We start from the raw sequence: 43,456 nt of genomic DNA on the forward strand, positions 1-43,456 counted from the left end.
GGCGCGGAACTGGCCGCCGTACAGGCTCAGGCCGTTGATCTCGGTGGAGGTGACCTGACCGCCGCGGAAAGTCTGCGGCAGGGACCGGCCATCGTCAGAGCGCAGGATCGGCAGCACCGGCATCCATTCGCCCACTTTCAGCTCAGTTTTCGACACCTTGGCCTTGAGTGCGACACCCAGGCGACCAAAGTCATCGGCCGGGCGGCCATCGTCATGCACCGGTAACAAGGCGGTATTGGCAGTGCCGCGACCACCGTCGAGCTTGAGCGAGTACATGCCCAGCACGTCTACACCGAAACCGACTGTGCCCTGGGTGAAGCCGGACTTGGCGTCGAGAATGAAACTCTGGGTCCATTCCTCGGCTTTGCCTTGGGCGTTAGCCGGGTTGGTGAAGTTGCGGTTGATGTAGAAGTTGCGCAGGTTGAGATTGACCTTGGCGTCATCGACGAAGCCTTCGGCGCTGGCGGTCATTGGCAGGAACGCGGCAAGGCTGCTGCAACCGAGAAGGACCAGGGCGGGGCTGGCGTTGAGAAAGGTACGGCGGTTTTGACGGGGGTTGGGCGAAAAACGGACACGTGTGCTCACTATGACGCTCCCTACTTTTTTGTTGTTTTTATTTGTCATACGTCGTCGTACAACATGAGGTGGATTATTTGGAAGCTGCTCCTCGTTGTCAACTGGCCATTATCGGAATTGTCCAACTCGGGTGCGCTCAAAATGAGACGTTTCAATGGCTGGCGCTGGCCGAGCTCAAGATTGCAGGCCGTGGCGCCGTGTCGAAGCGTGGTTTGAGAGTAGCGGGGAGGGTGCTTGGTTGTGCGATGACTGGTCTAAGACATTAGTCGAATGCTGGCGATTGGAAGTCTTAAGGGAGCTCTTGCTCCCTCGCCACAGAAGCTTTCCCACAAGCAGCGCCGGTGTTTTTGATCGTTCCCACCCTCGGCGTGGGAATGCATCCAGTGACGCTCTGCGTCACCTTCCAGAAGCGGAACGCGGAGCGTCCCTGGCGACATTCCCACGCAGGAGCGTGGGAACGATCAAACAAGAAGGCTCTTGTGGCGAGGGTGTGTTGTTTAACCCTATGCCGGGTCCAAACGGGTTTGTGTTTATCCAGATGTAGGATCGTTCGGGGTCGGGCTACGTTGTCTTGCGCCGTTGCCTACAACTGCGCCAGAATCCGCCGGCTTGTGCGCCTGGGGGCCGGGCTCTATCGTTTTCGGGTCACTGATTGAATCAGTGATCGGGTTTGGTAGCCCGGCTTTTGACTTGACGCATAGCCCCTGTCATACAGTCCGTTTTGGTATCTGTTTTATGGCGGTCATGCGCAGGGCGTTTTCGGACGCGCCGGTTCTCCAAGTCACCGGTCTACCAACCCGCGTATGGCCGCCACCCTTCGTTTGGTAGCGAGAGTGATGGCTCCATTTTTCGATTTGGAGATTCACCTATGTTCAAAGTAACCCCCAACCCGCCCGGTACAGATCCATCCAATTCCAAGGCGTTCGACAAAGCCGCCGACCGCATCCTCGACCACTACCTCAAGCCCAAACCCAGAAAATCCGAGGCCGATCCCGGCCAACTGTTCACCGTCGCCAATGGCGTCGACACCGAAACCCTGCTCGCCAACCTCAGCGAAAACCTGGCCTCGGCCAATGCCATGGTCAGTGACTTGGCCTTCGACCTGGAAGGGTCCAGGCGCCACATCGCCCTGGGCATCCAGCAATTGATCGAACTGAGCGGATTGCTGGCGAACCGTGTGCTGGATAACGTCGAAGCGCACTAGCTGACTCACCCCTTGATCGTTCCCTCGCTCTGCGTGGGAATGCATCCCGTGACGCTCTGCGTCACTGCCAGAAGCGGAACGCGGAGCGTCCCTGGCGGCATTCCCACGCAGGAGCGTGGGAACGATCATCGGGAGACATGGTTAACACCTGTGTTTTCGACAGTGGGTGAATGCTAGTCTTGACCAACGCTGTCGTCAGGGAGCCCTCATGGGCAATCACAAGATCGAGATTCGTCGCAGTAACGTCGAGAAAATCCTGCTGGCCGCCGAAAAGGTCTTTGCCGAAAAGGGCTTCGGCGGCACCGCCATGGCCGACATCGCTGCCGAGGTGCAACTGCCCCGATCCAACCTGCATTATTACTTCAGCACCAAGAGCGAGCTGTACAGCGCCGTGCTGTTCGATCTGTTGGAGGTCTGGAAGCAGGATGCCTTGTGCTTCGAGATGTTCGATGACCCGCGGGTGGTGCTCAGCAGTTACATCCGCGCCAAGATGAACCACTCCCGTAGCCGGCCCTACGGCTCGAAGGTCTGGGCCAACGAAATCATCCACGGCGCCCCGACCCTGGGCCAGGCGCTGGATGCCAGCCTCTATGACTGGGCCAAGATGAAAGAGGCAAAAATCCGCCAGTGGGTGGAGGACAAACGCATCCTCCCCGTAGAGCCTTCAAGCCTGCTCTACATGATCTGGGCCTCGACCCAGCACTACGCCGACTTCGACCACCAGATCAACATCCTCAATGATCACCAGCCACTGTCCGACATGCAGTTCGAACGGGCGGTGCAGACGGTGACCAGTGTGATTTTGCGGGGGATTGGGTTGGAGCCTTGAGATCTGTGTTGAGGCTGATGGCCCTATCGCGAGCAGGCTCGCTCCCACAGTGGATTTCTGGCGTACACAAAATCTGTGAACGACACGACCCAGTGTGGGAGCGAGCCTGCTCGCGATGGCGTCAGTCCAGACGCCACAGCTTCTTCAGACCGCTACATGATAGGGATTACGCGGATCATGGTTCCAATCCAGGAACGGCTTGCCCGTTTCCACCGTCACCATCTCGATGCAGTCCTGCACCGGGCAGGTGATCTGGCAGAGGTTGCAGCCTACGCACTCTTCATCGATCACTTCATATTTGTGCGTCCCGTCCGCTTGCTTGAGGCTGGCGATGGCCTGGTGGGACGTGTCTTCACAGGCGATGTGGCAGCGACCGCAACCGATGCAGGCCGCTTGGTCGATCTTCGCGATGACTTGATAGTTGATGTCCAGGTACTTCCAGTCGGTGGTGTTGCCCACCGCGCGACCGGAAAATGCCTGCAGGTTGGCGTGGCCGTGATCGTCCATCCAGCGTGACAGACCGTCCTTCATCTCTTCGACAATACGAAAACCGTGGAGCATCGCCGCCGTGCACACTTGCACGGCGCCACTGCCCAGGGCGATGAATTCCGCCGCGTCGCGCCAACTGCCGATGCCACCGATGCCGCAGATCGGCAAGCCTTGGGTCTGCGGGTCGCGGGCGATTTCCGCGACCATGTTCAGCGCGATCGGCTTGACCGCCGAGCCGCAGTAGCCGCCGTGGGTGCTCTGACTGCCGACGATGGGCAGGGCGACCATGCGGTCCAGGTCGACGCTGGTGATGGAGTTGATGGTGTTGATCAACGACACTGCATCGGCGCCGCCCCGATGGGCCGCCCGGGCAGCGACGCGGATGTCGGTGATGTTCGGCGTCAGCTTGACGATCACTGGCAGCGAGCAATAGGTCTTGCACCAGCGCGTGACTTGCTCGACGTACTCCGGCACCTGGCCGACGGCCGCGCCCATGCCCCGCTCGGGCATGCCGTGGGGGCAGCCGAAGTTCAGCTCGATACCGTCGGCACCCGTGGCTTCAACCAGGGGCAGGATGCGTTTCCAGGATTCTTCCACGCACGGCACCATCAACGACACGATCAGCGCCCGGTCCGGCCAGTCCTTTTTCACCTGGGTGATTTCCCGCAGGTTGATCTCCAGCGAACGGTCGGTGATCAGCTCAATATTATTGATGCCCAGCACCTCGCGATTGGCGCCGAAGTGGGCCGAGTAACGCGACGATACGTTCACGGCCGCCGGGTCCTCTCCAAGGGTTTTCCAGACCACGCCACCCCAACCGGCCTCGAAGGCACGTACCACGTTGTAGGCCTTGTCGGTCGGCGGCGCGGAGGCCAGCCAGAACGGATTGGGGGCTTTGATGCCGGCGAAGACAATCGACAGATCGGCCATTTACGCAGCCTCCACGTTGAGCATGAGTTGAGCGTTGATCGCCTCGGCGGCAAGCTTGCCGTGCTGCACGGCCTGCACCGTCAGGTCCTGGTCCAGGCTGGTGCAGTCACCGCCGGCATACACGCCGGCGATGCTGGTGCGCAAATGCTCGTCTACCAGGATTCGTCCATCCTGGCGTTTGAGTTCACGGGCCAGCGGGTCCGCCAGCGCGTGGTCATCGAAGGCCTGGCCAATGGCTTTGAAAATCCCGTCAGCGGGCAGGTCGAAGGTGTCGGCGCCGGTGACCAACCGACCGTTCTCCAGGTGGGTGCGGGAGAAACGCATGCCCCGCACATTCCCGGCCTCGTCCAGCAGCACTTGTTGCGGTTGGGCCCAGGTCAGCAGACGCACCTGATTGGCCTTGGCGATGTCTTGCTCATGGCCGGTGGCGCCCATGTCCTCAAGGCCGCGCCGGTACACCAGGCTGACGTCCCGGGCACCGAGACGGGCCATCTGCACGGCCATGTCGATGGCGGTGTTGCCGGCACCGAGGACGATGCAGCGGTCGGCCAGCGGCAACTGGCTAAGGTCGTCAGCCTGGCGCAGTTCGCGGATGTACTCGGTGGCGGCCAGCAGCCCCGGCGCCTGTTCATCGCTCAGGCCCAGTTGTTTGCTGGCGGCCAGGCCGAGGCCGAGGAACACAGCATCGAATTGCTGATGCAAGTCGCTCAAGCTGAGGTTTTCGCCCAGCTTTTGCCCATGGCGGATCTCGATGCCGCCGATGCCCAGCAGAAAGTCCAGTTCGCGCTGGGCATAATCGTCCACCAGCTTGTATTTGGCGATTCCGTATTCGTTGAGGCCGCCGGCCTTTTCCCGGGCCTCGAACACCACCACGTCATGGCCGTGCATCGCACTGCGGTGAGCGCAGGACAACCCCGCAGGACCCGCGCCGACCACGGCAATGCGCTTGCCGGTGGTGGCGGCGCGTTTGAACGGGTGCTCGCTGAAGTGGGCGTTGTCCACCGCGTAGCGTTGCAACAGGCCGATCAGTACCGGCGCGCACTCTTGAGCGTTGTTGCGCACGCAGGCTTGCTGGCAAAGGATCTCTGTGGGGCAGACCCGGGCACAACTGCCACCGAGGATATTGGCCGAGAGAATCTTCTGCGCCGCGCCCTGGACGTTGTCCTGATGGATGTTGCGGATGAACGAAGGGATGTCGATCTCGCTCGGACAGGCGTTCACGCACGGCGCGTCGTAGCAGTACAGGCAACGGGATGCTTCCAGGTGCGCCTGTCGTGGGTTGAGCGGCGGCGCCAGGTCGCTGAAACGCGCGGCCAGGGTGGTCGGGTCTTCCTGGGAATGGGGGAGGTGACTCAAGGGCTGGATCATGGAATTGGCCTCACGGTGTTTGAGGTGCTGCCTCTGGTGGGCAGTGTTTTTTGTGTCCGGACTGGCCTCATCGCGAGCAGGCTCGCTCCCACAGGGATCTGCGGTGCACACAGATTTTGTATCCATTCAAAATCCAGTGTGGGAGCGAGCCTGCTCGCGATAGGCCGTAGGCCGCTATCAGCGTTTCACTGCAACCGGCCGGTGCAACTCCGCCCGCTTGCTCAACAAATCGAACACCGCCGGGTAAGCCGGTCGTTCGATGTAGCGTCCGGCGCCGCGTTCGGCCCGCAGGTCGCCATCGACCCAGACCAGCCGGCCCTGGCTGATGGTGTGGCTCGGCACGCCGCGCACGGTTTTGCCTTCGAAGATGTTGAAGTCCACCTGTTGATGGTGGGTCTTGGCCGAAATCGTGCGGCTGCCTTGCGGGTCCCAGAGCACCAGGTCGGCATCGGCACCGACGCGAATGGCACCTTTGCGCGGGTAAAGGTTGAAGATCTTCGCCGTATTGGTGGAGGTGAGGGCGACGAAATCATGCATCGACAATTTGCCGCTGTTGACCCCTTCATCCCACAGCACCGCCATACGGTCTTCGATACCGGCGGTGCCGTTGGGAATCTTGCTGAAGTCTTCCCGGCCGGCGGCTTTCTGTTCGGCGCAGAAACAGCAATGGTCGGTGGCGGTGGTGTGCAGGTTGCCTGATTGCAAGCCATGCCAGAGCGCTTCCTGATGCCCGCGAGGGCGGAAGGGCGGGCTCATCACGTAACCGGCGGCGGTCTGCCAGTCGGGGTGGCGATAAACGCTATCGTCGAGCAGCAGATGCCCGGCCAGTACTTCACCGTAGACCGGCTGACCCTGGCTGCGGGCATAGGTGATTTCATCCAGGGCTTCCTTGGTCGACACATGCACCAGGTACAGCGGCGTGCCCAGGGTCTGGGCAATACGGATGGCCCGGCTCGCGGCTTCACCTTCCACTTGCGAGGGCCGCGACAGCGGATGGGCTTCGGGGCCGGTAATGCCCTGGGCCAGCAACTTGCGCTGCAGGTGATCAACCAGCTCGCCGTTCTCGGCATGCACCGTGGGCACGGCGCCCAGTTCCAGACAGCGCTCGAAGCTTGCCACCAAGGTGTCGTCGGCCGCCATGATCGCGTTCTTGTAGGCCATGAAGTGCTTGAAGCTGTTCACCCCGTGATGGCTGACGAGCTCGGCCATCTCTTCACGAACCTGTTCACTCCACCAGGTGATCGCCACGTGAAAACCGTAATCACTGGCGCTTTTTTCCGCCCAGCCGCGCCACTGGTGGAAGGCTTCCATCAGCGATTGCTGGGGATTGGGAATGACAAAGTCGATGATCGAGGTCGTGCCTCCCGCCAGGCCTGCTGCCGTGCCACTGAAAAAATCTTCGCTGGCGACGGTGCCCATGAACGGCAACTGCATATGGGTATGCGGGTCGATGCCGCCCGGCATCAGGTATTGGCCGCTGCCATCGAGTACTTCGACATCGGCGGGCACATCCAGGTTTTCACCAATGGCCTTGATCACACCCTCGGCACACAACACATCGGCGCGATAACGTTCATCATGGGTTATTACGGTGGCGCCACGGATCAACAAAGACATTCCGAGTTCCTCGCAGGCATGACCGACTGATGCCGGTTCTTTATGTTGTATAGATCATGATGGGGAAGTGATGAAGTCGTGCAGAGTTCTAATCCTGTCACGGCTGTCAGGATTAGAAGCTAGCTGGAGTTTTACGAATCGGCAAGATTATTTTTAATGGGTTTTTTGAATATATAACTCATTGAAAAATATCAATTTAATCTATAAATCACCAAAATGGTGAGCCGCCTCACCATTTTGACGCACTTGACAGGATCATTATTTGAGCGAGATTTATCATGCTAAATCAGCAGCTTGAAAGGCGTTAAAGTGCGGTTTAGACGCTTCGCAATATTGTGGGGTGCACCACTTTGAATCTCGGGCTCGACAGAACGTGCAGGTCATCTAGCCTCAAGGGCACTGGCGCGCAGTGCGAGCGGACAATGAAATTAAATTAAAGCGTTAAATATCATAAAGTTGTCAGTGTTATATCGCTCAACCGGTCAACCCGGCGAGGCAATCGGCACAGTTATTGAGTGCTGTCGCTGCCAGGCAGGGCCGCCGGTAGAACGCGCGCTTTACATGCAAGTACTCCGGCCATCGCCAGTCGATGAGCAAAAATAATGAAAACAGTGGAGCGGACATGACCAGATCAACAGTGACCGAGCGCGACGGGTTATTCGAGCTTGAAGCCGGCAGCGATGTTCTCGACAGCCCCCGTTACAACCATGACATCGCGCCAACCCAGGTGCATGAGCGAACCTGGAATAAATGGCACATCACCGCGTTATGGGTCGGCATGTCGATCTGTGTACCGACCTACACCCTGGGCGGCGTGCTCACGGCTTATTTCGGGTTGTCGGTGGGTGAAGCGTTGCTGGCCATCCTGTTCGCCAACATCATCGTGCTGATTCCCCTGACCCTGAACGCCTTTGCCGGGACCAAATACGGCATTCCGTTCCCGGTGCTGTTGCGTTCGTCCTTCGGCGTCATCGGCTCCAACGTGCCCTGCCTGATCCGCGCACTGGTGGCGTGTGGCTGGTTCGGAATCCAGACGATGTTCGGCGGGTTGGCGATTCACCTGTTTCTCGGCTCGGTGTTCGAGGGCTGGAAGAGCCTGGGTGGCACCGGCGAAGTGATTGGTTTCATGGTGTTCTGGGTCCTGAACCTGTGGGTGGTGCTGCGCGGTGCCGAGTCGATCAAATGGCTGGAAACCCTGTCCGCGCCGCTGCTGGTGCTGGTGGGGGTCGGCCTGCTGATGTGGGCGTTGCCCAACGTCTCCCTGACCGAACTGATGGCGCAGCCGGCCAAACGGCCCGAAGGTGCCGGCGTGACCAGTTATTTCCTGGCAGGGCTCACAGCGATGGTGGGTTTCTGGGCCACGCTGTCGTTGAACATTCCTGACTTCAGTCGTTATGCCAAGAGCCAGAAAGACCAGATCGTGGGGCAGATCATCGGCCTGCCGCTGACCATGTTCCTGTTCGCCGCCCTCGGCGTGGTGATGACGGCGGCCTCGGCGAAACTGGTGGGCGTGACCGTCTCTGACCCAGTGACCCTGATCGGACACATTCAGAGCCCGTTGTGGGTGGCGCTGGCCATGGTGCTGATCATCATCGCCACGCTCTCGACCAACACCGCCGCCAACATCGTCTCACCCACCAACGACTTCCAGAACCTGGCGCCAAAACTGATCGGCCGTACCAAGGCGGTGATGCTGACCGGGCTGGTAGGGCTGGCGCTGATGGCCCACGAACTGCTGAAGAAACTCGGTCTGATCGTTTCCGAGGTCAGCCTTGAGTCGGTCTATTCCAACTGGCTGCTGGGCTATTCGAGCCTGCTGGGGCCGATTGCCGGGATCATGGTGGTGGACTATTTCCTGATCAAGAAACAACAACTGGACCTGGCCGGGCTGTACCGCGACGACGTCTACCCGGCCTGGAACTGGAACGGCTTCATCGCCTTTGGCGTGCCTGTGGTGCTGACGCTGCTGTCGTTGGGCAGCGATGCATTCAGCTGGTTCTACAGCTACGGCTGGTTCACCGGCTCGGCACTGGGCGGGGTGATTTATTACGGGTTGTGCAGTATGCGGGCGAGCCCGTCCATCGCTAAAACTGCGGTGTAAAGGAGGGCCTCATCGCGAGCAGGCTCGCTCCCACACTGGATTGGGGTGAACGCAAGCCTGTGTGCACAGCAGATCCCCTGTGGGGGCGAGCCTGCTCGCGATAGCGGCCTCAAGTACAACGAGAAAATGCCTGAAAAAACTGGAGATCCCCCATGAACGCAGCCGTCGACGTTCTACAGTCCACCCAACAGCACATCAATCGCGACCGCTTGTGGCAGTCGCTCATGGACCTGGCGCAGCTCGGTGCCACGGTCAAGGGTGGGGTGTGCAGGCTGGCCCTGACCGATCTGGACCGCCAGGCCCGGGACTTGTTCGTGCAATGGACCGAGGCAGCCGGCTGCACCGTCAGCATTGACGCGGTGGGCAATATTTTCGCCCGTCGGCCGGGGCGCAATCCGAACCTGCCACCGGTGATGACCGGCAGCCACATCGACACCCAGCCTACCGGTGGCAAGTTCGACGGATGCTTCGGTGTGCTGTCCGGCCTGGAAGTGCTGCGCACCCTCAATGACTTGAAAATAGAAACCGAAGCACCGTTGGAGGTGGTGGTCTGGACCAACGAAGAAGGTTCGCGCTTCGCCCCGTGCATGATGGGCTCCGGCGTATTCGCCGAGAAGTTCACCCTCGAAGAAACCCTGGCCAAGACCGACGCCGAGGGCATTACCGTCGGCCAGGCACTCAATGCTATCGGCTACGCCGGGCCACGCCCGGTCAGCGGGCATCCGGTGGGGGCGTATTTCGAGGCGCACATCGAGCAGGGGCCGATCCTGGAGGACGAACGCAAGACCATCGGTGTGGTGATGGGGGCACTGGGGCAGAAGTGGTTCGATCTGACCTTGCGGGGCGTCGAAGCCCACGCCGGCCCGACCCCGATGCACCTGCGCAAGGACGCTTTGGTCGGTGCTTCGATCATCGTCGGCGCCGTCAACCGCGCGGCCCTCGGCCATCAACCCCATGCCTGCGGCACGGTTGGCTGCCTGCAAGCCTATCCCGGTTCGCGCAATGTCATCCCCGGCGAAGTGCGCATGACCCTGGATTTTCGTCACCTGGAGCCGGCACGCCTGGATTCGATGATCGCCGAGGTCAGGCAAGTCATTGATGACACCTGTCAGCAACACGGCCTGACGTATGAACTGACCCCTACGGCTGACTTTCCGCCACTGTACTTCGACAAGGGTTGTGTCGAAGCTGTGCGCGGTGCTGCCCAAGGGCTGGGCCTGTCCCACATGGACATCGTCAGCGGCGCAGGCCACGACGCGATCTTCCTCGCCGAACTGGGGCCAGCCGGGATGATCTTCGTGCCGTGCGAAGGCGGCATCAGCCACAACGAAATCGAAAACGCCGCCCCGGATGATCTGGCTGCCGGGTGTGCGGTGCTGCTGCGAGCGATGCTCGCCGCCTCACAGGCGATTGCCGAGGGACGCATGGCGGCTTGAAGCAGCTTGAGGATTAAAAGATCGCAGCCTCGTTGCACTCGACAGTTCCTATAGGGGAACGTGTCATCGCCGCGGATGGTCGTAATCTCCATGCTCCTCTGACCACATGGAGACCCGATGAGCCAGGATGTCCCGACTACCGATACCAATCGTCGTCAACTGCTGCAAATCATCGCCGGGCTGTCTGACGGGGTGATGTTGATCGAAGTCGATCAGACCATCGCCTGGGCCAACGAAGCGGCGTTGACCATGCACGGGGTCACTGACCTCAAGGAGCTGGGGGCCAACGCCGAGGAATACGCCCAGCGGTTCAATTTGCGTTATCGCAACAACCACCCGCTGACCGCGGACAACTACCCCATTGCTCGGGTCGCCCGTGGCGATGAGTTCAGCGATGTATTGGTGGAGGTCACGCCCGAGGCTGATCCGGACCGCACCTGGGTTCATCGGATTCGCAGCATGGTGCTGACCGACCGTAGCGGCCAGGCGGAATTGCTGGTGCTGATTCTCAGCGATGCCACCGAGTGGGCCAGCGCCGAGCAGCGTTTTGAAAGAACCTTCGGTGCCAACCCGGCGCCGGCGGTGATCTGCCGCCTCAGTGACTTGCGCTATATCAAGGTCAACCAAGGCTTTCTGGAAATGACCGGCTACAGCCGCGAGCAGGTGATCGGGCGTTCGGTGTATGAGCTGGATGTGCTCGAGGCCGCCGAGAAACGTGACTTGGCCATCGAGCGCCTGGGGCAGGGCGCGACCATTCCGCAAATGCAGGCTGAGTTGAAATTGCCAGGGGGCGGCAGCAAGCAAGTGATTGTCGCGGGCCAGCCGCTGGATGACCTGCATGACGAAGACTGCATGCTGTTTTCCTTCATGGACATGGAGCCGCGCCGCAAGGCCGAAACGGCGTTGCGCCAGAGCGAGGAGCGCTTTGCTAAATCGTTCCGTCTCACGCCCGTGCCAACCCTGGTGTGCAGCGCCGAACAGCAACTGCTCGAGATCAACGAAGCCTTTCTTCAGACCACCGGTTATGCCAGTGAAGAACTGCTGGGCAAAACCGTGGAGGAAATCGGCTTTCTCGACGCGGATGCCTGCGCCGCACTGTTTGCCACGCTGGAAAAAACCGCAACCGTGTCCAGCGTCGACGTCAAGGTTCACAAAAAGGGTGGGGAACAGATCGACTGCGAGATGGCGGCCGATACTGTCGTCATTCAGGACAAACCGTGTTATTTGCTGGTCTTGATGAACATCACCGAACGCAAACGCTCGGAGCTGGAACTGGTGGCGGCTATCGAAGAGGTGATGAAAGATGCCTCCTGGTTCAGTCGGACCCTGATCGAAAAACTGGCCAATGTGAAGAGCATCAACGCCCAGTTGCCCAGCACTTCATTTACCGAGCTCACAGCCCGGGAGCGTGATGTGCTGGGGCTGATCTGTCAGGGCCTGGCCGACAAGGAAATCGCCGCGCGCTTGAAGCTGGCCCCCAATACCGTGCGCAATCACGTGGCGACGCTGTACTCCAAACTCGATGTTCACAGCCGCAGCGAGGCAATCGTCTGGGCGCGCGAACGCGGCCTGTTCGCCAACGAGTGGCGAATGAAGGCACCATGATGGCCAGTGCAAATGCACCGGGCGTGCTGGTGCAAATTCGGGTTTTGCCCGCGCCGTTGGCTCCTTAGGCTGTGAGGGTGCGGCATTCTCTGCGCAATGCCGCGTCCCCCACGAAACAGTCAAGGAACACGCCACAATGAGCAGTGAACGAATCAATCGTGCAATCGCAAGGACGCTTGCCGGGCCTATGAGCCCGCAGCTGCCCGCCGGTCGCTCGCGGCTACAGCGCTGAGGAGCAACGGATGACCCTACTGGCCCCCCTGCGCGCCCGACTCGAAGAAAGCTTCAAGCCACTGGCCTGCGAATGCAGCCTCAACGGCGACGGAACCCTTACCGTACGTCTGTATCACCGCGAAAGCGGGGAGGTGGATCTGGTGGTGAGCGGCATGAGCGTCGACAGCGTCCGCTCGGAAGAAAGCCTGGCAAAGCTGATCGATGAGTTGCGGTATGAGCTTGAAAACACCCCGCTGTATCGAAGTGACCCCGCCTGAATGATCCGCTGAACTTTTCCGCTGAACTTGGTAGCCGCCACCTACAGCAGCGTCGCCCGGCAATCGAGTGCCAGCCGAGCGCCGCCTTGCTCGCTGCTGCCCACTTCCAGCGTGAACCCGTGCAAGTTGACAATCGCCGCGACGATCGACAGCCCCAGGCCAAAGCCGCTCTGCTGGCTGCTGCCCTCGGCGCGGTAGAAGCGGCGAAACACAGCCTTGCGCTCCGCCTCGGGGATTCCGGGCCCGGAGTCGAGCACTTCGATGCGGCTGCTGTCGCCCTGATCAACGCCACGCAGGATCACCTCACCGCCCGGCGGGGTGAATTTGATCGAGTTGCTCAGCAGGTTGGACACCGCCTCGAACAGCAATGCCCGGTCGCCGTTGAGCAAGGGCAGGGCAGCGGGTACTTGGAGGGTGAAGGTCAGTTCCCGCTCCTCGGCCAGCGGCAGATAAAAATCGTGCAGTTCCTGCAACAACTGCAACGGATCGAGGCGCACGAACCCTGAGCGTCGTTGCTGGTCTTCCAGCTCGGAAATCCGCAACAAGCCCCGAAACCTCGCCATCAGGGTGTCAGTCTCGGCAATCACCTGATCCATCTGCAACGCCTCGGGCGAGCCGTCCGGGGCTTGCTGCTGGATGCGATAAAGCTGGGCGCGCAGGCGAGTCAGCGGGGTGCGCAGGTCATGGGCGATGTTGTCGCACACGCCCTTGACCTCGTTCATCAGGCGTTCGATACGATCGAGCATGGCGTTGACGATTGCCGCCAGCATGTCCAGCTCATCGCGACGGCTCGACAGCGGCAGGCGATGGGTCAGGTCACCGGCCACGATGGCCTCGGCACTGGCCTGCAGTTTGCGGATGCGTTGCAAGGGTCGCCGACGCAACAGATGCCAGCCGGCAATGCCCGGCAAAATGGTCAGGGACACGCCCCAGAACAACGCGTGCAGAATGATGCGCGTGACAGCGAACAGCGAGCCGTTGTCCCGCGCCAGGACCAACCAGCGGCCGTCCTGGGTCCTGGTCGCCACCGCGTCGCAACTGTCGGAAGGAATACCTGGATCCCTGGAATCGACGCAGCCGCCGAGCATATGAATATTGCCGTCCAGGGGCAGATCGGGGGGGACGTGCCGGATCGGTCCGCTCAAGTGGCGCAATTGCGGATCGAACAGGCCGTAGGCGTCGACGCCGCGTTCATCCAGGGTCAGGCTGGCCATGAGAGCATCTTCCAACTGATCGCCATGAATACGTGCGAACAGGTGCTGACGCTGCATCAGGGAGTGCTTGGCAAGGCTGTCGAGGTAACCGAACACTTCGTAATACATCACCCCCATCAGGACCGCGCTCCAGAGCACGAACAGCGAACTGTACAGCGCCAGCAGGCGACTGCTGGAGGAGCGCCAGCCCTTAGCGGGGTTCAGCAATGACATAGCCGGAACCTCGTACCGTGCGAATCAGCGGTTCCAGGCCCGGCGGGTCGATTTTCTTGCGCAGGCGGCCGATATGGACGTCGATCAGGTTGGTGCCGGGATCGAAGTGATAGCCCCAGACCTCTTCGAAAATCATCATGCGCGAGAGGATCTGGCCGCTGTTGCGCATCAGGAACTCCAGCAGCTTGTATTCGGTGGGCAGCAGGCTGAGCAGTTGCCCGTTGCGGCTGGCTTCGCGGCTGATCAGGTTGAGTTCCAGGTCGGCCACCCGCAGTGCGGTTTCCGGCTCGCGGGCACCGTTGTTGCGTCGTAGCAGGACTTCGACCCGGGCGGCCATCTCGTCGGTGGCGAACGGCTTGGTCAGATAATCGTCGCCACCGGCCCGCAGGCCGCGCACCCGCTCGTCCACATCGGAGAGGGCGCTGATCATCAGGATCGGCGTGGCCACGCCCATGGTGCGCAACGTCGTCACGATCACCAGCCCGTCGAGTTCGGGCAGCATGCGGTCCAGGGTGATCAGGTCGTAATCGCCGCTCACCGCCCGTTCCAGGCCCTCGCGGCCGTTGTCGACCCAGTCGACATCCAGGCCATTGCGGGTCAGTTCGGCGACGATTTCACGGGCGGTCACGGCGTCGTCTTCGATGGTCAAAATGCGGTTCATGGGCGGTACCGGGTGAGAAATTGAAGCCATTGCGCAGCATTCTGCCAAAAAATACCTGTCGGCTTTCTGAAAAAATGTTCATGGACGCCGACAGCGGTATTCACTGGCCTGGATCAACACTTGGTCACAAATAATCCCTAACATAAATTTAGTGCGCACCATCATGCTGCGTCCGTTGCCCTGCTTTGGCGCGCTGTCGCTGATGGGCACTGACACGAACCGGTGATGGTGTGCCGCAAGGAGCCGAGACCTCACTGAACCTTCAAGGAAGAGCAACATGATGCAACCTCAAGACCTTCTACGCCGAAAATTTGATATCCAGCCGCTGCAGCAGGCCGACATGACGGTGCACCTGGACGGGCAGTCCGTCAGCGCGGCCCAAGGTGAAACCGTCCTCAGCGTCATTCAGGCCCTGGGCCAGCGCCAGGTAGCACGCAACGATCACGACCAACTCAGTGGCGCATACTGTGGCATGGGCGTGTGCCAATGTTGCCTGGTCAAGATCGACGGCCGCCACAAGCGCCGCGCCTGCCAGACCCAAGTGCGTCCCGGCATGCAAATCGAAACCCGGGCCAATCGCATCGCCGAAAGGGAGGCACCATGAACCTCCATCCGGTGATTGTCGGCGGCGGGCCGGCGGGTATGGCCGCGGCCATCGAGCTGGCCACCCACGGGGTGCGTTGCACCCTGCTCGAAGAAGCGCCGCGCCTGGGTGGCGTGGTCTACCGCGGGCCGCTGCGCGACGGGGTGAGCCTGGATTACCTCGGGCCGCGCTACAGCGAAGCCCTGAACAAACTCCACGGTGAGTTCCAGCGCTACGCCGGGCTGATCGATGTGCAACTCAACCACCGCGTCATCGGCGCCGAAGGGTTCAAGGCGCTGATGCTGCTGAACGCCGATGAACAACTGCGCGAGGTCAGCTATTCCCACCTGGTGCTGGCGGCCGGTTGTCACGAGCGCAGCGTGCCGTTCCCTGGCTGGACACTGCCGGGGGTGATGCTGCTCGGTGGTCTGCAATTGCAGATCAAGAGCGGAGCGGTCAAGCCGCCGGGGCCGGTGGTGATCGCCGGTACAGGCCCGTTGCTGCCGCTGGTGGCCTGTCAACTTCACGCTTCGGGCGTGGCCGTGGCGGGCGTCTATGAGGCTTGTGCCTTCGGCAAGATCGCCAGGGAAAGCCTGGCATTGCTGAACAAACCACAATTGTTCCTCGACGGCCTGAGCATGCTGGCTTATCTCAAACTGCATCGCATCCCCGTGCGTTATGGCTGGGGAGTGGTACAGGCCAACGGCGAGGGCGAGCTGGACATCGTCACCGTTGCACCGTATTCCAGTACCTGGGAGCCCGACCTCGAACGAGCCGAACAGGTCCCGGCCCAGACGCTGGCAGTCGGCTATGGTTTCATCCCGCGCACCCAATTGAGCCAGCAGATGGGCCTGGAGCATGGCTTCATCGATGACGGTTATTTGCGGGCAGTGTCCGATGCCTGGCAACAAAGCAGCGAGGCGCACATTCACCTGGCCGGCGACGTGGGCGGGATTCGCGGTGGCGAAGCCGCCATGTTGAGCGGGCGCATCGCCGCACTGTCGATCCTGATGCAGGCCGACCTGCTGGATTCGTCCACTGCCCTGGAGTACCGCGACCGGTATAGGGCGCAACTGGAGCGGATCATTCGCTTTCGCGCCGCCGTGGACCGCTACACGCAACGCGGCGCCGGACAAACCGCGTTGCCGACCGCCGACACGGTCATTTGTCGCTGCGAACACGCGACCCGCGCCGACATCGACCGCGCCCTGGAGCAGGGCGTGCAAGACATGGCCAGCCTGAAAATGCGCACCCGCGTGAGCATGGGTGACTGTCAGGGGCGGATGTGCGTGGGCTATTGCAGTGATCGCCTGCGCCAGGCCACCGGGCGTGCCGACGTTGGCTGGCTGCGGCCGCGTTTCCCCATCGACCCGATTCCCTTTTCAGCCTTTCAGAACGTCGGCACGGAGGCCCTCCGGCATGACTGAGCATTCAGACCTCAAGCACTATGATGTCGTTATCGTCGGCGGGGGCGTGATCGGTGCGTCCTGTGCCTATCAACTGTCCAAACGCAAGCATTTGAAGATCGCCTTGATCGACGCCAAGCGCCCCGGCAACGCCACCCGCGCTTCGGCCGGCGGCCTGTGGGCCATCGGTGAATCCGTGGGCCTGGGCTGCGGGGTGATTTTCTTTCGGATGATGTCGGCCAACCGCAAGCGCCAGGCCCAGGGCGCCGCCGTGGCGGTGGACGCCAGCACGCCGCACATCCTGCCCCAGTCGTTCTTCGATTTCGCCTTGCAGTCCAACGCGATGTATCCCCGACTGCACCGCGAGCTGATGGACAACCACGGCATGGACTTCAAGTTCGAGGAGACCGGGCTCAAGTTCGTGATCTACGACGATGAAGACCGTTTGTATGCCGAGCACATCGTCGCCTGCATTCCCCACCTGGCCGATCAGGTACGCTGGCTCGACCAGGCCGCCCTGCGCGAGGCCGAGCCGAATGTCAGCCATGAGGCCCGGGGCGCGCTGGAGTTTCTGTGCGACCATCAGGTCAGCCCGTTCCGGCTGGCCGATGCCTACACCGAGGGCGCCCGGCAGAACGGCGTCGATATGTTCTTCAACACCAACGTGGCGCAGGTGCTTCGAGACGGGGCGCGGGTGACAGGGGTGAGAACCGCCGAAGCCGGGACGTTCATGTGTCGGACGTTGATCAATGCCGCCGGTGCCTGGGCGGCGGACCTGAGCGAGCAAGCCACCGGTGTGCGGATCCCGGTCAAGCCGGTCAAGGGGCAAATCCTGCTGACCGAACGCATGCCGAAGATCCTCAACGGGTGCCTGACCACCAGCGACTGCTATGTCGCGCAAAAGGACAACGGCGAGATCCTCATCGGCAGTACCACCGAGGACAGGGGTTTCGACGTGACCACCACCTACCCGGAAATCGAGGGGCTGGTGCAGGGCGCGATGCGCTGCATACCGCAGTTGGCCGACATCAACCTGAAACGCACCTGGGCCGGTTTGCGCCCCGGCTCACCTGATGAGTTGCCCATCCTGGGCCCGATGCGCGGCGTGGAGGGGTACCTAAATGCCTGTGGGCACTTTCGCACCGGCATCCTGACCTCGGCCATCACTGGTGTGCTGCTGGACAAACTGCTGAACAACGAGCCCCTGCCGCTGGACATCACGCCGTTCCTGGCGGATCGCTTCGAGGTTGTGCCGGTGGTAAAGCCAAAGGAAATGGAGCTGACTTGAAGCAATTCTTTGTGCCGAACACAAATTTTGCAGTCCCCCGGCCCCAAACTGTGGGAGCGAGCCGCGCTCGTCCGCTATACCATCGGCGTGCTGACAAACGCCTCCAACCCTTCGGCATAGGCGGTAAACGCGCTGATTGATGGAAATGACTTACCCTGCACCTGATCCGGCACCACCAGGTTGGTGAAGCTCCAGGCCACTGCCACGGTGATGCCCGCCTGATCGAGGGTGCCATCGGTGGCCAGGGGCTGTTTCACCAGTTCCTGTTCGAGCATGTCATAGGCCGCCGCCAGTTGGCCTTCCACGCGTTCGACCCAGGGGGCGTGTTGGATTTCTGTCGGCCGAAGGTTGCGTTCGTAGTAGATCTGCACCGACTTCTCGCACGCCGCCAGGGCCAGGCCAATCACGCGCAATGCGCGCAGCCGTTGCCCACTGTCGACCGGCATCAGGCTTTTGCCCGGCGCGGCCAAGGCTTCGAGGTAGTCGATGATCAATGTGGAATCCATCAGCACGTTGCCATCGTTGAGCACCAGGGTCGGTGCCTTGACCACCGGGTTGATGCGCTGGAACTGTTCGAAATGCCTGAACACCGAAACGGACTCGTGTTCCAGGGCAACCCCCAGGCACTTGGCGGAAATGGCGACGCGTCGCACGTAGGGCGAGTCCAGCATGCCGATCAGTTTCATGACGTCTCCTTCAGAAGAATCTTGCGGGGTTAATCCTCGAACCCGACCTGTTCATGGATTTCATCGACCTTGAGTTCCAGTCGGTAAGCCACGGCGATGAACAACGCCTGGCACAGGCACAACGTGGCACTCAACGAGCGGAAGGCGAAAGAGCTGCCTTCGTTCACCAACAGTACCGCATTGGCCCGTTTGGCCAGGGGCGACAGGTTGCTGTCGGTGATGATCAGCGTCTTGGCCTGATGATGCTGGGCAATGCGCAGGCAGTGCTGGGTTTCCTTGCCGTAGGGCGTAAAGCTGATGGCGATCACCAGGTCGTTGGCCCGCACGCTGCGCATTTGCTCGCGATAACTGCCCCCCAGGCCGGACACCAGATGGATGCGCTTGTTGGTGTGTTGCAGGTTATAGACCAGGTAATCGGCCACCGCGAACGAGCGTCGCACGCCGACCACATAGATGTTGTCGGCGTTGACCACCAGGTCTACGGCTTTGTCGAAGGCTTGATCGTCCAGCTCCAGGCCCAGACGCTCGATGCCCGAGAGGGTGGCGTTGACGCATTCGCGCGCCAGGTCGCCGCCGCTGGCTTTCTGCGACTTGTTGGCGATCATGCTGCGGATGCGTTGCTGGTAGTTCTGCACCGGCGTGGTCTTGTGGGTATAGGCCTCGCGAAACAAGGCCTGCATTTCGCTGAACCCGCTGAAGCCGAAACGCTGGGAAAACCGCACGATGGCCGACGGATGCACTTCGCATTCGCGCGCAATGTCGCTGATGCGATCGACCATGATCCGGTCGCTTTGCTGGCTCATGTAGCTGGCGATGCGTTTGAGCTGTCGCGGCAGGCTTTCATACTCGTCGGTAATCAGTTGCAGCAGGCGCTCGGCATTGATCGGTGGGCTTGAAAGGGCGGGTTCGGACGCGCTCTCGGACGGCGCCGGCAGATCGGGGCGGGTCATAGAAAATCCTTCTGGCTTGTTCTTATAGGCGGCCCGGGAAAAGGGCCGGCCCTCGACAATAGGTTGGCTGATCGCAGTCTACAGCGTAGGCGCGGGGAAAATCATGAGCAGACAACGTTGCGACACCTGCTGAAACGATGCACCGCGTCTGGCGCGCTTCAGTGACAGCGTATTGGAAAAAATATTCCACGTAAAAAATTTATAGAATAATTATTGATTATTGGCCGCTGCTCGTTTTAGTCTGCATCCACCAAGAGCGTTGGCGCCGGTTTCGGTGGCAAGCGCGGGCTGATAAAAATAACAGGAGCCAGCATGGGCCAGACTCGTTTTGCCAGTGGGCGTCAATTGGATGTGATCTGCCTGGGACGCCTGGGCGTCGACCTCTACGCGCAGCAAGTCGGAGCGCGCCTGGAAGATGTCGCAAGCTTCGCCAAATACCTGGGTGGCTCGTCGGCCAACATCGCCTTCGGCACCGCGCGGTTAGGGCTCAGGTCGGCGATGCTGAGCCGGGTAGGGGACGATCATATGGGCCGTTTCCTGGTGGAGTCCCTGGCCCGCGAAGGCTGCGACGTCAGCGGCATCAAGGTCGACCCTGAACGCCTGACGGCCATGGTCCTGCTGGGTATCAAGGACCGGGAAACCTTTCCCCTGGTGTTCTACCGGGAAAATTGCGCCGACATGGCGCTGCGCGCCGAAGACATCAATGAAACGTTCATTGCCTCCAGCAAGGCGCTGCTGATCACCGGCACGCATTTCTCTACCGAAAGTGTCTACAAGGCCAGCACCCAGGCGTTGGATTACGCCGAGAAACACAACGTCAAACGCGTGTTGGACATCGACTATCGCCCGGTGCTCTGGGGCCTGGCGGGCAAGGCCGATGGGGAAACCCGTTTCGTCGCCGACCAGAAAGTCAGCCAGCACGTGCAAAGCATCCTGCCGCGTTTCGACCTGATCGTCGGCACCGAAGAAGAATTCCTGATCGCCGGCGGCAGCGAAGATCTGCTGAGCGCGTTGCGTACCGTGCGCTCGCTGACGGCGGCGACCTTGGTGGTCAAGCTCGGCCCGCAAGGTTGCACGGTGATTCATGGCGCCATCCCGGCCCGGCTTGAAGACGGCGCGATTTATCCTGGTGTACGGGTCGAGGTCCTGAATGTATTGGGCGCAGGTGATGCGTTCATGTCGGGCTTTCTCGCCGGTTGGCTGGAGGACGCCAGCGATGAACGCTGCTGCCAGTTGGCCAATGCCTGCGGTGGCCTGGTGGTGTCGCGCCATGCCTGTGCCCCAGCGATGCCGACCCGGGCTGAACTCGACTACCTGTTCAATAGCCCGGTGCCGATTACCCGGCCGGATCGAGACGCGGCATTGCAACGTCTGCATCAGGTCAGCGTGCCGCGCAAACAGTGGAAGCAATTGTTCATCTTTGCCTTCGATCATCGCTGGCAACTGGTAGAACTGGCCCATAAAGGCGGGCGTGAGCTGGGCGCTATCAGCGCACTCAAGCAACTGTTCATCCAGGCCGTGGAACGGGTCGAAGCCGACCTGAAACGTCAGGGCATCGAGGCCGATGTCGGTCTGCTGGCCGACCAACGTTTCGGCCAGGACTCGCTGAACGCCGCCACTGGACGTGACTGGTGGGTTGCCCGACCAGTGGAGGTGCAGGGTTCACGGCCGCTGGCGTTCGAACATGGGCGCTCTATCGGCAGCAACCTGATCGCCTGGCCACAGGAACAGATCATCAAGTGCCTGGTGCAATTTCACCCCGACGACGAACCGCTGCTGCGCCTGGAACAGGAGGCGCAACTCATGGCGCTGTATCAGGCGTCCCAGGTCAGCGGCCATGAACTGCTGCTGGAAGTCATTCCACCCAAGGATCATCCGTCGCCGCACCCGGACGTGCTGTATCGCGCCCTCAAACGCCTCTACAACCTGGGCATCTTTCCGGCCTGGTGGAAAATCGAAGCCCAGACGGCAGACGAATGGAAGCAACTTGATGAGCTGATTCAACAGCGTGATCCCTATTGCCGAGGTGTGGTACTGCTGGGCCTCAACGCCCCGGCCGCCGTGCTAGCCGAGGGTTTCCGCCAGGCCAGCCAGAGCACAACCTGCCGTGGATTTGCCGTGGGACGGACAATCTTCCAGGAACCGAGCCGTGCCTGGCTGGCCGGGGAAGTCGACGATGAAACGTTGATCCGGCAGGTGCAGGGTAGGTTTGTGGAGTTGATCGAGGCGTGGCGTGCTGCGCGAAGTTAAAAGCTGTGAACACTGATCCTGTGGGAGCGAGCCTGCTCGCGATAGCCGACTGATAGTCAACATTAAGTCGCCTGACACACCGCTATCGCGAGCAGGCTCGCTCCCACAGGGTTCATCGCCGCCTTCAATGGTTAGGTAAAAACAATAAAAGGTGCAGCCATGCCCGCAATTCGAATTGGCATCAACCCGATTTCCTGGAGCAACGACGATCTGCCATCGTTGGGTGGCGAGACGCCGTTGAGTACGGCGCTGAGCGAAGGCAAGGAAATCGGTTACGAAGGTTTCGAGCTCAACGGCAAATTTCCCAAGGATGCCAAGGGCGTTGGCGATGTGCTGCGGCCCTATGACCTGGCGCTGGTCTCCGGCTGGTATTCCAGTCGTCTGGCCCGGCGCTCGGCGGCCGAAGAGATCGATGCCATCGCCAGCCATGTCGAGTTGCTGGCGCAAAACGGTGCGACGGTGCTGGTGTACGGCGAGGTGGCCGATTCCATTCAAGGCCAGCGCATCCCACTGATCGAGCGACCGCGTTTTCACACGGACGAAGCCTGGCAAGACTATGCCGAAAAACTCACCGAACTGGCGCGCTTCACCCTGTCCCGGGGTGTGCGCCTGGCGTATCACCATCATATGGGCGCCTATGTCGAATCGCCTTCGGACATCGACAAACTGATGGCCCTGACCGGCAGTGAGGTTGGCCTGCTGTTTGACTCGGGCCACTGTTACATGGGCGGCGGCGAACCCTTGCAGGTGTTGCGCAAGCACATCGAGCGCATTTGCCATGTGCATTTCAAGGACGTGCGCAAGCCTGTGGTGCAACTGGCGCGCAACAACCTCTGGAGTTTCCCCGACTGCATCGTCAACGGCACCTTCACCGTACCGGGTGATGGTGACATCGACTTTGCCGCGTTGCTGGACGTGCTGCTTGCCGCCGACTATCACGGCTGGCTGGTGGTCGAAGCCGAACAGGATCCGGCCGTGGCACCGAGTTATGCCTACGCCAAGAAAGGCTACGACACCCTGCGCGCCTTGCTGCAAGAGAGGACTGCGTCATGAGCCTGTTGATCAAAAGCCAGCCAAGCGGCCAGACCATAGTCCAGCTACCCGCCGACGAACTGGAGTATGTCGGGTTTGCCGCCTACCGCTTGAGCCTTGGTGAAAAGCTCCCGGTGGCTGCCGCCGACAAGGAACTGTGCCTGGTCTTGCTCAGCGGGCGCATCAGTCTCAAGGGTGAAGCACCGGGGCAGGGTGCCTTCGATTGGGACAACCTCGGTGATCGCCAGTCGGTGTTCGAGGATAAATCGCCCTACGCCGCGTATCTGCCGCCCGGCAGCCAGGCCCAGGTCACCGCCCTGAGCGATGTACAGATTGCCGTGTGTGCTGCGCCGGGTTCTGCGCAAAACAGTTACGGTCCACGGCTGATCCGCCCGGACAGCATGAAGCGCAGCGTGCGCGGCAAGGGCGCCAACACCCGCTATGTCTGCGACATCCTGCCCGACAGTGAGCCGGCCCACTCGCTGCTGGTGGTGGAAGTGCGCACGCCGTCGGGGCATTCGTCGAGCTACCCACCCCACAAGCACGACACCGACGACCTGCCGCACCAGAGCTTCCTGGAAGAAACCTATTACCACCAGGTCAACCCGTCCCAGGGCTTCGTGTTCCAGCGGGTCTATACCGACGACCGCAGCATCGACCAGGCCATGGCCGTGGAAAACAGCGACCTGGTGGTGGTGCCCAAAGGTTACCACCCGGTCAGCGTGCCCTACGGGTACGAGTCGTATTACCTGAACGTCATGGCCGGCCCGAAGCGGGTCTGGCAGTTCCATAACGATCCGCAGCACAGTTGGCTGCTTGATCTCTGATTTCCACCCTTTGCACGGAGAACAAGAACAATGAGCGATGCCCCGGTAGTAGGCCATTACATCAACGGTCGAGTGCAGGACAGCGACACGGTGCGGTTCAGCAACGTCTTCAACCCGGCCACCGGCGCGATACAGGCCCGGGTGGCGCTGGCCGAACCGGGCACCGTCGAGGCCGCGGTGGCCTCGGCGCTGGCGGCATTCCCGGGCTGGTCCGAGCAATCGTCATTGCGCCGTTCGCGGGTGATGTTCAAGTTCAAGGAATTGCTCGACCGCCATCACGACGAACTGGCGCAGATCATCAGTCGCGAGCACGGCAAGGTGCTGTCCGACGCCCACGGTGAAGTCACCCGCGGCATCGAGATCGTCGAGTACGCCTGCGGCGCGCCGAGCCTGCTCAAGACCGATTTCAGTGACAACATCGGCGGCGGCATCGACAACTGGAACCTGCGCCAGCCCTTGGGTGTGTGTGCCGGAGTCACGCCGTTCAATTTTCCGGTGATGGTGCCGCTGTGGATGATTCCCCTGGCACTGGTCGCCGGTAACTGTTTCATCCTCAAGCCTTCGGAGCGTGACCCGTCCGCCAGTTTGCTGATGGCTCGGCTGTTGACGGAGGCCGGGTTGCCGGACGGTGTGTTCAACGTGGTCCAGGGCGACAAAGTGGCGGTAGATGCGCTGTTGCAGCACCCGCATATCGAGGCGATTTCTTTCGTCGGCTCCACGCCGATTGCCGAGTACATCCACCAGCAGGGCACGGCGAACGGCAAGCGCGTGCAGGCGCTTGGCGGGGCGAAAAATCACATGATCGTCATGCCCGACGCCGACCTCGACCAGGCGGCGGACGCATTGATCGGCGCGGCCTACGGCTCGGCCGGTGAACGCTGCATGGCGATTTCCATTGCCGTGGCGGTGGGGGACGTGGGCGATGAATTGATTGCCAAACTGTTGCCGCGCATCGATCAGTTGAAGATCGGCAACGGCCAGCAACCCGGCACCGACATGGGGCCGCTGGTGACCGCCGAGCACAAGGCCAAGGTCGAAGGCTTCATCGACGCCGGGGTCGCCGAGGGCGCGCGCCTGATCGTCGACGGCCGTGGTTTCAAGGTGCCGGGGGCCGAGCAGGGGTTCTTTGTCGGGGCGACGCTGTTCGACCAGGTCACCGCCCAGATGAGCATCTACCAGCAAGAGATCTTCGGCCCGGTGCTGGGCATCGTTCGCATGGCGGATTTCGCCAGCGCCGTGGCCTTGATCAATGCTCACGAGTTCGGCAACGGCGTGTCCTGCTTCACCCGTGACGGCGGCATTGCCCGGGCGTTTGCCCGCAGCATCAAGGTCGGTATGGTGGGCATCAACGTGCCGATTCCGGTGCCCATGGCCTGGCATTCCTTTGGCGGCTGGAAGCGCTCGCTGTTTGGCGATCACCATGCCTACGGTGAAGAAGGTTTGCGCTTTTACAGCCGCTACAAAAGCGTGATGCAGCGCTGGCCCGACAGCATCGCCAAGGGCCCCGAGTTCAGCATGCCGACTGCCCAATAACCGTTTATGAATGCCGGAGGGATAACAACAATGAACAAGCCCCTGCGTTTTGCCTTGAACCGAATGGTTGCTCCGCGCCTGTCACTGCCCGATTTCATTGACCTGGCGCTGGCGCTGAAAACCGATGCCATCGAGATCCGCAACGATCTGAAGGGCGTCGAGATCGAAGACGGCATGCCGCCGGCCCGCGTGCGTGAGTTGTGCGAGGCGCGGGGCATCAAGGTGCTGTCGATCAATGCGCTGTATCCCTTCGACGTATGGAACGAGGAGCGCCGTGCCCAAGCCGTGCGGCTGGCCGACTATGCTCGCGAATGCGGCGCCGAGGGGTTGGTGATGTGCCCGCTCAACGAGCGCGCCGACCCGCGCGGCGAGGCCGAACGCGCGGCGGGGCTGCGTACGGCCCTCAGTGAGCTGGCGCCGATCCTGCGGGCTTTCGGCATCTACGGTTTCATCGAGCCGTTGGGGTTTGAAGAGTGTTCGCTGCGACGCAAGCGCACGGCAGTGGAAGCGATCAAGGCCATTGGCGGGCTGGATGTGTTCCGTCTGGTGCATGACACCTTTCATCATCACCTGGCCGGTGAGCAGGAATTTTTCCCCGAGCTGACCGGGCTGGTGCACATCTCCGGTGTCGAGGATGCCCAGGCACCCTTGACGACCATCCGCGACGGCCACCGCGTGCTGGTGGGCGAGGCCGACATTCTCGGCAATGCCGCGCAGATCGAGGCGTTGCGGGCCGGTGGTTACGAGGGCTACCTGTCCTTCGAACCCTTTGCCCAGAGCATTCATGAACTGGCCGACATCCGCCAGGCGTTGGGGGCGAGCATGAACCATCTGCGCAATCCCCAGGCCTGACACCGTCATCAATATGATGAAGAACCCCTGTGGGAGCGAGCTTGCTCGCGATGGCGGCAGCACATTCAACAGATAAGTCGCCTGAAATACTGTTATCGCGAGCAAGCTCGCTCCCACAGTGGACTGAGCCAGCCGCCAAATTTGCATTCCAGACAAGGTGCAAGCATGACCACAACACGACTGACCATGGCCCAGGCCCTGGTGAAATTCCTCGATAACCAGTACGTCGAGGTCGATGGCGTCCAGAGCAAATTCGTCGCCGGGGTCTTTACGATTTTTGGCCACGGCAATGTGCTGGGCCTGGGTCAGGCGCTGGAGCAGGACAGCGGTGACCTGGTGGTCCATCAGGGTCGCAACGAGCAGGGCATGGCCCACGCTGCCATCGGTTTCGCCAAGCAGCATCTGCGCCGCAAAATCTACGCCTGTACTTCGTCGGTCGGCCCCGGCGCGGCGAACATGCTGACCGCCGCCGCCACCGCGACGGCCAATCGCATCCCGTTGCTGCTGTTGCCTGGTGATGTCTACGCCAGTCGCCAGCCGGACCCGGTGCTGCAGCAGATCGAACAGTTCCATGACCTGAGCATCAGCACCAACGATGCGTTCAAGGCCGTGAGTAAATACTGGGATCGCATCAACCGCCCCGAGCAACTGATGAGCGCCGCGATCCACGCCATGCGCGTGCTCACCGACCCGGCCGAAACCGGCGCGGTGACCCTGGCGTTGCCCCAGGACGTGCAGGCCGAAGCCTACGATTACCCCGATTACTTTCTGCAAAAGCGCGTTCACCGCATCGACCGTCGCCCGGCCACCGAAGCCATGCTCGGCGATGCCCAGGCGCTGCTCAAGGGCAAGCGCAAGCCGCTGATCATCTGCGGCGGCGGGGTGAAATACGCCGGAGCCAACGCAGCGTTGCAGGCTTTTGCCGAGCGCTTCGAAATCCCCTTTGCCGAGACCCAGGCCGGCAAGAGTGCGGTGGTGTCCAGTCATCCACTGAACGTCGGAGGCGTCGGTGAAACCGGTTGCCTGGCGGCGAACCTGCTGGCCAAGGAAGCGGACCTGATCATTGGTATCGGCACCCGCTACAGCGATTTCACCACCGGGTCCAAATGGCTGTTCCAGCATCCGGATGTGCAGTTTCTCAACCTCAACATCAGCCCTTGCGATGCCTTGAAGCTTGACGGTGTGCAACTGCTGGCCGACGCGCGCTCAGGCCTGCAGGCTTTGTCCGCCGCGATGGGTGACTATCGTGCCGAATGGGGCGGGCAGATCACTGATGCCAAAGCCCAACTGGATGCCGAAGTGGACCGGATCTATCAGGCTGACTTCCAGACCCAGGACTTCGTCCCAGAGATCAACGATCACCTGGACCCGGCGGTGTTTCGTGAATTCATCGAACTCACCGGTTCCTGCCTGACCCAGAGCCGCGTGCTGGGCACCCTCAACCAAGCCCTGGCCGATGAGGCGATCATCGTTGCCGCCGCCGGCAGCCTGCCCGGCGACTTGCAGCGCAGCTGGCGCAGCAAGGGGGTCAACACCTATCACGTCGAATACGGCTATTCGTGCATGGGCTATGAGGTAAACGCGGCGCTGGGCGTGAAGCTGGCCGAGCCCGACAAAGAGGTCTATGCCCTGGTGGGTGATGGCTCCTACATGATGCTGCATTCGGAGCTGGCGACCTCGATCCAGGAGCGTCGCAAGATCAATGTGGTGCTGCTGGACAACATGACGTTCGGTTGCATCAACAATTTACAGATGGGCAACGGCATGGACAGCTTCGGCACCGAGTTCCGCTTCCGCAACCCGGACACCGGCAAGCTCGATGGCGGCTTCGTGCCGGTGGACTTCGCCATGAGCGCGGCGGCCTACGGCTGCAAGACCTACAAGGTCAAGACCCTCGACGAACTCCACGCGGCCCTGGCCGATGCGCGGCTGCAAACGGTCTCGACCCTCATCGATATCAAGGTCTTGCCCAAGACCATGATCCACAGCTACCTGTCCTGGTGGCGGGTCGGCGTGGCGCAAGTCTCCACCAGCGCGCGCACCGATGCGGCCGCCCAAACCCTCAATGAACGACTGGCCGAGGCTCGCCAGTATTAACAGCCCCAACCCTACGAAAGGAGTTTTTCATGTCTTTGAAGCTGGGCGTCATCGGCACCGGGGCCATCGGCCAGGACCATATCCGTCGTTGCAGCCAGACCTTGCTCAACAGCCAGGTGGTGGCGGTGACCGACATCAACCTCGCCCAGGCGGCGAAGGTGCTGGCCGACTTGAAACTGACCGCCGAGGTGTATCCCGACGGGCATGCCTTGATCAATGCGCCGGACGTTGAGGCGGTCCTGGTCACTTCCTGGGGGCCGAGCCACGAAGAGTTCGTGCTGGCGGCAATCGCGGCGGGTAAACCGGTGTTCTGTGAAAAGCCCCTGGCGGTCACGGCCGAAGGCTGTCGCAAGATCGTCGAAGCCGAAGTCGCCCATGGCAAGCGGCTGGTTCAGGTCGGTTTCATGCGCCCTTACGATGAAGGCTATCGAGCGCTCAAGGCGGTGATCGACAGCGGTCAGATCGGCGAACCGCTGATGCTGCACTGCGCGCATCGCAATCCGAGCGTGGGGGAGAACTACAAGACCGACATGGCGATCACCGACACACTGATCCATGAGCTGGATGTGCTGCGCTGGCTGCTGGCCGATGACTACGTTTCGGTGCAGGTGGTATTCCCGCGCAAGACCAGCAAGGCGCTGGCGCACCTGCGCGATCCGCAGATCGTGTTACTGGAAACCGCCAAGGGCACGCGCATCGATGTGGAGGTTTTCGTCAATTGCCAATATGGCTACGACATCCAGTGCGAAGTGGTGGGGGAGACGGGCATCGCCAAACTCCCGGAGCCGTCCCAGGTGCAACTGCGCAGTGGCGCCAAGCTGTCCAATGCGATCCTGATGGATTGGAAGGATCGTTTCATCGCGGCCTACGACGTCGAATTGCAGGCTTTCATCGACGGCGTGCGCGCCGGACAGGTGGGCGGGCCGTCGGCCTGGGACGGGTTCGCCGCGGCAGTGGCGGCCGATGCCTGTGTTCAAGCGCAGCAGAGTGGGCAGATCGTCAAGGTCGAACTGCCCGAACGCCCGCGTTTCTACGGCTAACCACAATCCGCTGTGGGAGCGGATTGACCTGAAGGTACTCCCACAAGGATTCGGTGGCGGACGCCGAATCTGTGAGCAGCCAAGAGCGCCTGTGGGAGCCGAGCTTGCTCGCGATGACGGCGGCACACTCAGCATCAATGCAAGCTGATCCACCGCCATCGCGAGCAAGCTCAGCTCCCACAGGGATTGCATTCATTCAGTGATTAACCAGGAGCTTTCATGCGAATCGGACTAGTAGGCTACGGCAAGGGCGGACGGTTTTTCCATGCGCCGCTGATCAGCAGTCTGCCCGGGGCTACGTTTGTCGGCGTGGTGACGCGGTCCGCTGAGCGGCGCCAGCAACTGGCGAGCGAGCACCCGCACGCCCAAGCCTTCGATACCCTCGAACAGTTGGTGGCCGCAGGCGTCGATGCGGTGGTGGTGTCCACGCCGCTGGACGGTCGCCCGGCCGTGGTCATGCAGGCCATTGAACTGGGTATTGCAGTGGTCAGCGACAAACCTTTCGCCCTTGATGCCGCACAGGCCGAGGCGATGGTGCTGGCCGCCGAGCAGCGCAACGTGCCGCTGACCGTGTATCAGAACCGCCGCTGGGATTCGGACTACCTGACTTTGCGCAAACTGCTGGAGTCCGGTGCGCTGGGGCAGGTCATTCGCTTTGAGTCCAGCGTCGAGCGTTATTCGCCAACATCGGTCGGCAAAGGCAGCGGCGGCGGGTTTCTGCGGGACCTGGGTAGCCATCTGGTGGACCAGGCGCTGCAACTGTTCGGCCCGGTGACCAGGGTTTACGCCGAGCTGGATTACCGGCAACCCGGGCAGGTGTTCGACAACGGTTTTTTTATCTCCCTGACCCATGCCAGCGGCGTGCTTTCCCACCTGAGCGGCAGTTGCCTGCAAAACGCACCGCGCCCGCGCTTTCGGGTCAGCGGCACCGGAGGCTGCTACACCGTCGAGGGCCTGGACGGCCAGGAGGCCCAGGCGCTGGCCGGGTTGAGCCCGGCGACCGAGGGTGAGCGCTGGGGGAGCGAAGAGCATCGGCGCTGGGGCTGGTTCGAGCAAGGCAGCGAGCGCGAGCGTGTGGCGTCGGAGCGCGGCTGCTGGATGGCGTTCTACCAGCGCCTGCAAACCGCGTTGCAAGGCGTTGGTCCTTTGCCGGTGGAGGCCCGTGATGCCCTGGCGACCACTCGCATCCTCGACGCTGCAAGGCTGAGCGCCGAGCAGGGCGAAGTGGTGGTTTTGGCCACGTCTGTCGGCCATGGAATAAAAAACGAATAAAATTCTAAAATGAGTTGATATGGAAAATATTTTCCAATAAAGTCGATTCCAGGTTACCGACACCCCTGTTCGTCTTTTGCCAAGTCAGCTTTGAGCAAATGACGGACAAAACAAAAACAAGAAACACAGCCAGGTACCGTCGATGAAAACCTTCAGCCGTTCTGCGTTTCACCTGCCAAGCTCGCTGCGCCTGTGCGCAATCCTTCCCCTGTTCGAATCCCTGTGCATTCAGCGCAACGGCACCGTGGTGTGTTGCATGCCCGGTGCGCCCATCGTGCGTTTGCCCCGTTCCTGAGATCCATCACGCCTTATCCATAAAACCAACAAAAAAGTGGAGAAAGACCGTTCATGAAGACCAAGACCCGTATCGCCTCGCTGGCCCTGTCGTTGATGCTCACCAGCGGCGTCGCCCTGGCGGACCTGAAGATCGGCGTCAGCATGTCCCAGTTCGATGACACCTGGCTGACGTACCTGCGTGAGTCGATGGACAGCAAAGCCAAGTCCCTGCCGGATGGCGTCACCTTGCAGTTCGAAGACGCACGCAGTGATGTGGTCAAGCAACTGAGCCAGGTGGAAAGCTTTATCAGCCAGAAGGTCGACGCAATCATCGTCAACCCGGTGGACACTGCCGCCACCCAGCGCATCACCAAGGCCGCGGTCGCCGCCGGGATCCCGTTGGTGTACGTCAATCGCCGTCCCGACGACCTGAAACTGCCCGCAGGCGTGGTGACCGTGGCGTCCGACGATCTGGAAGCCGGCCGGATGCAGATGCAATACCTGGCCGACAAAATGTCGGGCAAGGGCAACATCGTGATTCTGCTGGGTGACCTGGCGAACAACTCCACCACCAACCGCACCAAGGGTGTCAAGGAAGTGCTGGCCAAGTACCCCGACATCAAGATCGAACAAGAGCAGACCGGTATCTGGTCGCGGGATAAAGGCATGACACTGGTGAACGACTGGCTGACTCAGGGCCGTGAGTTCAATGCCGTGGTCTCCAACAATGACGAAATGGCCATCGGCGCGGCCATGGCACTCAAGGGTGCCGGCAAGGAGAAAGGCAGCGTACTGATCGCCGGGGTCGATGGCACGCCGGACGGCCTGAACGCCGTGAAGAAAGGCGAGATGGCGGTCTCGGTATTCCAGGACGCCAAGGGCCAGGCCGACGGTTCGATCGACACGGCGGTGAAAATGGTCAAGAAACAGCCGGTCGAGCAGGCCGTATGGGTGCCGTATCGCCTGATCACGCCGGAAAACGTCGATCAGTTCAAGTGACGTTTAACGTACTGCTACCACAACAATAAACAGGCGAGGTCGCCCACTGACCTTGCCGAGGGAGTACCTGATCATGTTCGCTTCAGCGACTGCTTCGAGCGCCCCGGCGATGACTTTCCGGCCGGACGTAATGCCTGATGAACCGTATCTGCTGGAAGTCGTCAACGTCAGCAAAGGCTTTCCCGGTGTGGTGGCCCTGTCGGATGTGCAATTGCGGGTGCGCCCCGGTTCCGTGCTGGCTTTGATGGGCGAGAACGGTGCGGGCAAATCCACCCTGATGAAAATCGTGGCCGGCATCTACCAGCCGGACGCCGGTGAACTGCGCCTGCGGGGCAAGCCGGTGAAGTTCGACACACCTCTGGCAGCCCTGCAGGCCGGCATCGCGATGATCCACCAGGAACTGAACCTGATGCCCCACATGAGCATCGCTGAAAACATTTGGATCGGCCGCGAGCAGCTCAACGGCCTGCATATGGTCGATCACGGGGAAATGCACCGCTGCACCGCCAAGTTGCTGGAGCGCCTGCGCATCAACCTCGATCCTGAAGAGCAGGTGGGCAACCTGAGCATTGCCGAGCGGCAGATGGTCGAGATCGCCAAGGCGGTGTCCTACGACTCTGACATTCTGATCATGGACGAGCCGACCTCGGCCATCACCGAGACGGAGGTCGCCCATCTGTTTTCGATCATCGCCGACCTCAAGTCTCAGGGTAAGGGCATCATCTACATCACCCATAAAATGAACGAAGTGTTCGCCATCGCCGATGAAGTGGCGGTGTTTCGCGACGGCGCCTACATCGGCCTGCAACGGGCCGACAGCATGGACGGCGACAGCCTGATATCAATGATGGTCGGGCGCGAACTGAGCCAGTTGTTCCCGGAACGGGACAAACCCATCGGCGATCTGGTGCTGTCGGTGCGTGATTTGAGCCTGGAGGGCATTTTCAAGAATGTGTCCTTCGACTTGCATGCCGGAGAAATCCTGGGCATTGCCGGGCTGATGGGCTCGGGCCGGACCAACGTGGCCGAGGCGATCTTCGGCGTGACGCCCAGCACAGGCGGCGAGATCCTGCTCGACGGGCAACCGGTGCGCATCAGCGACCCGCACATGGCCATCGAGAAGGGGTTCGCGCTGTTGACCGAGGATCGCAAGCTCAGTGGCCTGTTCCCGTGCCTGTCGGTGCTGGAAAACATGGAAATGGCCGTGTTGCCCCATTACGTCGGCAACGGCTTCATCCAGCAGAAAGCCTTGCGCGCGTTGTGCGAAGACATGTGCAAGAGGTTGCGGGTCAAGACCCCGTCCCTGGAACAGTGCATCGACACCTTGTCCGGCGGCAACCAACAGAAGGCCCTGCTGGCCCGATGGCTGATGACCAACCCACGCATCCTGATCCTCGACGAGCCGACCCGTGGCATCGACGTTGGCGCCAAGGCCGAGATCTACCGGCTCATTTCCTACCTCGCCAGCGAAGGCATGGCGGTGATCATGATTTCTTCGGAGCTGCCGGAAGTACTGGGCATGAGCGACCGGGTGATGGTGATGCATGAAGGTGACCTGATGGGCACGCTGGACCGTAGCGAGGCGACCCAGGAGCGGGTAATGCAGTTGGCTTCTGGCCTGTCCTGATAATAGAGGGCGCAAGCTCGCCACAGAGAAAAAGGTGAATGCTATGAACGCGATACTGGAAAACAAACCCGCGGCCGCACCGGCCAGGACACGTCGGCGGCTGCCGACAGAACTGAGTATCTTCCTGGTGCTGATCGGCATCGGCCTGGTGTTCGAAGTGTTTGGCTGGATCATGCGCGACCAGAGTTTCCTGATGAACTCCCAGCGCCTGGTGCTGATGATCCTGCAAGTGTCGATCATCGGTCTGCTGGCCATCGGTGTGACCCAGGTGATCATCACCACCGGTATCGACCTGTCGTCCGGCTCGGTGCTGGCGTTGTCGGCCATGATCGCCGCCAGCCTGGCCCAAACCTCGGATTTCACCCGGGCGGTGTTTCCCTCCCTGACTGACTTACCGGTGTGGATACCGGTGGTGGCGGGGTTGGGCGTTGGGCTGTTGGCCGGAGCGATCAACGGCAGCATCATCGCCATCACGGGTATCCCGCCCTTTATCGCCACCCTCGGCATGATGGTCTCGGCCCGCGGTCTGGCGCGTTACTACACCGAAGGCCAGCCGGTGAGCATGTTGTCCGATTCCTATACCGCCATCGGCCATGGCGCCATGCCGGTGATCATTTTCCTGGTGGTGGCGGTGATCTTCCATATTGCCCTGCGCTACACCAAGTACGGCAAGTACACCTACGCCATCGGCGGCAACATGCAGGCGGCACGCACCTCGGGCATCAACGTCAAACGCCATCTGGTGATCGTCTACAGCATCGCCGGGCTGCTGGCGGGGCTGGCCGGGGTGGTGGCCTCGGCGCGGGCCGCCACCGGGCAGGCCGGCATGGGCATGTCCTATGAGCTGGACGCGATTGCTGCGGCCGTGATCGGCGGCACTAGCCTGGCCGGTGGGGTGGGGCGCATCACCGGAACGGTGATCGGCGCGCTGATCCTCGGGGTCATGGCCAGTGGCTTCACGTTCGTCGGCGTGGATGCCTACATTCAGGACATCATCAAGGGCTTGATCATTGTGGTGGCGGTGGTCATCGACCAGTACCGCAATAAGCGCAAACTCAAACGCTGAAGGTCCTTACGCTGCGACAAAGCGCCACGCCTGACCCGCGTGGCGTTGCCATTTGTCTTCTTGATACAGCTATTGAATCGAATTTCTTGTTATAAACGCACTCCGATGACTGCCAAAAGCTTGTCAGAGAACATTTAGAAGGGTTGTCGGACATTTTCCCTATGTTTTCAGTTGCTGAGGCTTCGACTCGGCCTTAGACTGCCGCCCCTCGTAAATTGAGTGCCGGGTGGCGCTTGGAATAGACGGCGCCTTCCCGATGAGCGTGGCAGCGCGCTGCGGGACGCTTCATAATTCGCCTTAATGCACGTTTTTTTATAGAGAAATCAATGACAAAGGAAAAGTTGCTGGCCATGCCGGCGGATGACTACATGAATGCCGAGCAGCTGGCTTTCTTCACCAAGCTGTTGCAGAACATGAAAGTGGAAACCCACGAGCGCATCGAACAGAACCGAATCGCCATTGAGAGCCTGGATACCCCGGCTGACCCGGCGGACGCTGCTTCCGTAGAAGAAGAGCGGACCTGGTTGGTCAACGCCATCGATCGCGACCAGCGCATGCTGCCTCAGCTGGAGCAGGCCCTGGACCGTATCAACGACGACAGCTTCGGCTGGTGTGATGACAGCGGCGAGCCGATCGGCCTCAAGCGCCTGCTGATCAGCCCGACCACCAAGTACTGCATCGAAGCGCAGGAACGTCACGAGCAGATCGACAAGCACCAGCGTCAGGCCTGATCCGCGTTTCAGAAAAGATCGCAGCTTTCTTCGGGAAGCTGCGATCTTTTATTTTTTTCTGCGCCTGTTCGTCTACTTCCGTTGACCCCCCGCAAGAACGCGACTAATGGACCATGGATAATGGCTCCGTAGTGGCGTTTAATGCAGGTATAACAACGAGAAATGTGGGTGATCAACATGGCGACAGACGGTTCCGTGGCGAATGCGGCGCAGGTGCAGGTGCCTGTAACCAACAGCATGGCGCGCTGGTTGACGCCGACCTTGCAGAGTCTGGCGCTGACATTGCTGCTGTGCGGCATGACGTTGGGCGGCTGGTCGTTGTATCTGGGCCTGCCCCTGGCGATGCTCATCGTCTGGCTGCCGCGCCTGCGCTCGCGCCTGGCCGCCGCGCCTGAGCCGGTAGCCGCGGACAAGCTGGCCGAGCTGACCCGTGATCTGTCCTACACCACCAGCCATAACGCGTTGTCGGCGGCCGGCGTCGCCTATTCGGTCAAGCAACTGGCTGGCAAGGTCCAGTCGCAGCTCGACGCGGCGGCGCAGATCGTCGGCAATGCCGAATCGATGATCACCACTGAACAGGCCACCTCGCAACTCAGCCAGCAGGCCCTGAGTGCCGCCAGTGAGGCCCATCGCAGTAGCGTTGCCGGGCGTAGCGAACTGGTGGAGTCCATCAGCCGGATGCATCAGCTCAGCCAGCGCGCGAACGACAGCCGCGAGTTGATCGAGGCGCTGAGCGTGCGCAGCGATGAAATCCAGCGGGTCAGCCTGGTGATTCAGTCGATCGCCAGCCAGACCAACCTCCTGGCGCTCAACGCGGCCATCGAAGCTGCACGGGCCGGCGAGCACGGTCGCGGCTTCGCGGTGGTGGCGGACGAGGTCCGTGGACTGGCCGGGCGTACGGCCGCGGCCACCGGCGAGGTCGGGGTCATGGTTGCGGATATCCAGCAGCGCACCGCCCAGGTGGTGGAGCAGATCCGGCAACTGGCCAGCGACCTGGACAGTGGCGTGCAGCAGGTCGAGCACACCGGTCAGCACCTGGAAAACATAGCCCGGCTGGCGGCCGGCGTTGAAACCCAGGTCAGCGCCATCGCCCAAGGCACTGACACCAATCGCGAACAACTCGACAGCCTGTTTCACGCCATCGAACAGATGCGCAGTGACCTGTCCATCAGCGACCAGCAGACCCAGCGCCTGGCCCAAGCGGCAGTGCAAATGGAGGGCCAGGCCGAAACCATCAGCGAACGCCTGGCCGAGGTTGGCCTGGACGATTATCACCAACGGGTCTACGACCTGGCGCGCGAAGGGGCGAGCCAGATCGCGGCCCAGTTCGAGGCAGACATTGACCAGGGTCGTGTCAGCCTGGAGGACCTGTTCGACCGCAGCTACCAGCCCATCCCCAATACCCAGCCCGCCAAGTTCCAGACCCGTTTCGACCGCTACACCGATCAGGTCCTGCCAGCTATCCAGGAACCTTTGCTCGCCCGGCACGAAGGCCTGGTATTCGCCATTGCTTGTACTCAGGAAGGTTATGTACCGACCCACAACAAGGTCTTCAGTCAACCCCTGACCGGCGATCCGCAAGTGGACACGGTGAACAATCGCACTAAACGCAAGTTCTCCGACCGCACCGGGATTCGTTGCGGTAGCCACCAGCAGCCCGTGCTGTTGCAGACCTACACCCGAGATACGGGTGAGCTGATGCATGACCTTTCCGTGCCGATCATGCTCAAGGGGCGTCATTGGGGTGGTTTGCGGCTGGGTTATAAGCCCGAGAAGCCGCGCTAGGCTGGCCCGCGCTGGGGGGCTGGGCACGGCTGCTGCGCAGCCGAGCGGAAGCAAGCTCCCTTGTCACAGGGGTTAAAGGGTTGAGGGTTATTTACCGTCGTGCAAGCGGACATTCAATTGATCCACCAGCACTGCCTCCTCGCCGTCAGCGAGCAGCCATTCGCGCAGTAGATCTTTCTGTTGCTCCGACCAGAAGTCGGCCTCCACCAGTTTGATCTCCGGCTCCAGCGGATAGGCCATGATGAAGTCATCAATGGCTTTGTCATCCGAAGGCAGGCCGAGTTGATCGAACAAGGTACTCAGTTCGTGCGAGGGCTGTTCCATGGGGTTCTCCTTTGGGTGGGCGCCGTCATGGCGCCTCGGTTGCTTCCCTTTATCTGAGGCAAACGCCCGTCAGGAGTTCGATCGGGTTCAGGCTTTCAACGCGCCTTCATCCACTGCGAGTTTCAGGGCTTTTGCCGCTGCCCGCGCAGCCTCGGCGGCGAGTTCGGGGGTTTTGAACCAGCGATCCTTTTCCACCTGATGATAACGGGTGGTGGTCAAGGGGGGCTTGGCGCGCATCACGATGACAGCCTGAAATTCGCCTTCGACCTCTCTGGCCTCACCCCGGATGAAAAACTCGCCAATATCAAATTCCGTCACGTCGCGCCTTTCCTTCACAAGTCATAGTATGGGTGCGCGATCGTCAATGGGGGACGGTCTTCGCTGGGCAGGCAGTATGGCAGCAGTTGCCTGTCGCGGCTGAGTTAAGTGATGGGCGTGTGGTATCTCAGGTCAAACGCTTCGTTCCAGACGCCTGGCCAGGTAACAGGCCTCGTTATGATCGGTACGGAAACCTCTTACACGGCCAGTCGAGGTTTCTTCAATATGGAAAAAGCACTTGCCGGCCAGAACCACCCGATAACGCGGTTGAAACAAAGAAACCGGCAGGTAATGGACTTGGTCAAACCCGTCAGGCTTGTCAGCGATGCAAGGGGTGAGGGGTTGGGTCAGGGTTGTGAAAGTGGCCATGTGAATTCCTTTTCTATGGTTTACCGACGAATTACCGAGTGTTTTGAGTAGTCTCCACGCCTGCGGCTGCTCTAGAATCGGCAGCACCGTGTGGATGGCTGTGCCTATCTAAAGCAATTTTTTTTGCCCTCGATGTCAGAAAAATGCTTTTCTAAGTGAGAAATTTCCCTAAAGTTAGTAGTCCCACCTTTTCCGATGCTCAGAGTGGCGTTTTCCTTCAGCCTCTGACGACCCCGCGGGAAAGACGGCGAGAGTGGCAATCCTTTAGTCTTCTCTCGCCCCGGGGCAGGGCACGCCGTTCACTTCGAATTTTCAGTTACAGGTCCATTGCGACACACACAGTCGGCACGGGGTCTCGTGGTCCGTCCTTTTCAGAGGGCGGGCCGTTTACAAAGATGGGGATGTTTCCTTGGCAGTAAGTAATCTCGACATGCATGCGTTATTCGTACTTGGTGATCTGCGGGCAAAGCTGGTCAAGCAGTTCCAGTCGCGCTTCGTCTACATCACCGAGCAAACCGCCGAAGGTATTTATGTTGCCGAAATCGATACTGAATCGGCCCTGGTGGTCGATGACAAACCCAGGCTTGAACTCAAAGTCGGTGATCATTTTCGTGCAGCGGTATTGCCCAGCCGTGAAGGTGGCAAGTTTGAAATCCGCTTTCGCGATATCAAGCTGACGGTCTATGGCCTTGGGGATTACGCCTTCGTGGCCACCCCCGGTGGCCACGCGATCCTGTTCAAGGAAGGGCACAGCGTGCTGACTGTTTTCGCCGCCAACGAGCAGTTGCACGAGGGCCTGACCAAGACCCTCAAGGCCGTGACCGCCAAAGCCGCCAAGTGGCGCAAAGGTGAACTCGTCACCTTCAAGGCCAGCGAGTGATGTGCACCACGTCAGCCTGATGGATGTGATAGGCGGGCTGACACAGCGTTCGGGTTTTGCGCCCTGCCAACGGTTTTCGCAAGGTCTGCGTGGAACCTCGGCTACAGTCAGTTGACTGAATTATTCAGAGGCTTGCGTCCGGTTACGCAGGACCGTTGAGCTATCGCTGTGTCTGGTACGAGGTGCAACGCATGAAACGAGTTCGACAGTGGTTGGCTGCCTGGGCCACCTGTGCGGTGTTGGTTTCGTCACTTCCGGCATCGGCCGCGCAGGCGCCGATCCATTTTGCCGACCTGAATTGGGAAAGCGGCAGTCTGATCACCGATATCCTGCGGGTCATCGTCGAAAAGGGTTATGGGCTGCCGACCGACACATTGCCGGGCACCACCATTACCCTGGAAACGGCGCTGGCCAACAACGACATCCAGGTGATCGGGGAAGAGTGGGCCGGTCGCAGCCCGGTGTGGGTCAAGGCCGAGGCCGAAGGCAAGGTGATCGCCTTGGGCGATACCGTCAAGGGTGCGACCGAAGGCTGGTGGGTCCCGGAGTATGTGATCAAGGGCGACCCGGCCCGGGGCATCAAGCCTCTGGCGCCGGATTTGCGCAGCGTCGAAGACCTGGCGCGCTACAAGCATGTCTTCAAAGACCCGGAAAGCCCCAGCAAGGGTCGCTTCCTCAACAGCCCCATCGGCTGGACCTCCGAAGTGGTCAACAAGCAGAAGCTCAAGGCCTATGGGTTGTCCGACAGCTATGTGAATTTCCGAAGTGGTTCGGGGGCGGCGCTGGATGCGGAGATCAGCTCGTCGATCCGCCGGGGCAAGCCGATCCTGTTTTACTACTGGTCGCCTACACCGCTGCTGGGACGTTTTAAGTTGGTGCAGTTGCAAGAGCCTGCGTTCGATGCCGAGGCCTGGAAAACCCTGACCGATGCCGACAACCCCAACCCCAAGCCAACCCGCTCCCTGGCCTCGAAGCTGTCGATTGGCGTATCCGCGCCGTTTCAGAAGCAACACCCGGACATTGCCGAGTTCTTCAGTAAAGTTGATCTGCCGATCGAGCCGTTGAACAAGGCCCTGGCCGACATGAGCGAAAAGCACACACCGCCGCGTGAAGCCGCCGAGGCGTTCCTCAAGGCCCATCCACAGGTCTGGCAGGCCTGGGTGCCCAAGGAGGTTGCCGACAAAGTCGCCGCCGGTCTGTAGCGCGCCAGGTTGAACTCTTGATCTTGAGCAGTGCGTCATTCGCCGAAAACCGGCAGTCTGCGCCCGTGCGGCGAAATGCCGAATTCGAGCTAGGATGATTGTTCAACCTTTCAAGGAGGCTGGCGAATGACGCTTTTAGTGGCTCGGTCGCTGGTCGCAGTATTTGCGACCATCAGCTTGATTCATTTGTATTGGGCCCTGGGCGGGCGATGGGCGGCCCTGGCGGTCGTGCCTCAGGTTCCGGTGAGGCAAGGAGAGTCGCTGCGTCCGGCGTTCAACCCATCGGGATGGCTGACGCTGCTGGTGGCCCTCGCGTTGCTGCTGATTGCAGTTCTGGTGTGCCTGCGGGTCGGCTTGCTGGCACCGCCCGTCACCCATCGAGCGTTGCAATGGCTGATCAGCGCAATCGCCTTGCTGATGTTCGCCCGCGCCATTGGCGAATCGAACCTGGTGGGTTTCTTCAAGGAGGTCAAGGGCTCGACGTTCGCCAAGCTCGACACCTGGGTCTATTCACCGTTATGTGTCGTGCTTGGCGCCGGCCTGTTGACGGTTGCCTGGGCCTGAGCGCAGGGCGCTTGTCGTGTCGATCAGGTCCCGGATCGAAGAGCCGTCCAGTGTTCCATCTCCTGGGCGATGAAGTGATTCACCAGGTCACTGTACATTTTCTCGATCGCATCCGGGCTAAGGCCCTCGGCCTCGGCCCATTGACGCCGGGTCGCCAGCATGGCCTGGAAGCGCTCCGGCGCACGCACCGCCGTGGCTGAGGTCTTGAACTTCGACGCTGCCAGTACGTACTGAAAGCGTTGGCCCAGCAGTTTGATAACGGCCTGGTCAAGGGCATCGATCTCGCGGCGGATGTCTTCCATATTCGCGCAATCGCAGGGCTGTAGCTGAGTGTGGACTTCCATGCAGTCACTCCTTGTTAAAGTAGGAACGGCCCAATCCGAGCCGATCTTCGATAAGACAGGAAACACCTTGCGCAAGCAAGGCCCCGTCGCCACAGAGGTAAATTCCTACGAGATTTTCGGATCACCTTTTGCCGCACCGCTGTGAGTGCACGGCTTTCTGTGGGAGCAAAGCTTGCTCGCGATGCAGGCACCTCGGCCCCCCGGAAGACCGCGTCATCTTCATCGCGGGCAAGCCTTGCTCCCACCATAGGTGAGCGCCTAACCACTAGCGCCGCCCCGTGCGTGTACTCACATCCACCCAGACCGCCAGCACCAGAATGCTGCCCTTGACGATCATCTGCCAGTAACTGTCGACGTCGAGCATGGACATGCCGTTGTCCAGGCTGGTGATCACCAGCGCGCCGAGCAGGGCGCCGTAGACGGTGCCGGAGCCGCCGCGCATGGAGGTGCCGCCGATGAAGCAGGCGGCAATGGCGTCGAGTTCACCCATGCTGCCGGCCGAGGGGGAGCCCGCGGCCAGGCGTGCGGTGTTGACCACGCCGGCGAGGGCGCACATCACGCCCATGATGCCGAAGATCCACAGCTTCACCGCCTGCACGTTGATGCCGGACAGGCGCGTGGCTTCCATGTTGCTGCCCACCGAGTAGACCCGTCGCCCAAACACGGTCTGGCTGGTGACGTAGCTGAACACGCCGAGCAGCATCAGCAGAAGCAGCACGGGAACCGGAATCCCGTCGTAGCTGTTGAGGGTATAGACGAACCCGGCCAGTACCGCGCCGATCAGCACCACGCGCAAGACGTCACGCACCAGAGAGTGGGCCGCCAGGCCATGCAGGGCGCGATTGCGCCGCTGTTTCCAGGTCAGGAACAGGGTCAAGGCAAACAGCAGCACGCCCAGGCCCGTGCCGACGGAGTGCGGCAAATAACCCTGGCCGATGTAGACCAGCTCCGGTGACACCGGGGCGATGGTGGTGCCGTCGGTAATCCCCAGCAGAATGCCGCGAAAGGCGAGCATGCCGCCCAGGCCGACAATGAACGACGGGATGCGCAGGTAGGCGGTCATGTAGCCGTTACCCAGGCCAATCACCAGGCCGCACAAGGCGACCAGGCTCAGGTTCGCCAGCAGCGGGATGTGATAGATCACGTCGAGAATCGCCGCCAGGCCACCGAGCAATCCAAGCAGTGAACCCACCGACAGATCGATCTCGCCGCTGATGATCACCAGCACCATGCCGCAGGCCAGAATCCCGGTGATGGACATCTGCCGCAGCAGGTTGGAGAGGTTGCGCGGAGTCAGGAACCCGCCCTCGGTCTGCCAACTGAAAAACAGCCAGATCACCGCCACGGCGATCACCAGCGCGAGCATTTTGTAGCGGCTGAAGAGTTGCTTGACCTGATTCATCTACGCGGACTTCCGATCATTATTGTTATGGTCTTCGGGGTGGCTGAGGGCGGCGGCGAGCACCTGTTCCTGTGTGAGTTCGTGGTTGATGAAATCGCCGCGCAATTGGCCTTCGCCGATCACCAGCACGCGGTCGGACACCCCCAGCATTTTGGCCAGCACGGCTTTTTGCTGGTTGCCGCCGGAGAGGCTGGTGATCGGCAGGAACGGGCTCGCGGTCTTAAGGTGCATGCGCGAGATTTCCCGGTCGATGCTGCCCAACTCCGCTTCGGTGTCGATACGGGTCATTTTCGAGTAGTTGTCCAGCACCGCCAGGGTGATGTTCTGGCCCACCCCCAGGTCGGGAATGATGCCCTGGCGCTTGCGGTCTTCAGGCACCATGCACAGGCCTGCGCGGATTGACTTGAGGGGCGTGCGCGTGTCGATCGGTTGGCCGTCGAGCCAGACTTCGCCTTCATGACGGCCGGGGTAGGCGCCGAACAGCGCCGACACCAGTTCCGTGCGACCGGCGCCGACCAGCCCGGCGATGCCGAGTATTTCCCCGCGCTTGAGGACGAACGAAATGTCGTCGACCCGTTTGCGTTTGGGGTTGTCGACGTCGTAGCAGGTGATATGGCGCGCCTCGAAAATCACCTCGCCGATGTCATGGGGTTCGGTGGGGTAGAGGTTGCTCATTTCTCGTCCGACCATCTGGGTGATGATCTTCGGGATGTCCATGTCGGTCATGGCGGTGGTGGCGATGTGTTTGCCGTCGCGGATCACCGAAATGGTGTCGCACACGGCGGCCACTTCATCGAGCTTATGGGAGATGTACACGCAGGCGACGCCCTTGGCCTTGAGGTCGCGGATGATGTCCAGCAGCACCTCGATTTCCGAGCGGGTCAGGGCCGAGGAGGGTTCATCGAGAATCAGCAGGCGCGCCTGTTTGTTCAGCGCCTTGGCGATTTCCACCAGTTGCTGGTAACCCCCGCCGTATTGTGAAACCGGCAGCGAGACGTTCATGTCCGGCACCTTGAGTT

At 61.0% G+C, this 43,456-nt stretch carries 40 protein-coding genes; 26 read left to right on the plus strand and 14 right to left on the minus strand.

The window, feature by feature from the left end:
- Positions 1–585, minus strand: a 585-nt coding sequence (locus GSM73_RS10295) for an OprD family outer membrane porin (RefSeq protein ID WP_160892430.1), incomplete at its 3' end; no start/stop codon positions are given.
- 859 nt (positions 586–1,444) lie between these two features.
- On the opposite strand from GSM73_RS10295, the gene GSM73_RS10300 reads away from it, so the two are divergent.
- Positions 1,445–1,780: a DUF6124 family protein gene (locus GSM73_RS10300; RefSeq protein WP_160892432.1), complete on the plus strand. Its 336-nt coding sequence runs from the start codon at positions 1,445–1,447 to the stop codon at positions 1,778–1,780.
- A 208-nt stretch (positions 1,781–1,988) separates the two neighbouring features.
- The gene (locus GSM73_RS10305; RefSeq protein ID WP_047230182.1) at positions 1,989–2,609 is read left to right on the plus strand and encodes a TetR/AcrR family transcriptional regulator; all 621 of its coding nucleotides are present in this window, start codon (positions 1,989–1,991) and stop codon (positions 2,607–2,609) included.
- Positions 2,610–2,753: 144 nt separating this feature from the next.
- Here GSM73_RS10305 and preA read toward each other — a convergent pair whose 3' ends face one another.
- The 3 genes from preA to hydA form a co-directional block, all read right to left on the minus strand.
- Entirely contained in the window at positions 2,754–4,028 is a 1,275-nt protein-coding gene (gene preA / locus GSM73_RS10310) for an NAD-dependent dihydropyrimidine dehydrogenase subunit PreA (protein WP_047230183.1), read from the minus strand.
- Positions 4,029–5,396, minus strand: a complete 1,368-nt coding sequence (locus GSM73_RS10315; protein WP_160892434.1) for an NAD(P)-dependent oxidoreductase — start codon at positions 5,394–5,396, stop codon at positions 4,029–4,031.
- 177 nt (positions 5,397–5,573) lie between these two features.
- Positions 5,574–7,013: a dihydropyrimidinase gene (gene hydA / locus GSM73_RS10320; RefSeq protein WP_160892436.1), complete on the minus strand. Its 1,440-nt coding sequence runs from the start codon at positions 7,011–7,013 to the stop codon at positions 5,574–5,576.
- Positions 7,014–7,635: 622 nt separating this feature from the next.
- Between hydA and GSM73_RS10325 the strand changes: the two genes are divergently transcribed.
- The 4 genes from GSM73_RS10325 to GSM73_RS10340 all read left to right on the plus strand — a co-directional run bounded on the left by GSM73_RS10325 (position 7,636) and on the right by GSM73_RS10340 (position 12,646).
- Positions 7,636–9,114 (plus strand): NCS1 family nucleobase:cation symporter-1, encoded by a 1,479-nt coding sequence (locus GSM73_RS10325; RefSeq protein ID WP_047230186.1) that lies wholly within the window; start codon positions 7,636–7,638, stop codon positions 9,112–9,114.
- A 152-nt stretch (positions 9,115–9,266) separates the two neighbouring features.
- Positions 9,267–10,550, plus strand: a complete 1,284-nt coding sequence (locus tag GSM73_RS10330; protein ID WP_047230187.1) for a Zn-dependent hydrolase — start codon at positions 9,267–9,269, stop codon at positions 10,548–10,550.
- 117 nt (positions 10,551–10,667) lie between these two features.
- Positions 10,668–12,155 carry a helix-turn-helix transcriptional regulator gene (locus GSM73_RS10335; protein WP_160892438.1) on the plus strand — a complete coding sequence of 496 codons (1,488 nt, stop codon included), beginning with the start codon at positions 10,668–10,670 and terminating at the stop codon, positions 12,153–12,155.
- A gap of 242 nt (positions 12,156–12,397) precedes the next feature.
- A complete protein-coding gene (locus GSM73_RS10340) occupies positions 12,398–12,646 on the plus strand; it encodes a DUF1652 domain-containing protein (RefSeq protein ID WP_047230189.1) in 249 nt (82 codons plus the stop codon).
- Between the two features lie 41 nt (positions 12,647–12,687).
- Here the strand turns inward: GSM73_RS10340 and GSM73_RS10345 are convergent, their stop codons facing one another.
- Positions 12,688–14,073, minus strand: coding sequence for a HAMP domain-containing sensor histidine kinase (locus GSM73_RS10345; RefSeq protein WP_160892440.1), 1,386 nt, complete (start codon positions 14,071–14,073; stop codon positions 12,688–12,690).
- Positions 14,051–14,734: a response regulator transcription factor gene (locus tag GSM73_RS10350; protein WP_047230191.1), complete on the minus strand. Its 684-nt coding sequence runs from the start codon at positions 14,732–14,734 to the stop codon at positions 14,051–14,053. The genes GSM73_RS10345 and GSM73_RS10350 overlap by 23 nt, the downstream gene beginning before the upstream one ends.
- 280 nt (positions 14,735–15,014) lie before the next feature.
- Between GSM73_RS10350 and hcnA the strand changes: the two genes are divergently transcribed.
- From hcnA to hcnC, 3 genes are read left to right on the plus strand one after another with little or no spacing between them, the layout of a single operon-like run.
- Positions 15,015–15,338 (plus strand): cyanide-forming glycine dehydrogenase subunit HcnA, encoded by a 324-nt coding sequence (gene hcnA, locus GSM73_RS10355; protein WP_076386697.1) that lies wholly within the window; start codon positions 15,015–15,017, stop codon positions 15,336–15,338.
- Entirely contained in the window at positions 15,335–16,744 is a 1,410-nt protein-coding gene (gene hcnB, locus GSM73_RS10360) for a cyanide-forming glycine dehydrogenase subunit HcnB (RefSeq protein WP_160892442.1), read from the plus strand. The genes hcnA and hcnB overlap by 4 nt, the downstream gene beginning before the upstream one ends.
- Positions 16,737–18,011 (plus strand): cyanide-forming glycine dehydrogenase subunit HcnC, encoded by a 1,275-nt coding sequence (gene hcnC / locus GSM73_RS10365; protein ID WP_160892444.1) that lies wholly within the window; start codon positions 16,737–16,739, stop codon positions 18,009–18,011. The genes hcnB and hcnC overlap by 8 nt, the downstream gene beginning before the upstream one ends.
- A 74-nt stretch (positions 18,012–18,085) precedes the next feature.
- Here hcnC and GSM73_RS10370 read toward each other — a convergent pair whose 3' ends face one another.
- Both GSM73_RS10370 and GSM73_RS10375 read right to left on the minus strand, forming a co-directional pair.
- Complete coding sequence (locus GSM73_RS10370; RefSeq protein WP_160892446.1) at positions 18,086–18,697, minus strand: glutathione S-transferase; 612 nt, start codon at positions 18,695–18,697, stop codon at positions 18,086–18,088.
- A 29-nt stretch (positions 18,698–18,726) separates the two neighbouring features.
- On the minus strand, positions 18,727–19,647 hold the full coding sequence (locus GSM73_RS10375; RefSeq protein WP_047230196.1) for a MurR/RpiR family transcriptional regulator: 921 nt from the start codon (positions 19,645–19,647) through the stop codon (positions 18,727–18,729).
- Between the two features lie 312 nt (positions 19,648–19,959).
- On the opposite strand from GSM73_RS10375, the gene iolC reads away from it, so the two are divergent.
- From iolC to GSM73_RS10440, 14 genes are all read left to right on the plus strand, one after another.
- Positions 19,960–21,897 carry a 5-dehydro-2-deoxygluconokinase gene (gene iolC / locus GSM73_RS10380; protein WP_076385270.1) on the plus strand — a complete coding sequence of 646 codons (1,938 nt, stop codon included), beginning with the start codon at positions 19,960–19,962 and terminating at the stop codon, positions 21,895–21,897.
- 159 nt (positions 21,898–22,056) lie between these two features.
- The gene (gene iolE / locus GSM73_RS10385) at positions 22,057–22,950 is read left to right on the plus strand and encodes a myo-inosose-2 dehydratase (protein WP_047230198.1); all 894 of its coding nucleotides are present in this window, start codon (positions 22,057–22,059) and stop codon (positions 22,948–22,950) included.
- Entirely contained in the window at positions 22,947–23,756 is an 810-nt protein-coding gene (iolB, locus tag GSM73_RS10390) for a 5-deoxy-glucuronate isomerase (RefSeq protein WP_047230199.1), read from the plus strand. The genes iolE and iolB overlap by 4 nt, the downstream gene beginning before the upstream one ends.
- Positions 23,757–23,786: 30 nt before the next feature.
- Entirely contained in the window at positions 23,787–25,289 is a 1,503-nt protein-coding gene (locus tag GSM73_RS10395) for a CoA-acylating methylmalonate-semialdehyde dehydrogenase (protein WP_160892448.1), read from the plus strand.
- A gap of 30 nt (positions 25,290–25,319) precedes the next feature.
- Positions 25,320–26,141, plus strand: a complete 822-nt coding sequence (locus tag GSM73_RS10400; RefSeq protein ID WP_160892450.1) for a TIM barrel protein — start codon at positions 25,320–25,322, stop codon at positions 26,139–26,141.
- Between the two features lie 165 nt (positions 26,142–26,306).
- Positions 26,307–28,238 (plus strand): 3D-(3,5/4)-trihydroxycyclohexane-1,2-dione acylhydrolase (decyclizing), encoded by a 1,932-nt coding sequence (gene iolD / locus GSM73_RS10405; protein ID WP_160892452.1) that lies wholly within the window; start codon positions 26,307–26,309, stop codon positions 28,236–28,238.
- A gap of 29 nt (positions 28,239–28,267) precedes the next feature.
- A complete protein-coding gene (locus tag GSM73_RS10410) occupies positions 28,268–29,278 on the plus strand; it encodes a Gfo/Idh/MocA family protein (RefSeq protein WP_076385262.1) in 1,011 nt (336 codons plus the stop codon).
- Between the two features lie 219 nt (positions 29,279–29,497).
- Positions 29,498–30,550 (plus strand): Gfo/Idh/MocA family oxidoreductase, encoded by a 1,053-nt coding sequence (locus tag GSM73_RS10415; RefSeq protein WP_160892454.1) that lies wholly within the window; start codon positions 29,498–29,500, stop codon positions 30,548–30,550.
- Between the two features lie 142 nt (positions 30,551–30,692).
- The gene (locus tag GSM73_RS26415) at positions 30,693–30,845 is read left to right on the plus strand and encodes a hypothetical protein (RefSeq protein ID WP_171061383.1); all 153 of its coding nucleotides are present in this window, start codon (positions 30,693–30,695) and stop codon (positions 30,843–30,845) included.
- Between the two features lie 53 nt (positions 30,846–30,898).
- Positions 30,899–31,825, plus strand: coding sequence for a sugar ABC transporter substrate-binding protein (locus GSM73_RS10420; protein WP_076385258.1), 927 nt, complete (start codon positions 30,899–30,901; stop codon positions 31,823–31,825).
- 73 nt (positions 31,826–31,898) lie between these two features.
- A complete protein-coding gene (locus tag GSM73_RS10425) occupies positions 31,899–33,452 on the plus strand; it encodes a sugar ABC transporter ATP-binding protein (RefSeq protein WP_160892456.1) in 1,554 nt (517 codons plus the stop codon).
- A gap of 43 nt (positions 33,453–33,495) precedes the next feature.
- On the plus strand, positions 33,496–34,518 hold the full coding sequence (locus tag GSM73_RS10430) for an ABC transporter permease (RefSeq protein WP_047230207.1): 1,023 nt from the start codon (positions 33,496–33,498) through the stop codon (positions 34,516–34,518).
- A gap of 326 nt (positions 34,519–34,844) precedes the next feature.
- The gene (locus GSM73_RS10435) at positions 34,845–35,249 is read left to right on the plus strand and encodes a TraR/DksA C4-type zinc finger protein (protein WP_003202859.1); all 405 of its coding nucleotides are present in this window, start codon (positions 34,845–34,847) and stop codon (positions 35,247–35,249) included.
- 561 nt (positions 35,250–35,810) lie between these two features.
- Positions 35,811–37,034: a methyl-accepting chemotaxis protein gene (locus GSM73_RS10440; protein WP_370695191.1), complete on the plus strand. Its 1,224-nt coding sequence runs from the start codon at positions 35,811–35,813 to the stop codon at positions 37,032–37,034.
- Between the two features lie 87 nt (positions 37,035–37,121).
- Here the strand turns inward: GSM73_RS10440 and GSM73_RS10445 are convergent, their stop codons facing one another.
- The 3 genes from GSM73_RS10445 to GSM73_RS10455 all read right to left on the minus strand — a co-directional run bounded on the left by GSM73_RS10445 (position 37,122) and on the right by GSM73_RS10455 (position 38,045).
- Positions 37,122–37,358, minus strand: a complete 237-nt coding sequence (locus tag GSM73_RS10445; RefSeq protein WP_107321655.1) for a DUF2789 family protein — start codon at positions 37,356–37,358, stop codon at positions 37,122–37,124.
- 87 nt (positions 37,359–37,445) lie between these two features.
- On the minus strand, positions 37,446–37,676 hold the full coding sequence (locus tag GSM73_RS10450) for a hypothetical protein (protein WP_047230209.1): 231 nt from the start codon (positions 37,674–37,676) through the stop codon (positions 37,446–37,448).
- A gap of 132 nt (positions 37,677–37,808) precedes the next feature.
- The gene (locus GSM73_RS10455; protein ID WP_139050514.1) at positions 37,809–38,045 is read right to left on the minus strand and encodes a hypothetical protein; all 237 of its coding nucleotides are present in this window, start codon (positions 38,043–38,045) and stop codon (positions 37,809–37,811) included.
- 430 nt (positions 38,046–38,475) lie between these two features.
- Between GSM73_RS10455 and GSM73_RS10460 the strand changes: the two genes are divergently transcribed.
- From GSM73_RS10460 to GSM73_RS10470, 3 genes are all read left to right on the plus strand, one after another.
- The gene (locus GSM73_RS10460; RefSeq protein WP_047230210.1) at positions 38,476–38,925 is read left to right on the plus strand and encodes a hypothetical protein; all 450 of its coding nucleotides are present in this window, start codon (positions 38,476–38,478) and stop codon (positions 38,923–38,925) included.
- A gap of 191 nt (positions 38,926–39,116) precedes the next feature.
- Complete coding sequence (locus GSM73_RS10465) at positions 39,117–40,127, plus strand: ABC transporter substrate-binding protein (protein ID WP_047230211.1); 1,011 nt, start codon at positions 39,117–39,119, stop codon at positions 40,125–40,127.
- A 126-nt stretch (positions 40,128–40,253) separates the two neighbouring features.
- Entirely contained in the window at positions 40,254–40,691 is a 438-nt protein-coding gene (locus tag GSM73_RS10470; protein ID WP_047230212.1) for a DUF3995 domain-containing protein, read from the plus strand.
- Between the two features lie 23 nt (positions 40,692–40,714).
- Here the strand turns inward: GSM73_RS10470 and GSM73_RS10475 are convergent, their stop codons facing one another.
- From GSM73_RS10475 to GSM73_RS10485, 3 genes are all read right to left on the minus strand, one after another.
- Entirely contained in the window at positions 40,715–41,035 is a 321-nt protein-coding gene (locus GSM73_RS10475) for an isochorismate lyase (RefSeq protein ID WP_139050512.1), read from the minus strand.
- A 265-nt stretch (positions 41,036–41,300) separates the two neighbouring features.
- Positions 41,301–42,437, minus strand: coding sequence for a sugar ABC transporter permease (locus GSM73_RS10480; protein WP_047228915.1), 1,137 nt, complete (start codon positions 42,435–42,437; stop codon positions 41,301–41,303).
- Positions 42,438–43,456: ATP-binding cassette domain-containing protein (locus tag GSM73_RS10485; RefSeq protein WP_256676817.1), on the minus strand; the 1,019-nt coding region annotated here is incomplete at its 5' end.

The sequence above is a fragment of the Pseudomonas sp. PICF6 genome, assembly GCF_009831705.1.
Lineage (GTDB): Bacteria > Pseudomonadota > Gammaproteobacteria > Pseudomonadales > Pseudomonadaceae > Aquipseudomonas > Aquipseudomonas rhizophila.

What these genes read in the sequence shown, in the direction of transcription:
- hcnC (WP_160892444.1), top strand. Translation starts at nt 16,737, where the DNA reads ATGACTGAGCATTCAGACCTCAAGCACTATGATGTCGTTATCGTCGGC.
- GSM73_RS10305 (WP_047230182.1), top strand. Translation starts at nt 1,989, where the DNA reads ATGGGCAATCACAAGATCGAGATTCGTCGCAGTAACGTCGAGAAAATC.
- GSM73_RS10415 (WP_160892454.1), top strand. Translation starts at nt 29,498, where the DNA reads ATGCGAATCGGACTAGTAGGCTACGGCAAGGGCGGACGGTTTTTCCAT.
- hcnB (WP_160892442.1), top strand. Translation starts at nt 15,335, where the DNA reads ATGAACCTCCATCCGGTGATTGTCGGCGGCGGGCCGGCGGGTATGGCC.
- iolE (WP_047230198.1), top strand. Translation starts at nt 22,057, where the DNA reads ATGCCCGCAATTCGAATTGGCATCAACCCGATTTCCTGGAGCAACGAC.
- iolB (WP_047230199.1), top strand. Translation starts at nt 22,947, where the DNA reads ATGAGCCTGTTGATCAAAAGCCAGCCAAGCGGCCAGACCATAGTCCAG.
- GSM73_RS10460 (WP_047230210.1), top strand. Translation starts at nt 38,476, where the DNA reads ATGCATGCGTTATTCGTACTTGGTGATCTGCGGGCAAAGCTGGTCAAG.
- GSM73_RS10375 (WP_047230196.1), bottom strand. Translation starts at nt 19,647, where the DNA reads ATGACCCGCCCCGATCTGCCGGCGCCGTCCGAGAGCGCGTCCGAACCC.
- GSM73_RS10470 (WP_047230212.1), top strand. Translation starts at nt 40,254, where the DNA reads ATGACGCTTTTAGTGGCTCGGTCGCTGGTCGCAGTATTTGCGACCATC.
- GSM73_RS10315 (WP_160892434.1), bottom strand. Translation starts at nt 5,396, where the DNA reads ATGATCCAGCCCTTGAGTCACCTCCCCCATTCCCAGGAAGACCCGACC.
- GSM73_RS10340 (WP_047230189.1), top strand. Translation starts at nt 12,398, where the DNA reads ATGACCCTACTGGCCCCCCTGCGCGCCCGACTCGAAGAAAGCTTCAAG.
- GSM73_RS26415 (WP_171061383.1), top strand. Translation starts at nt 30,693, where the DNA reads ATGAAAACCTTCAGCCGTTCTGCGTTTCACCTGCCAAGCTCGCTGCGC.
- GSM73_RS10410 (WP_076385262.1), top strand. Translation starts at nt 28,268, where the DNA reads ATGTCTTTGAAGCTGGGCGTCATCGGCACCGGGGCCATCGGCCAGGAC.
- GSM73_RS10330 (WP_047230187.1), top strand. Translation starts at nt 9,267, where the DNA reads ATGAACGCAGCCGTCGACGTTCTACAGTCCACCCAACAGCACATCAAT.
- GSM73_RS10335 (WP_160892438.1), top strand. Translation starts at nt 10,668, where the DNA reads ATGAGCCAGGATGTCCCGACTACCGATACCAATCGTCGTCAACTGCTG.
- GSM73_RS10420 (WP_076385258.1), top strand. Translation starts at nt 30,899, where the DNA reads ATGAAGACCAAGACCCGTATCGCCTCGCTGGCCCTGTCGTTGATGCTC.
- GSM73_RS10395 (WP_160892448.1), top strand. Translation starts at nt 23,787, where the DNA reads ATGAGCGATGCCCCGGTAGTAGGCCATTACATCAACGGTCGAGTGCAG.
- GSM73_RS10440 (WP_370695191.1), top strand. Translation starts at nt 35,811, where the DNA reads ATGATCACCACTGAACAGGCCACCTCGCAACTCAGCCAGCAGGCCCTG.
- GSM73_RS10465 (WP_047230211.1), top strand. Translation starts at nt 39,117, where the DNA reads ATGAAACGAGTTCGACAGTGGTTGGCTGCCTGGGCCACCTGTGCGGTG.
- GSM73_RS10480 (WP_047228915.1), bottom strand. Translation starts at nt 42,437, where the DNA reads ATGAATCAGGTCAAGCAACTCTTCAGCCGCTACAAAATGCTCGCGCTG.
- GSM73_RS10350 (WP_047230191.1), bottom strand. Translation starts at nt 14,734, where the DNA reads ATGAACCGCATTTTGACCATCGAAGACGACGCCGTGACCGCCCGTGAA.
- iolC (WP_076385270.1), top strand. Translation starts at nt 19,960, where the DNA reads ATGGGCCAGACTCGTTTTGCCAGTGGGCGTCAATTGGATGTGATCTGC.
- GSM73_RS10345 (WP_160892440.1), bottom strand. Translation starts at nt 14,073, where the DNA reads ATGTCATTGCTGAACCCCGCTAAGGGCTGGCGCTCCTCCAGCAGTCGC.
- hydA (WP_160892436.1), bottom strand. Translation starts at nt 7,013, where the DNA reads ATGTCTTTGTTGATCCGTGGCGCCACCGTAATAACCCATGATGAACGT.
- GSM73_RS10430 (WP_047230207.1), top strand. Translation starts at nt 33,496, where the DNA reads ATGAACGCGATACTGGAAAACAAACCCGCGGCCGCACCGGCCAGGACA.
- GSM73_RS10325 (WP_047230186.1), top strand. Translation starts at nt 7,636, where the DNA reads ATGACCAGATCAACAGTGACCGAGCGCGACGGGTTATTCGAGCTTGAA.
- iolD (WP_160892452.1), top strand. Translation starts at nt 26,307, where the DNA reads ATGACCACAACACGACTGACCATGGCCCAGGCCCTGGTGAAATTCCTC.
- GSM73_RS10370 (WP_160892446.1), bottom strand. Translation starts at nt 18,697, where the DNA reads ATGAAACTGATCGGCATGCTGGACTCGCCCTACGTGCGACGCGTCGCC.
- preA (WP_047230183.1), bottom strand. Translation starts at nt 4,028, where the DNA reads ATGGCCGATCTGTCGATTGTCTTCGCCGGCATCAAAGCCCCCAATCCG.
- GSM73_RS10455 (WP_139050514.1), bottom strand. Translation starts at nt 38,045, where the DNA reads ATGGCCACTTTCACAACCCTGACCCAACCCCTCACCCCTTGCATCGCT.
- GSM73_RS10425 (WP_160892456.1), top strand. Translation starts at nt 31,899, where the DNA reads ATGTTCGCTTCAGCGACTGCTTCGAGCGCCCCGGCGATGACTTTCCGG.
- GSM73_RS10300 (WP_160892432.1), top strand. Translation starts at nt 1,445, where the DNA reads ATGTTCAAAGTAACCCCCAACCCGCCCGGTACAGATCCATCCAATTCC.
- GSM73_RS10435 (WP_003202859.1), top strand. Translation starts at nt 34,845, where the DNA reads ATGACAAAGGAAAAGTTGCTGGCCATGCCGGCGGATGACTACATGAAT.
- GSM73_RS10475 (WP_139050512.1), bottom strand. Translation starts at nt 41,035, where the DNA reads ATGGAAGTCCACACTCAGCTACAGCCCTGCGATTGCGCGAATATGGAA.
- GSM73_RS10400 (WP_160892450.1), top strand. Translation starts at nt 25,320, where the DNA reads ATGAACAAGCCCCTGCGTTTTGCCTTGAACCGAATGGTTGCTCCGCGC.
- GSM73_RS10445 (WP_107321655.1), bottom strand. Translation starts at nt 37,358, where the DNA reads ATGGAACAGCCCTCGCACGAACTGAGTACCTTGTTCGATCAACTCGGC.
- hcnA (WP_076386697.1), top strand. Translation starts at nt 15,015, where the DNA reads ATGCAACCTCAAGACCTTCTACGCCGAAAATTTGATATCCAGCCGCTG.